This is a genomic window from Pseudomonas bananamidigenes (genome assembly GCF_001679645.1).
Taxonomy (GTDB): domain Bacteria; phylum Pseudomonadota; class Gammaproteobacteria; order Pseudomonadales; family Pseudomonadaceae; genus Aquipseudomonas; species Aquipseudomonas bananamidigenes.
In genome coordinates this window covers 1-55674 of the sequence record NZ_LRUN01000011.1, presented here as the reverse complement: position 1 = coordinate 55674, position 55674 = coordinate 1, and the positions used below count along the sequence as shown (strand labels likewise).

Genomic DNA, 55674 nt, shown 5'->3' with positions numbered 1-55674 from the left:
GACCATGATGGTGCCGATGATCGCGCCGACGTGCAGGTACGCACCACGACCGCTGAACACCTTGCTGAAGCCAAACGCCGCACCGATGATCAGCACGAACAGGATGAAGCCGAGCAGGGCGGGTTTCTTGCCCAGTGGCGAATCGCAGAGGAAGTCGTAGATGAACCAGCCGGCGATCAGCGAACCGATGCCGATGGCCACGCCTTCAGGGCCGGTCAGGCCGCTGCCGGGTGCCACGAGGTAGAGCACCGGGTTGGAGTAGAACACCACGCACAGCAGCGCGATCCCCGACATCCAGGTGAAATAGGCTTCCCATTTGAACCAGTGCAGGTTCTCCGGCATCGACGGAGGAGCCAGTTTGTATTTTTCCAGGTGATAGATACCGCCGCCGTGGATCGCCCACAGATCACCGGCAAGACCGGTTTTCGGGTTGACGCGGTTGAGGTTGTTCTCCAGCCAGACGAAGTAGAACGACGCGCCGATCCAGGCCACGCCAGTGATCATGTGAACCCAGCGCACGCTCAGGTTCAGCCATTCCAACAGATGTGCTTCCACAGTCTTTACCTCATGCCTGTCACTCTTGTTGTCGAGTGATCAGACCTTCTCTTATTGGTGGGGGGCGAGGATCAAACGCTCATCCTCTTTGAAGAAATGCTCATCGCAGTTATTGCCAGTGCCACTGCGATCAACCACCAGGAAGTCATCCCGCTTTTCGATCGTCAGCACCGGGTGGTGCCAGACGCCGCGATGGTAATTGATGCCCTGCCTGCCGTTGGTGACGAAGGCGCGGACCAGGTCTGATACAGGTACATCGCCAAGTGGCGCGACCACGATCAGAAAGGGGTTGCCGAGCAGCGGAATGAAAGCCTGGCTGCCCAGCGGATGGCGCTCCAGCATGCTCACGGTCAGTGGCATGTCCTGCGCGTCGGCGCGGAAGATGCTGATGATCGCGTTGTCCTCTGGCGTCGCGGTTTCGACCGTCGCCAGTTTGTGGAAGCGCATGGTCGAACCGTTGTTGATCATGAAGTGATCGCTGCCGTCGGTTTCGATCACGTCACCGAACGGGGCGAAGGCTTCTTTGGTCAGCGGTTCAATCGTCAATGTGCGCATGCTGTTCTTCTTATCCGAATTCTGTGTTGTTTGATCTGACGCTTTCGCGAGCAAGCTCGCTCCCACAGGAATTGCGATCAATGTGGGAGCGAGCTTGCTCGCGAATGGTCGCGCCGCTTACTTCGCTACCTTGCCGAGAACGCGCAGGCGGCTCACACCACCATCCGGGAACACGTTCAGACGGATGTGGGTGATCGGGCCCAGTGCCTTGATCTGCTCGACGAAGGTGTGTTCGGCGTGCATTTCCAGCTTCTGGCTCGGCAGCAGTTCGCGCCAGAACAGCGACTGGGTTTCGATCTGGCTGTCGGTGCCGCCCTTGACGAACGCGCCCTGGATCGAGCAGCTGTCCGGGTAGTTACCCTTGAAGTGCAGGGTGTCGACGACGATTTTTTCGATCTCGCCCGGGTGGCCCAGCGCGACGATCACCCAGTCATTGCCGGGGGTGCGACGACGTGCGGTTTCCCAGCCGTCGCCCATGTTGATGCCACGGCCCGGGTTGAGGATGTTGCTCATGCGACCGAAGTGTTCGTCGGAACAGGCGAGGGCGCGGCCACCGTTGAGGGCTGCGGCCAGATCGACTTGCTCGTTGTCGCCAACAGCGGACCAGTCGCGGAACGGAATGCCGTAGACGCGCAGACGTGCCACGCCGCCATCCGGGTAGATGTTGAAGCGCAGGTGGCTGAACGCCTGGTCGTTGCTGATTTCGTGGTAGTGATGGCTGTTGCCTTGCAGCTCGACGGCGGACAGCACTTCAGTCCACTGGGTGTTTTCGTCCGGCTCGCCCGATGCCAGGAAGCACGCTTCCAACGAGGCCGATGGGGGGAAGTTGCCGGTGAAGAATGAAGTGTCGATGTCCACGCCTTTGATCGAACCCGGTACGCCCAGGCGGATCACCGCGCTGTCGTAGCCTTCGAAGCGCTTGCGGCGGGATTCCCAGCCGTCCATCCACTTGCCGTTGTCGTCGAACACGCCCTCCTTCCACACGGCCGGGGTCGGCTGAAACAGACGATTGGCGTCTGCGAACCAGTCATCGGTGACCGAGATGATTTTGGTGCCCAGACGGGCATCGGCCAGGTTGACGAACTTCTCGAAAGGTACGGCGTAAGCTTTCATTCTTCTTGTCTGCCTTTAAATAAGTGGCTTGGGATGCTTGCGAGGCCCTGGGAAACACAAGCGTTCTGGAGGTTTCTCGGGCCAGGCTTGCTAGAGAGTCAGTAATCGGAACAGGGCGATCTTGTTGATCTCCGCCAGCGCGCATTTGAACTCGGTGTCGACCGGGTTGTGGATGCGCGTTTCGAACGCCGCGAGGATCTGATGCCGGTTGCTGCCTTTTACCGCCATGATGAAGGGAAACTTGAACTTGGCCTTGTAGGCGTCGTTCAGCTCGGTGAAGCGCTGGAACTCTTCGGCCGTGCATTGGTGAATACCGGCGCCAGCCTGTTCATTGGTGCTGGCTTCGGTCAACTGGCCCTGGACGGCAGCTTTGCCGGCCAGGTCCGGGTGAGCGTTGATCAGCGCCAGTTGACTGGCGTGATCGGCGCTCAACAGGATGTCGCTCATGCGCTGGTGCAGGGTTTCGATCTGATCGATCGAGGCGTCCTGGCCCAGGTCGAAGGCCTTCTCGGCCACCCATGGCGAATGTTCGTAGATGTCGGCGAAGGCTTTGACGAAGGCGTCGCGGCTCAGGGTCGACGGTTTCAGGGTTTGAAAGGTGCTCATTTGGCAGCCCCTTGGTACGGGTGGGTTTCGTGCCAGTGACGGGCGATGTCGACGCGGCGGGTGAACCACACCTGTTCATGACTTTTAGCGTATTCGATGAAGCGTTTGAGCGAAGCCAGACGCGCCGGGCGGCCCACCAGACGGCAGTGCAGACCGATCGACAGCATCTTCGGCGCTTCGGCGCCTTCGGCGTAGAGCACATCGAACGCGTCTTTGAGGTATTCGAAGAAATCGTCGCCCTTGTTGAAGCCCTGGACCTGGGTGAAGCGCATGTCATTGGTGTCCAGAGTGTACGGAATCACCAGGTGCGGTTTGCCGGTCGGATTGTTCGGTTCCCAGTAGGGCAGGTCGTCGTCGTAGGTGTCGCAGTCGTAGAGGAAACCGCCTTCTTCCATCACCAGGCGACGGGTGTTAGGACCGGTGCGGCCGGTGTACCAGCCCAGCGGGCGTTCGCCGGTTAGTTCGGTGAGGATGCGGATCGCTTCGAGCATGTGCTCGCGTTCCTGCGCTTCGTCCATGTACTGGTAGTCGATCCAGCGGTAGCCGTGGCTGCAGATCTCGTGACCGGCCTCGACCATCGCACGGATCACGTCCGGGTGGCGCTGGGCGGCCATGGCCACGGCGAAGATGGTCAGCGGGATGTCGAATTCCTTGAACAGTTTCAGGATCCGCCAGACGCCGGCACGGCTGCCATACTCGTAGAGCGATTCCATGCTCATGTTGCGCACGCCTTGCAGAGGCTGGGCTGCGACCATTTCCGAGAGGAAGGCTTCCGATTCCTTGTCGCCGTGCAGGATGTTGCGCTCGCCGCCTTCTTCGTAATTGAGCACGAAGGACAAAGCGATCCGGGCATTGCCCGGCCAGTGTGGGTGAGGAGGGTTACTGCCGTAACCGATCAGGTCGCGTGGGTAGTCAGCGCTCACTGCAGTCTTCCTTCTTATCGTTGACAGATGGTGTGGCGCCCTGGCGGTGAGATGGCAGGCTGGCGTCACAGCGATGGGCTGATTGTATACAACTTTATTCTCAATTTGTAAGCCTGAATTTTTGCATTTTTCACCGGCTGTCATCTTGTACTGGTATCGGCGTGAAGCTGCAAGAAACCTGCCTGACCAGTCAGCTAATGGTTAAGGGGTTCAATGAATGCGTGGTTCATGGGCAAATTCCCGATAAATCACGGGGTGGCGGGGGTGAGAGGAAAAATGTCGTTTTTATTGTGTACAATTTTTTTGAAAAGTGTCTTAATCAGTCGCTCGCCGCAGCTTTTCGTGCTCCGAAACGGTGCGGTCTCCTTTTTCAACTGACTTCGGGAGGCGCGAAGTCTGGCTGCTCCACGCAGGCAGGCGCGCAGAATCAATGGGACGTTTGACAACACACGTTTTGGACGCTGCACACGGTTGCCCGGGCAGCTCGATCAAGGTCGAGCTGTACCGCGTTGAAGGTTCGCACCTGGAATTGGTCGCCAGTGCGCTTACCAACAGCGATGGCCGGGTCGACGCGCCGCTGCTGCAAGGCGATGACTACCGTACCGGTGTCTATCAGGTTCAGTTCCACGCTGGCGATTACTACCGCGCCCGTGGCGTCCAGCTGCCGGAGCCGGCATTTCTGGACGTGGTCGTGCTGCGGTTCGGCATTTCGGCCGAACAGGATCACTACCACGTACCGTTGCTGATTTCGCCTTACAGCTATTCCACCTACCGGGGCAGCTGACCCCCAAGCAGCTGCCCCCGCCGGGAAGCGACTGCGCATATAGCTTCTTTGGTCTTTCGCCCGCTCACACTGCGGGCTTTTTTTCGTCTTGTCGAAGGCGTTTCGGGTTATTGGTTCGCAAGCGTACCGAGCCTCGACTCATCATCCCTGACGATGAAAATGCTGTCCGGTTGCGAAGCATGGATCTGCGATCCACCCTTGAGCCACACCAGTCGGTTTTCAGCGTGCGCCTGAAGGATCTCCTGCAATGCCGGGTATCCGATCTGGGTATTGAGTCGAGCATCGACGGTATCAGGACCGAAGCTCAAGGGCTGATGGATTTTCCTGCCCCTGACACGGTGCAGGCTGATGAAAAAGACGAAGGGATGATTCTCTCGACGAAATACCAGGGCCGGGAAAGTCGTCGAAGGCGTCGGCATGTAAACATCGTAACCCTGGCGGACCAGAATGCCGGACATGAGCCGCTTGAGGTCGACCCCTGACTGCGTCGTTTTGAAATAGTCCCACTCCTGTCTTGTCAGATCGAAGTCCAGCCGCTGCAAGGAGCCTTCCGCCGTCAGGGCTGGCAGTTCCAGTGTGCGACTCAATCCTGGTCCGCTGCCGGATGTTGTCAGCGTCGGCAGCATCAGCAACGGATCGGCCAGTGCCGGATGAGGCGTGCTGTTGCCGCGCTTCCAGTCATTGAACGTCTGTCTGAGGCGCGTCAGGCCGACGCCGGTCGCCATGTCCCCGTTGTTGGCCAGGCTGAACTGATGTCTGGCAACCTTGTTCACCGAGGTTTCCGACAACTGAGGAAAAAAAGCGCCAATGTATTGCTTCAGCGGACGTTGAAAGGGGAGGCTTGGATCGACCTCCCACCGGTTCGCGGGCGGAACGCGGATCGCACCTCTGGGTTGCTGCATCAAGTCTGTACCGAGGATCCGTTCCAGGTAATCGAAGTCATACATCCAGTGTTCCGGATTCCTGATGTAGACGATCGGATGATCCGGATCGGTTCCCCGTGGCACAAGGAGAAAACGGATGCCGTCGACTTCAATGCCACCGGCGGAGGGTTGCTGGAGTGACGCATCCCATTTTTTCCAGGGATCGGACCATTCCTCACCCGTGGAGGTGGAAGCACGTTTGGGCGCAACGGCGGTTTCTGCGGAATCGTCATCCGGGTTTCGCAGGCGTTTGAGTGACAATCTGGATTCGTTGCCCGAGGCGCCCTCCACAGCAGGTTTTACGCGCCAGGTGAGTGTGCCTTCGACCCGCTCGACTCGTGGGCCGGAGGGCCTGAAGTCGCTGTTCAATCTGGCCCGGTAGTGATTTTCCGCATCGATACCCAGCAAGACGGTTCCTCCTTCTTGAAGATCCACAAAGTGTCTCTGCGTCCCGAGTTCCCGAATTCCGGACAGCGCATTCGGCGCCGGGAGTCTGGAGAGCTGATTGGGCGGAAGGAAAAAGTGCTCGATCGGCGCATGACTCACCACAGGAGTGACATGGGTCTCGGCCGGCAGGTCGGCGATCTCCAGAGATGCATGCCGGGAGGAAGATGATTGAACAGATGTCCCGAGGGGATCGATCGATACTCGATCTTCGCCCTGAGAGGCGATGTTCAGCGGCAATCTGTGGATTGCCGCAGGTCCGATGTCGGGAAGGAGGGAAGGCGTTTCGGGGGTATTGGTTGGTGCGCCGGGTTTTATCGGGCGTTTGGGGCTCATGGGTATATCACTCGCAAGGTCGATTCACGTTGGTCTGGCCAGAAGAAGCCGGATGTTCGGTGAATCGACGTTGCGAAGTGCGGTAAATAAATCTATTCGCGGAGCGAGATGTTACCGGGTATCGCTCGTTCCCGAGAGGCTCAGTGACTGCTCAGCAACGAGGCTGCACCTGCTCCGCCAAACAGTCCGGCACTGATGCGGTTGAACCAGCTCTGGCCCTTGCCGCTGCGCAGATATCGCGCTGCACCGTGAGCGCCGAGGCCGTAGGTCAATTTGCACAGCAGATCGAGTACGGTCCAGGTCGCAATCATCACCAGCAACTGCGGCAGAAACGGCTGCTCGGCATTGAGAAACTGCGGCAGAAACGCGGCAAAGAACAGGATGTCCTTCGGGTTGCTGGCGCCCAGTACGAATGCACGCCCGAACAATGCGCGAAAGCGAGGAACCGGCGCTGCGTCTGGAACCTGGGCACCGACCGATGGCTGACGCGATTGCTGCCAGCTCTGCCAGGCGAGGTAGAACAGGTACAGCGCACCAACAATTTTCAATGCACTGAAGAGTTTTTCCGATGCCAGCAGCAAGGCGCCCAAACCCAGGGCCGAGGCGCTGAGCAGGCAGATTGACGCACTGACGCCGCCCAGAAAGGCCGGGTAAGAGCGGCGCAATCCGTAATTCAGACTGTTGCTGATCATCAGCAGCGACAGTGGTCCCGGTATCAGAATCACTACCAGCGCAGCGCCGCTGAACAGCAGCCAGGTTTCCAGACTCATCACTTTCTCCTTCTTGTCGTTATCAAAGATGTGCAAAAGCCCCACCCGCTGGGGTGAGGCTGTTTTGATGCCCGAGCCGCGTGTCGCTTACAGGAAGATGAACTTGGCGATGAAGATCGCGCAGAGCACCCACAGGCTGACGGAAATCTCTTTGTACTTGCCGGTGCCGGCCTTCAGCGCGACATAGGTGATGAAACCCAGCGCGATGCCGTCGGCGACCGAGAAGGTCAGCGGCATCATGATCGCGGTGACGATGGCCGGAATGCTGTCGGTCGCTTCGTCCCATTCGATGTGCGCCATGCCGCCCATCATCAGCATCGCGACATAAATCAGCGCGCCGGCGGTGGCGTAAGCGGGAATCATGCCGGCCAGCGGTGCAAAGAACATCGCGGCTATAAATAGCACACCGACGGTGACTGCGGTAAGACCAGTCCGACCACCCGCCGCTACACCGGCGGCACTTTCCACGTAGCTGGTGACCGGTGGAACGCCGACGACCGCACCGAATACGCTGGAGGCGGAGTCGGCTTTCATTGCGCGAGACAGGTTTTCGATACGACCGTCAGCGCCTACCAGATTGGCGCGCTGGGCAACGCCCATCAGGGTGCCGGCGGTGTCGAACATGTGTACGAAGAGGAAGGCCAGTACCACGCTGATCATGCTGACGTTGAACACGCCGGCGACATTCATGGCCATGAAGGTCGGTGCCAGGCTTGGCGGAGCGGACATGATCCCCTCGTAGTGCACCAGACCGATGCCCCAGCCGGCCAGAGTCACGGTGATGATGCTGATGAGGATCGCGCCGAACACCTTGTGGTAACTGAGGATCGCGATCATCAGGAAGCAGAGGGCGGCGAGCAGCGGGCCGGGTTCACGCAGCGAGCCGAGCTTGATCAGGGTGGCCGGGCTGTCGACGACGATACCGGCGGTTTTCAGGCCGATCAGCCCGAGAAACAGACCGACACCGGCACCCATCGCAAAACGCAGGCTGACAGGAATGCTGTTGAGCAGCCATTCGCGGATGCGCGAGAAGGTCAGGATCATGAACAGCACGCCCGAGACGAACACCGCACCGAGGGCGGTTTCCCAGTTGTAGCCCATGGTGCCGACCACGGTGTAGGTAAAGAATGCGTTGAGGCCCATGCCCGGCGCCAGGCCCACCGGCCAGTTGGCGTACAGGCCCATCAGCAGGCAGCCCAGAGCGGCGGCAATGCAGGTGGCGACGAAGGCCGCACCGTGGTCGATCCCGGCATCGGCCATGATGTTCGGGTTGACGAAAATGATGTAAGCCATGGTGATGAAGGTTGTCAGACCGGCAATCAGCTCGGTCTTCACCGTGGTGCCATGCAAGCTGAGTTTGAAGATGCGCTCCAGCAGGCCATTGCGTAACGGCGGCGAGAGTTCCAGCGTCGATGCTTCGGATTTGCGGCTTTCCACAGCGAGTACTCCTCAAGAGTTTTATTGTTATTTCCAGGGCCGGACCCTATGAGGAGGGTGGCAGCGGCCCTTTGAGGCATACGCGAATTTGTTGACCATGCGGTCAGGAACTCGCACGCAGTGGATTATGCTTTTGTATACAAATAAAGCAAATAATGTTTTTGGTTTTGTTGACGAAAGTTTTGAGGATCGCGCTATATCACTCGGTCGAGCGGTTTTTCCCCAGGGCCGTATTCACCGCCAGCCAGCCATTCACTGCTGTTTCGCCGGCCTCGGCGAACACTCGCTCCAGTAATTTCACCTGTTCGCGACGCAGCGCCTGTTCAAGTTTCGCGCCTTCGACGGTCAGCTCCAGCAAGCGCTTACGCTTGTCCACCTCGGACGCCACGCTGTCGACCAGGTGCATTTCCTGAAGCTGGCGCAATGGCATGTTCAACGCCTGTTTGCTTACGCCGAGCAGTGTGAGTAGCTCCTTGACGCTTGAATTCGGATAGCGGGCGATGAAAAACACGATGCGTTGATGCACTCGCGACAGACCGCGACGTTCGAGCATTTCATCGGCTTTGGCAGTGAATGCCTGATAGCCGAAGAAGAACGCTTCCATGGCCTGTTGCTGGCTGGTGCATTTTTTAAGGTCAATCATGTTGACGTTTCCGCGGAGGTTGACGTAATTTCAGTCAACAAGTTTGACTCATTTCCCTCCAGCCTCGCTAGCGGTGATCCCCATGGCTTTTTCCGAACGAGTGTCGCGTCTCAAAAGTTCTCTGATCCGTGAAATCCTTGCCGCGGCGCAGCGCCCGGAAGTCATGTCGTTCGCCGGCGGCTTGCCGGCTGAAACGATGCTGCCGAAGGTCGAGTGGGCCACCATGCCGCTGTCTCTCGGCCAATACGGCATGAGCGAAGGCGAGCCGGCGTTGCGTGAAGCGCTGGCTGCAGAGGCGAGGGCGCTGGGTTTGCCGTGCGAGGCGAGCCAGGTGTTGGTGGTCAGTGGCTCCCAGCAAACCCTCGATCTGGCCGCCAAGCTGTACATCGACAAGGGTACGGAAATCCTGCTCGAAGCACCGACGTATCTGGCGGCATTGCAGATTTTCCAGTTGTTCGGCGCCGATTGCCTGACCGTGCCGCTCGAGGCCGACGGACCGGACCTTGCGCAATTGCGCCAGCGCCTTGAACAGCACCGCCCGGCGTTCATCTACCTGATCCCGACCTTCCAGAACCCGTCCGCCGTACGCTACAGCGAAGCCAGGCGCGAGGCGGTGGCCGCGCTGCTCGACGAGTTCGGCGTGACCCTGATCGAAGACGAGCCCTACCGCGAACTGACCTTTGACGACGGCAGCGCCCGACCGATTGCCGGTCGTTTGAAAAAATCCAGCTGGATCTACACCGGCACCGTTTCGAAAACCCTGCTGCCGGGTCTGCGTGTCGGCTATCTGATTGCCAGTCCGGACCTGTTTCCACATTTGCTCAAGCTCAAGCAGTCGGCGGATCTGCACACCAACCGCATCGGTCAGTGGCAGGCGTTGCAGTGGATCGGCAGCGAGAAATATCAGCAGCATTTGAGTCAGTTGCGCGGCTTCTACCGTCAGCGCCGCGATGCCTTTCAAGCGGCGCTGGAAACTCACTTCGCCGATCTGGCGGACTGGGAAACGCCGCAGGGCGGGTTGTTTTTCTGGCTGACCCTGAAAAAGCCGCTGGACACGCGCACCTTGCTCAACGCTGCTTTGGCCAACGATGTGGCGTTCATGCCGGGTGAGCCGTTTTTCCCCGAGCCGGATCGCAACCCTGGCCATCTGCGCCTGAACTTCAGCCACATTGATCCGGGTCGTCTGGATGAAGGGCTCAAGCGTCTGGCAGGCGTCGTGCGCCAGGCACAGGCCGCGCAGGCGGCATAAAAAAACCGGCCGCGCAGGCCGGTTTTTCAGGTTCAGACGGCGGCGAACCGCTTGTTCAGGTATTCGATGATGGTGTTGGACTCATACATCCAGGTGGTCTGGCCGTTTTCTTCGATGCGCAGGCACGGCACCTTGATCTTGCCGCCCTGTTCCAGCAGGGTCTGGCGATCCTGCTCGTTGTTCTTCGCGTCCTTCAGGGCCACCGGCACATTCAGGCGACGCAGGCTGCGGCGGGTCTTCACGCAGAACGGGCAGGCGTGAAACTGATACAGGGTCAGGTCTTTCGCGGCGGCGTCCACTTGAGCCTGGGCAGCGGCGGTGCGCTGCTTCTTGCCCGGGCGGGTCAGAAAGTCAACGAAGATGATCAGTTGGCCGAGGCCGACACGAAGCGCTTTGACGAACACGTTACAAGCCTCACAGGGACATTGAAGAAGTCGCGCAGCTTACCCGATTTTTCACGGACGAAAAAAAACCGGCGATCAACGCCGGTTTTTTTCGTCGCCAATTACTTGATCAGGCTGAGAAACTCGCTGCGGGTCGCCGCGTTTTCGCGGAATTCACCGAGCATCACCGAAGTGATCATCGACGAATTCTGTTTCTCCACACCGCGCATCATCATGCACATGTGCTTGGCCTCGATCACCACGGCCACGCCCAGCGCGCCGGTGACCTGCTGGACCGCATCGGCGATCTGGCGGCTGAGGTTTTCCTGGATCTGCAGGCGGCGGGCGTACATGTCGACGATCCGCGCGACCTTCGACAGGCCCAGCACTTTGCCGCTCGGGATATACGCGACATGGGCCTTGCCGATGAACGGCAGCAGGTGGTGTTCGCACAACGAGTAGAGCTCGATGTCCTTGACCAGCACCATTTCGCTGTTGTCGGAGCTGAACAGGGCACCATTGGTGACCTCTTCGAGCGTCTGTTCATAACCGCGGCAGAGGTACTGCATGGCTTTGGCGGCACGCTTCGGCGTGTCGAGCAGGCCCTCGCGGGACACGTCCTCGCCCAGTTGGCCGAGAATCGCGGTGTAATTCTGTTCCAGGGACATGAAACTACCTGTGGGGATTTTCGCAAAGGGCAAGGGTACGGTGGCGGACACGACCCTGCAAGTTCGGTGTGACGGGATTATTCGTCGCGGCCTTCCATCATGGTGCGTTTGAGCATCACGTAAACCGCGCCGGCGCCGCCGTGTTTCGCCTGGCACGAGCAGAATCCGAGCACTTGCGCATGCTGGCGCAGCCAGGTGTTGACGTGGCTTTTGATCATCGGGCGCTTGCCGTCCAGACGCACGGCCTTGCCGTGGGTGACGCGTACGCAGCGGATTTCGAATTTTGTCGCCTCGGCGAGAAACGCCCAAAGGGTTTCCCGGGCCTTTTCGACGCTCATGCCGTGCAGGTCGAGGCTGCCTTCGAACGGGATCTGCCCGATCTTGAGCTTGCGCATCTGGCTTTCCTGCACGCCGTCACGGGCCCACATAAGTTCGTCTTCGGGGCCGACGTCGATCACGAACTGATCGGACAGACCGTCAACGGTGGTGGTTTCGGTACGGATGGTGGCGGACTGGCGCAGTTTGGCGATTTGCGCACGGTCAGTCTTGGGTTTGCCGGTGTCGGCGCGGTCGTGCTTGATCGGCTTGACGCCTTGGATCGCACTTTTGAACAGAGAAAAATCGTCGTCTTGCATATCAGCCTCCGCGAAGGGCGGCCAGTTTACCCAAAGAGACACAAAACGCCCGGCAAAAAGCCAGGCCGTCGATTCAGTCGTGTTTTTTCATCAGGTGCGGGGACATGTTCAGCTCCCGCGATTGTCGTGCGCGACGCCGGCAACGACGCCACAGGGCCACGCCGAAATACAGGAACAACAGGCCGACGGCCAGAATGATCGCCGAGCCGGTCGGCGTAGCATTCAACTCTCCGAGTGCCGGCGGGTGCCCGATCAGGCTGGCGGCGCCGGCCATCGCCAACAGAATGCCGAACGTCGCCAGAATGGCGGCGATCGCTGCGCCAAATCGAAAACGCCAGTTGCTTTGGCCTTTGGGCCGCAAGCGGCGTGCGTCAAATCCATCGGATAACTTCATTCCGACCTTCCTCAATGGGTATCGGCCCTTCGACCGGGAGTTGCCCGGGTTGTTCCTGAGGCTAGGGTAATTGAAGCAAATGCGAGGCTTTTGCGGATGAGCGGCGGGCCGGGCCGCTCACGGGCAGGTGTATCAGATCAGGTCCTGAGTCCGGGCAAGGGTGGCGAAGTTGTCGGCCATGATCGCCATTTCCGCCTCCTGTACCTGGGCGGCGCTGAGCACGCGGCCCTTGAACGGCAAATCACGGGTGGCGCAGGCGTCCTCAACCAGTGTGCAGCGGAAACCCAGGTTTTTCGCCGCGCGTACGGTGGTGCTGACGCTGGAGTGGCTCATGAAACCGCAGACGATCAGGTCCAGCGAACCGAGGGTTTGCAGGCGATCGTAAAGTTCGGTGCCGTGGAAAGCGCTCGGCAGCAGTTTGCCGATGATGGTTTCATCGCCCTGGGGTTCCAGACCGGGGATGAATTCGCCGCGTTCGCCCTGCGGGTCGAACAGACCGCCCACGGTGCCGAGGTGGCGTACGTGCACGATCGGACGGCCGGCTGCACGTGCGGCGGCAACCAGTTGTTTGATGTTCGCGACAGCCGCGTCCATGCCGCTCAGGGCCAGCGGGCCGCTGAGGTACTCTTTCTGGGCATCGATGATGACCACGGTGGCATGGCTCAACGTGGCCGCTGCGTAACCGCGACCGCTGAGTTGAAACATCGTTTTTGGAACGGACATTCTGGGGCTCCTTGGGGTGGGGCTTTTGCGACATTGTCCTCTGGCTGAGCGGTTCTGTGAATCGCTACCATCGTAGGCACCGTCGTTTCTGGCCTGCAGCCTCGTCAAGTTACACGTTCTGTTCAATAGCTGATAAGGAATTCGGAACGCTCCTACCGCCGATCCGGGATATTTCCTGCGTCGTCGTGGCGCGTTTTGGCTGCTAGAATCGCCAGTCGTTTTTTCTGGAGTTCTGCCCGTGATCACTTCCCGACTTCGTACCCTGCGCGACCACATCCGTTGGGCCGTCAGCCGCTTCCATGGGGAGGATCTGTTTTTCGGCCACGGCACCGATAACGCCTGGGACGAAGCCCGGCAACTCGTGCTCGGCGCCTTGCACCTGCCATGGGAAATCGCCGACAGCTATCTGGACTGCGCGCTGGAAGACGACGAACTGGTCAACCTGCAACGCTTGCTCAAACGCCGAATCGAGGAGCGCATTCCGACCGCTTATCTGCTCGGCGAGGCGTGGTTCTGCGGCCTGTCGTTCATCGTCGATGAGCGCGTGCTGATCCCGCGTTCGCCGATCGGCGAGTTGATCGAAAACCGTTTTGCGCCGTGGATCGGAGACGAGCCTGTGCGGATTCTCGACCTGTGCACCGGCTCCGGCTGCATCGGCATCGCTTGCGCCTACGAGTTCCAGAATGCCGAAGTGGTGCTGGCGGACCTGTCGTTCGAAGCCCTGGAAGTGGCGAACCAGAACATTGAGCGCCACGGTGTCGATGAGCGTGTGTTCACCGTGCAGGGCGATGGTTTCGAGGGGCTGCCGGGTCAGCGTTTCGACCTGATCGTGTCGAACCCGCCCTATGTCGATGCGGAAGATTTTGCCGACATGCCGGACGAATACCATCATGAGCCCGAGCTGGGCCTGGCCTGTGGCGACGATGGTTTGAACCTGGTGCGCCGGATGCTCGCCGAAGCGGCGGATCACCTGACCGAGAAGGGTTTGCTGATCGTCGAGGTGGGCAACAGCCAGGTACACGTCGAAGCGCTGTACCCGGAAGTCGATTTCGCCTGGCTGGAATTCCAGCGCGGCGGACATGGCGTGTTCATGCTGACTGCCGAACAGTGCCGCAATCATCAGGCGCTCTTCGCTTCCCGCGTCTGACCTGAACCGATCGTTCCCGCCTCGGTGGGAACGATCGTTGGCTCAGCGGTGCGTGGCAATCCAGATCAGCAAACCTGCCTGAAACACCGCAAACGCCACCAGGCAAGTAATGGTGAAGCGCAAACCGGCGTCTTCACGCTTGAACTTGCTGACCTTGTCTTCCTGCTGCTTCAGTTTCACTTCCTGTTCGGCGAGGTTCTGCTCGGCTTGCTGCAACATCTGCGCGGCCTCGAGAATCTCGACGATCTGCAGCTTTTCAGTGTTCCAGTCGCCGAGCAAATCACCGACCCGGACGTCCTTGACGCTGCCCTTCAAGTGCTGGGCGTCGGCGTACACCACATCAAAGCCGTGTACCCGCAGAAAGTGATCGCGGCGCAGGCGGGTGGCTTCGTTCAGCGCGTCCTTGTTGTTCAGGTCCATGCCGTCGACGGTGTAGGTGGGCCAGCGCTTCTTCGCCCAGTTGATGCCCTGGGCGGCCATGAAGCGGCCGATGCCACGGTTTGGCGGTTCGATCTGCAAACCGCTGTCCGGGCCGAAGTGCACGCGCTTGGTCTTGTGGTCGACCCACACATCAAGCTGATTCTGTTCTTTGCGCACGCGCTGGGCAGGCAGTTTGATCTCCATGCGCATCAGGCTCTGGTCTTTGCCGTTGCGCTCGGCGTAACCGAATTCGACAAAACGCAACGGCCGCCCGCCGGTGTTGCGGTCGGTCTGCAACGGCGCCAGGCGGAGCATTTTGTGGTGCTCGACGTGGACATCCGCCCATGGCAGCTCGACCGCTGGCGGTGCGTCTTTTTCAGCGGTGGTGTCGGGTGAAGTCTGGGTATCAGTCATAACGGCGAGATCCTGTCCAAGCTGCCTGCCGCCAGCCAGTACGCTGGCGACAAAGGCTTATCGGCCGTTTTTTCCAGGACTGGAGGGTTAACGGGTGCGAAGTCCGTCAATAAACCCGAGAATCCGGGTTCCCAGTTCGGCCGCCAGCGGCAGATTCGGGTCCTTGTAGGACGCCACTTGCCGTTTCACGTCATTGGGCACGATGCGCATCACATGATTCATGCCTTCGATCACCGCCAGTGTGGCATCGGGTTTTGCCGCTTTGAGCAGATTGGCATCATCGACCTGGACCTGAATGTCATTGCTGCCCTGAACGATCAAGGCCGGCATTTTCAGTCGGGCGAAGGCTGCGGACGGGTCCTGACGGAACAGCGAAATCAGATAGGGCTGCACGCTCGGGCGAAAGATCGCCTGTAAGGGCGGCGGCACGTTGTCATCGGTATGCCCGGCCTTGAAGCTGTCGAGCAGCTCGTTGCTGCGCTGCATCAAAGGTGGTGGGAGGCTGCGGGCCAGTTGCCGGCGCAGGACCTGATCGATCGGCCGCGCCGTGCCGGACAGCGAGATGACCGCCGCGGCGTCGACTTTCGGTGCGGCCAGGCTGGCGATCAGTGCGCCCTCGCTGTGGCCGAGCAGGATCAGCGGACCGAAACGCGGATCGGCCTTGAGCTTCCGGCCCCAGGCCACGGCGTCCGCGACGTAGGCCTCCACCGACAGATTGCGCTCATCCGGCGTCGCGGCCAGGCTCGCCGCCACCCCGCGCTTGTCGAAGCGAACGCTGGCGATATTGTGTTTGGCCAACACCCAGGCCAGTCGCTTGAGGCTGTCGTTGCGCCCGCCGTCCGGGTTGTTTCCGTCACGATCCGTAGGACCGGAGCCAGACAGGATCAGGACAATCGGCAGCGGATTGTCAGACTTCGGTAGCAAAAGCGAGCCGAAAAGTTCTCCGTTGCCGGTGTCCAGCGTCACCGGGCGTTGCAGGACCGTTGCCTGGACGAAGCCAGTAAACAGGGTAAGGCTCAAGATCAAAACTCGCAGCATCATCACGCCATCATTTGCCAAGGTGCCGGTTGGACTCACCAACACCGCCAAGGTTCGAGGATGAACTACTCGGTTAGCCTGCGTATACTGGCGCGCATCATGAATTCGGGTTTGATTTAACGGAGCGTCCTGCATGTCCGGCAATACCTACGGCAAGCTGTTCACTGTCACCACCGCGGGCGAAAGCCATGGTCCGGCGTTGGTCGCCATTGTCGACGGCTGCCCGCCGGGCCTGGAGATTTCCCTTGAAGACCTGCAGCGCGACCTCGACCGCCGCAAGCCGGGCACCAGCCGTCACACCACCCAGCGTCAGGAGGCCGACGAAGTCGAAATCCTTTCCGGCGTGTTCGAGGGGCGCACTACCGGTTGCTCCATCGGCCTGCTGATTCGCAACACCGACCAGAAGTCCAAGGATTACTCGGCGATCAAGGACCTGTTCCGTCCGGCCCATGCCGATTACACCTACCATCACAAATACGGCGAGCGCGATTACCGCGGCGGCGGTCGCAGCTCCGCGCGGGAAACCGCCATGCGTGTGGCGGCCGGTGCGATCGCCAAGAAATACCTGGCGACCCAGGGCATCGTGATTCGCGGCTACATGAGCCAGCTCGGCCCGATCGAAATCCCGTTCAAGACCTGGGAATCGGTCGAGCAGAACGCCTTCTTCAGCCCGGACCCGGACAAGGTGCCGGAACTGGAAGCCTACATGGACCAGCTGCGCCGTGATCAGGATTCGGTCGGGGCGAAGATCACCGTGGTCGCCGAAGGCGTGATGCCTGGTCTGGGCGAGCCGATCTTCGACCGTCTCGACGCCGAACTGGCCCATGCGCTGATGAGCATCAACGCGGTCAAGGGCGTGGAGATCGGCGCCGGTTTCGCCTGTGTCGCCCAGCGCGGCACCGAGCACCGCGACGAGCTGACCCCGGAAGGTTTCCTCAGCAACAACGCTGGCGGCATCCTCGGTGGCATCTCTTCGGGTCAGCCGATCGTCGCGCATCTGGCCTTGAAGCCGACGTCGAGCATCACCACCCCGGGCCGTTCGATCGACATCGACGGCAACCCGGTCGAAGTGATCACCAAGGGCCGTCACGATCCGTGCGTCGGCATCCGTGCCACGCCGATTGCCGAGGCGATGATGGCCATCGTGCTGATGGATCACCTGTTGCGTCACCGTGGTCAGAACGCCGGCGTGCGGGTGAACACCCCGGTGCTGGGTCAGCTCTGATGGGGCAACTCACGGCCGCTGCGGTCTGACCGTGGCGGCGCTTCCGTACTGGCGGCTGTCCAGTTTCTATCTGTTCTATTTCGCCTTGCTCGGCTCGACGGCACCGTTTCTGGCGCTGTACTTCGATCACCTCGGGTTCAGCGCCGCACGCATCGGCGAGCTGGTGGCGATTCCGATGCTGATGCGCTGCGTGGCGCCGAACATCTGGGGCTGGCTCGGCGACTACACCGGCAGACGACTGGCCATCGTGCGCTTCGGCGCGCTGTGCACGCTGCTGACGTTCTCGTTGATTTTCGTCAGCAAGTCCTACGCCTGGCTGGCGATGGTCATGGCCTTGCACGCCTTCTTCTGGCATGCAGTGTTGCCGCAGTTCGAAGTCATCACCCTGGCGCATCTGCAAGGCCAGACGTCTCGCTACAGCCAGATCCGGCTATGGGGTTCCATCGGTTTCATCATCACCGTGGTCGCCCTCGGACGGTTGTTCGAATGGCTGAGCCTCGACATTTATCCGGCGGCGCTGGTGCTGATCATGGCAGGCATCGTGCTCAGCAGTCTGTGGGTGCCGAACGCGCAACCGCCTCAGGGCAACCGACCGACCGGGGAGGGCTTCCTCAGGCAGCTGCGCCAACCAGGGGTGCTGGCGTTCTACGGTTGCGTGGCGCTGATGCAGATGAGCCACGGGCCGTATTACACGTTTCTGACCTTGCACCTTGAACGACTGGGTTACAGCCGTGGCGTGATCGGCATGCTCTGGGCCGTTGGCGTGGTGGCGGAGGTGCTGATGTTCATGGCGATGAGCCGGATTCTTGCGCGCTTCTCCCTGCGGCGCGTGCTGACGGCGAGTTTTCTGCTGGCGGCGCTGCGCTGGTTGCTGTTAGGTTCATTCGCCGAATTTCTCTGGGTGCTGTTGTTTGCCCAGGTGCTTCATGCTGCGACATTCGGCAGCTTTCATGCCGCTGCCATCGCATTCGTGCAACGTAGCTTCGGCGCCCGACAGCAAGGGCAGGGGCAGGCGCTGTACGCGGCGCTGGCCGGCACCGGCGGAGCGCTCGGTGCGTTGTATGCCGGTTACAGCTGGAACGCCCTCGGTGCGACATTGACCTTTAGTATTGCCAGTCTCGCGGCACTTGCTGCTGCCGTTATCATTGCCACACGTATGCAAGAGGACAGGCCATGAGCCTTACCCGTGAACAGCTTGCCCAGCAGATCATCGATGCCGGGCGTTTTCTTTATGGCCGCGGCTGGTCGCCGGCCACCAGCAGCAACTATTCGACGCGCCTGTCGCCGGGCGAAGCGCTGCTGACCGTGTCCGGCAAGCACAAGGGCCAACTGGGTCTGGACGATGTGCTGGCGACCGACCTGTCCGGCAACAGCCTGGAACCGGGCAAAAAGCCGTCCGCCGAAACCCTGCTGCACACCCAGCTCTACAGCTGGCGCCCGGAGATCGGCGCGGTGCTGCACACCCACTCGGTGAACGCCACGGTGCTGTCGCGCCTGACGCCGCAAGACTTCATCGAGTTCGAAGACTACGAACTGCAAAAAGCCTTCAGCGGCATTACGACCCACGAATCCCGGGTGCGGGTGCCGATTTTCGACAACGATCAGGACATTGCGCGCCTCGCTGCCAAGGTGCAGCCTTGGCTCGACGCCCATCCCGATTGCGTCGGTTATCTGATTCGCGGTCACGGTCTCTACACCTGGGGTGCGCAGATGAGTGACGCGTTGCGCCAGATCGAAGCCTTTGAATTCCTGTTTGAATGCGAGTTGAAGACCCGCAGCGTCATGAACCGCCAAGGCTGACTTCACCAGAACCAGCCCGTTTGCCTGATGAATGCAGTGCCCGACCGGTCTCGAAGAACCGGACGGCAAGGCCGATACCGAGGAAATGCCCCATGAGCAGCCTGTCCGTCTATCACGTTTCCAGCCCTGAAATTCCGAACAAGGTGCTGACCCACTTCGAAGACATCGCCTCGACCCTGGCCGAGCAGGGTGTGCGCTTCGACCGTTGGCAAGCCGCCGCGAAGATCCAGCCCGGTGCCAGCCAGGAAGAAGTGATCGGCGCCTACCGTGAGCAAATCGACAAGCTGATGACCGAGCGCGGTTACATCACAGTCGATGTGGTCAGCCTCAACAGCGATCACCCGCAAAAGGCCGAGCTGCGCGCCAAATTTCTCGAAGAGCATCGCCATGGCGAAGATGAAGTGCGCTTTTTCGTCGCCGGCCGTGGCCTGTTTACCCTGCATATCGACGATTACGTCTACGCCGTGCTGTGCGAGAAGAACGACCTGATTTCGGTGCCCGCCGGCACCAAACACTGGTTCGACATGGGCGAGAACCCGCACTTTGTCGCGATCCGCCTGTTCAACAACCCTGAAGGCTGGGTCGCCAACTTCACCGGCGAAGACATCGCCGGCCGCTTCCCGCGCCTGGAGGACTGAGCCGATGTCGATCAAGGTCATCCTCACCGATATCGAAGGCACCACCAGCGCGGTGAGTTTTGTGTTCGACGTGCTGTTTCCGTATGCGGCAAAACATCTGCCGGACTTCGTTCGTCAGAACGCCACACGCGCCGATGTCGCCGGGCAACTGGACGCCGTGCGCCGTGACAGCAACGAACCCCAGGCCGACGTCGAACGGGTTGTAGAGATTCTGCTGGCCTGGATCGCCGAAGATCGCAAGGCCACGCCGCTGAAAGCGTTGCAGGGCATGGTCTGGGAGCAAGGCTATCAGTCCGGTCAGTTGAAAGGGCATGTATACCCGGACGCCGTCGAAGCGCTCCAGCGCTGGCATCAGGCCGGGTATCAATTGTTCGTTTACTCATCCGGTTCGATCCAGGCGCAGAAGCTGATTTTCGGCTGCTCGGAAGCCGGGGATCTGACGCCGCTGTTCAGCGGCTACTTCGACACCACGTCAGGGCCCAAGCGCGAAGCGCAGTCGTACAGCACTATCCGGCAGGCCATCGGCGTCGAGCCGCAAGAGATCCTGTTCCTGTCCGACATCGTGCAGGAACTCGATGCCGCCCGGTCCGCCGGCCTGCAAACCTGCGGCCTGGCCCGTGAGGGCGGGGAGCTGGAAGGGCATGTGACCGTCGACAGCTTTACCGGGATCGAGCCGGAAGCGTTCTGATTCCATAATCGACGTGCAAAAAAAACAGGCCGTGAAGCGAGAGCTCCACGGCCTGTCTGTTTATGCAGTGTTCGTTACATCGAGTGATAGGTCGGCAGGGCAAAACGCTGCTGGCTTTGCAGCATGCCGATTTGCGGCAGCTCGCTGGCCTGTTCCGCCAGATCACGGCGAATGGCGCTGATCGCCCACGACAGTTGGTCGGCGGCATGCAATTGCTGATAGGTGAGCGCACGCTTGAACACTTTGCCGTCGGCGCTCTTGAGCGTCAGCAGGATCCCGCCATCGGGACGTGGCTGGGTAGTGACGGCGAAGTTGGAGAACAGGGAGGTAAATTTTTCTTGAATCAGGCTCATGTCTTTCAGCTCCGTATGCACTTGAAGGGCAAGCATGCGGAGGGAGTTGCAGTGATTGTGCCAGTATTTTTGTTTTTGTAAATTACTTATAAATCAATAAGTTACAGATATTTGAAATTCAGGTTGTCGTGCAATCTGCATGAATGGCCATCGTGCATCCTGCATTTTGCGGGATTGCTGTCGATCTGATGGAACCATTGCATCGGGCCGCGATCACGCTTCGTCCTGTAGCGCTGACGGATACAAAACATTGCAAAAACCGCGTGTACAGCCCGAGAAGCCCTGACGTATTTTCGGCCTCGACCCTCGCTCAAGAAGCGCCGGTTGCCTCACCCGATTGCCCGACAATAAAAATCCGGCCTGCACGTCAAGGCCCAACGGGAGCTGCCATGAGTCACGCGTCTGGCGACACGATTACCTGGGGCATGATGCTCCGCAAACTGCCGACGATCGCCAAAGCCATCCCGCGGGTGGTGAAAGGCCTGAAGGTGGCCAACGTCAAGGATCCGACCCAGACCTGTGGCCTTGGCTGGACATTCGAACAAGCGACCCTGCGCAATCCCGAGGGTCCCGCGCTGCTGTCGGGCGAGGTGGTGCTCAGTTATTCCCAGGTCAATCAGTGGGCCAACCGCATTGCTCATTATTTGATCGGGCAGGGCATCGGCAAAGGCGATGTGGTAGCCGTGTTCATAGAGAACCGTCCGGAACTGCTGGTGACGATTCTGGCGCTGGCCAAGGTCGGTGCTGTCAGTGCGCTGCTGAACACTTCGCAGACCCGTGACACGCTGATCCACAGCATCAATCTGGTGGCGCCGGTGGCGATCGTCGTTGGTGAGGAGTTGCTGCCAGCGTTTGCAGCAGTACGCGAGCAAGTGACGATTGCGCCGGCCCGCAGCTGGTTCGTGGCCGATCAGGATACGTTCAGTCATCCGGGCATCGCCCCGCAGGGTTACACCAATCTGATCAGCGCCAGTGCCGATGCGCCAGGCGACAACCCGGCCAGCAGCCGGCAGATTTTCTTCGACGATCCCTGTTTCTACATCTACACCTCCGGCACCACCGGGTTGCCCAAGGCCGGGGTGTTCAAGCATGGGCGCTGGATGCGCAGTTCGGCGAGCTTCGGCATGATCGCCCTCGACATGCGTCCGGACGACATCGTCTATTGCACCTTGCCGCTGTATCACGCCACCGGGCTTTGTGTGTGCTGGGGTTCGGCGGTCAATGGCGCGTCGGGTTTCGCCATTCGCCGCAAGTTCAGCGCCCGTCAGTTCTGGAGCGATGTGCGGCGCTACCGTGCCACCACCATCGGCTACGTCGGCGAGTTGTGTCGTTATCTGGTGGATCAGCCGGCCAGCAGCGATGACAGCCGCCATGACGTGCGCAAGATGATCGGCAACGGCTTGCGACCAGGGGCCTGGGCTCAATTCAAGACCCGCTTTGCGGTGGATCACATCTGCGAACTGTATGCAGCCAGCGACGGCAATATCGGTTTCACCAACATCCTCAATTTCGACAACACCATCGGTTTTTCGCTGATGGCCTGGGAGCTGGTCGCTTACGATCAGGACAGCGGCGAACCGGTTCGCGGCGACGACGGTTTCATGCGCAAGGTCGGTCGGGGCGAGCGAGGGCTGTTGCTGGCGCGAATCGACGACAAGGCGCCGCTGGATGGCTACACGGATCCGCAGAAAACCGCCAAGGTCGTGCTGCAGGATGTATTCACCAAGGGTGACCGCTTCTTCAATACCGGTGATCTGCTGCGCAACATCGGCTTCGGCCATGCGCAATTTGTCGATCGCCTCGGCGACACCTACCGCTGGAAAGGCGAGAACGTTTCGACCACCGAGGTCGAGAACCTCTTGCTGCAGCATCCGCACATTTCCGAAGCCGTGGCCTATGGCGTGGAAATCCCCAACACCAACGGTCGCGCCGGGATGGCAGCGATTACACCGGCCGAGTCCCTGGCGACTCTGGATTTCACCGAGCTGTTGGCGTTTGCCCGCCAGCGCATGCCGTCCTACGCGGTACCGCTGTTCCTGAGGGTCAAGGTGAAAATGGAAACCACCGGCACGTTCAAATACCAGAAGACGCGCCTTAAAAACGAAGGCTTCGACCCGGGCGTGACGGGGGACGACCCTGTCTACGCCTGGCTGCCGGGCACTGAAACCTACGAACAGGTGACGGATGAAATCCTTGCGGATATCCGCGCAGGCAAATTGCGTTATTGATATTGGCTATTGGCCGTCTCGAAAAAAAGGGGGTGACAGCTATCGCCACGCTCGGGAAACTAGCGGCTTTCCGATTGACCGAAGTGGAGTTGCCCCATGTCCGACCAAAGCCGCCAGATGACGCCCGAAGAAGCTGCCGAATTCACCGAGCAGGTATTCAACAAGGCGCGCGAAGGTGACGCGGTGATGCTGGATCGCCTGATCACGGCCGGTTTGCCGGTGAACCTCACCAACAGCAAGGGCGATACCCTGCTGATGCTCGCCAGCTACTACGGGCATGTGGACGCGGTGCAAGTGCTGCTCAAGCACAAGGCCGATCCTGAAAAGCGCAATGGCAATGGCCAGAGTCCGATTGCCGGCGCCGCGTTCAAGGGCGATCTGGCCGTGGTCAAGGCCCTGGTGGCCGGCGGGGCGCAGATTGAAGGTGCTTCCTTCGACGGTCGCACTGCATTGATGATGGCGGCGATGTTCAACCGGGTCGAGATCGTCGAGTATCTGATCGACCAGGGCGCCGACCCGAAAGCCAAGGACGCCAACGGCGTTACCGCGCTGGATGCGGCGCGCACCATGGGGGCCGTGGACACCGCCGCGCAGCTGGAAAAACTGCTGGGCTGAAACCGTCGATCCGCAACCGGCTCTGTGGCGAGGACGAGAATGCGCTATCCTTCGCGCCCTCGAAATTCCTTCGCCACAGGACCTGCCCCATGAAAGCCGCACTCGCCGAACTCATCAGCAAAATCAGCTCCGGCTGCATGGGCGAAGACGAGATCCAGAAGGTCGCCGATGAAGCCGCACAGGCCTACGCCGATGCCGATGCTTTTCTGACCGCCAACCCGGACATCAACTACGACGACACCTTCCCGATTCCGCTGGGCGAGTGGGTCGTGGTCGGCAGCCTGCCGGAGACTGTGCTGTTCCAGGCCGACAACTACGTTGACCTGTTCGCCCGGATCATCGCCTCGTTCGGTCCGAACGTGGCGTTCAACCTCAAGCCCAAGCAACTGGCCAGGACCGAAGCCCTGACCGCGCTGAATCGCATTCAGGTGCAGATGAGCAGCCTGAACAAGGAAAACGGCGGTTACACGCTGATGAACTTCAGCCAGTTGCTCGACGACGAGCTGCAAGTGGTGCTGGTCTACGGCAACGACGTGCCGCGAGTGCTGGAGCTGTGCGCCGAAGTGGGCATCGCCGCTGCGCCTTCGCTGGAAGCCTTGAAGGTCGCCGTCCACGTCTGAATGCAATAAAAGGGAACCCTGCGCGTGACCGTCTATCCTAAAAGTGCACGCCACTATTCCGGAGCGACACCATGGGTTCCACGTTCAACGGCCTGATCGGCCTGATCATTCTTGCCCTCGACATCTGGGCGATCATCAATGTGCTGAAAAGCGGCGCCGAGACCGGGATGAAAATCCTCTGGGTGCTGTTGATCATCCTCCTGCCGGTGCTGGGCCTGATCATCTGGGCAATTGCCGGGCCGCGGGGCAATGTGCGGATTTAGTTTCACAACTGAACAGGTTCTTTCCTGTGGGAGCGAGCTTGCTCGCGAAGGCGATTTTTCATTCAGCAAATGTGTTGAGTCGGATGGCCTCTTCGCGAGCAAGCTCGCTCCCACATTTGCCTTTCTGCGGCTTCAAAATGTCGTCTGTCAGCGGAAGGTTCGACCTGTCATCTTCGGCAACGTAGAATGCGCGCCTTTCCCGGGCAATCGAACCTGACGATTGGCGCCCGCGCATTCATCGGAGCACTTCACATGACCGTCACCAAGACCAGCGAATACCTGGAAACCCTCTACGAAGGCTACGGCCAGCGTTTTCGCATGGAAAAACTGCTGCACGAAGTGCGCACCGAACACCAGCATCTGGTGATCTTCCAGAACCCGCGCATGGGCCGTGTGATGGCATTGGACGGCGTGATCCAGACCACCGAAGCCGATGAATTCATCTACCACGAAATGCTCACCCACGTGCCGATCCTCGCCCACGGCACTGCCAGGCGCGTGCTGATCATCGGCGGCGGCGATGGCGGCATGCTGCGCGAAGTGACCAAACACGCCAGCGTCGAGCACATCACCATGGTCGAAATCGACGGCACTGTGGTCGACATGTGCAAGGAGTTTCTGCCGAACCACTCCAGCGGCGCTTATGACGATCCACGCCTGAACCTGGTGATCGACGACGGCATGCGTTTCGTCGCGACCACCACGGAAAAGTTCGACGTGATCATTTCCGACTCCACCGACCCGATCGGTCCGGGCGAAGTGCTGTTCTCGGAAAACTTCTATCAGGCTTGCCATCGCTGCCTGAACGAGGGCGGTATCCTTGTGACCCAGAACGGCACGCCGTTCATGCAGATCGACGAGGTGAAAACCACCGCCGGTCGCCTGCGCAGCCTGTTCCCGGACTGGCACTTCTATCAGGCGGCCGTGCCGACCTACATCGGCGGTTCGATGACGTTCGCCTGGGGCTCGACCAACCCGGCCTATCGCAAGCTGAGCCGTGAAGTGCTGCAGCAGCGCTTCATCGGCAGCGGCATCGTCACCCGCTACTACAACCCTGAAATCCACATCGGCGCCTTCGCCTTGCCGCAATACGTGCTGCAAGCGGTGAACAAACCGGGCAACGACTGATCGTTCGGCCACCGTCACTGCGGGGGCGAGCCGCTTCGCTCCCGCAGATGAAATGTTTTTCATGTTGCATCGATGCAAAGCTTTTGAACGATCAATCCTGACAAAAGTCGAGATACATGTAAGCCCATTTGCGGGTTTGATCGAGGAGGCTCCGATGTCAAAGTGGAAAGTCACTTTCGTGGATGATCATGGTGAAACCGTCGATGAAGTCTTCGATTGCGAAGAATGCCCGAGTCATGAGCGAGCCGCCCGGCTCATCAAGGAACGGTTCCTGCCCGTTGTCGCCGAGCTTGACCTCAACGACCTGGAAGGTCGCACCGCCGACGCCGGCGTGAAGACCCTGAAAAACCAGCACAGCATCGAAATCCGCAGCATTACTCCCGTCTGAAAATCTTTTTCCCGGTAACGCACCAGACCTTGGCAGCGGCTCTGTCCTGGGGCTACTCTGCAAGCGAGATCAGCGAACGGATCGCTAAGGTCTGGTCTTGTCAGCTACATGCTTGTTTTCCCGCCGGCAACACGGTTGTCACAGCGCTTGAGCCGTCCGGCCAGGTGCAGGGAATACGGAAAGTCTATCCATCTATGCGAGGGGGACGTTCATGAGCACAGCCTATCAAGAAGACATCAGCAGCAACGTGCTGCGCCGCATGAAAGAAGGCGGTTTCGATTTTTCCCGATTCCATCCCATCGAGTTCTACGCCATTTTCCCGGACGAGGAGCGGGCGCGCAGGGCGGCAGGCAAGTTTCGCGGTGAATCCATCAATGCCCAGATCAGTGTGCGTGACGACGGCGCCTGGTTTCTGGAATTGAGCAAGGTGATGTACGCAACCTACGACGACATCGGCGATTTCGAACAGGGGTTTTCGGCGGTGGTCGAGCCTCTGGGCGGCATCATCGAAGGCTGGGGCGTGAAGCAGGAGGTGCGCAACCGCCATCGCTTGAACTGATCCTCCTCGCCACACATCCGGCAACGGCTGACCTTCGGGTCGGCCGTTGTCGTTTCGGCACCTTGAAAAACGTCCGGTAAAACCCTGAAACAAGAATACTGAGCAAAAAAAAGCACCGCAGAGGGTGGCTGAAAGGGAAGACCGGAAGGAGAGGGAACCGGTCAGGGTTACGGCCGGGAGGGGCTTGCCGGGGCAAGCCGGATCAGTGGGGCTGCGTGCTTCACCCGGGAAGTCTCGCAGCGGATGGGCGGATTATCCGCAGCCCGCGCCGGGCAGTGAAATCAACTCTGACTATGCTGCTGATAGGCGACGGTGCTGCGTCGCAATGAAGCGGGGGTGATCAGGTTGAGGCATTTGCCGCACAGGAATGGTGCGGTGCGTGCGGTGTGAATATCCAACCTGTTGAAATCAAAGCGTTTATGCCGATGGCACGGGCCTTGCGATGGCCTGCATGTCCGGAGTGACAAGGAGTACGGCATGATCCGCACCAGTTTTGATGAAATGTACGATGCCGGCGGCGTGGTTCGCCCGCATTACCGGGAGTTCGCCCGCTGGCTGGCAGAAACACCCGAGGAACTGCTGGCCCAGCGGCGACGCGAGGCCGATCTGCTGTTCCATCGCGCCGGGATTACGTTCACGCTCTATGGGGATGAGCAAGGGACGGAACGCCTGATTCCCTTCGACACCATTCCGCGCAGCATTCCCGCCAGCGAGTGGCGGATCGTCGAGCGCGGCTGCATCCAGCGGGTCAAGGCGTTGAACATGTTTCTCGCCGACCTCTACCACGAGCAGCGCATCATCAAGGCCGGGATCATTCCCGCCGAGCAGGTGCTGGCCAACGAGCAATACCAGTTGGCGATGCAAGGGCTGGATCTGCACCGCGATATCTATTCGCACATCTCTGGCGTCGATCTGGTGCGCGACGGCGACGGCACCTACTACGTCCTGGAGGACAACCTGCGCACGCCCAGCGGCGTGAGCTACATGCTCGAAGACCGCAAGATGATGATGCGCCTGTTCCCCGAGCTGTTCGCGGCCCAGCGCATCGCACCCATCGACCATTACCCGAACCTGTTGCTCGATACCCTGAAAAGCTCAAGCCCTCTCGATGACCCAAGTGTCGTGGTACTGACGCCGGGGCGATTCAACAGCGCATTTTTCGAGCATGCATTCCTGGCTCGGGAAATGGGCGTGGAACTGGTGGAGGGTGCCGATCTGTTCGTGCGCGACGACAAAGTCTTCATGCGCACCACCGACGGTCCCAAAGCGGTGGATGTGATTTATCGCCGTCTCGACGATGCGTTTCTCGATCCGCTGGCGTTCCGTCCGGACTCGATGCTTGGTGTGCCGGGATTGCTGTCGTCCTATCGCTCCGGCAACGTGGTTTTGGCCAATGCGATCGGCACCGGCGTGGCGGACGACAAGTCGGTGTATCCGTTCGTCACCGAAATGATCCGTTTCTACCTCGATGAAGAACCGATCCTGCAGAACGTGCCGACCTGGCAATGCCGCAACCCGTCTGAACTTTCCCATGTGCTGGCCAATCTTGCCGATCTGGTGGTCAAGGAGACCCAGGGCTCCGGTGGTTACGGAATGCTCGTGGGACCGGCGGCGACGGCGGCGGAAATCGATGCGTTCCGCGAGCGGATCAAGGCCAGGCCTTACGCCTACATCGCGCAACCCACGCTGTCGCTGTCGACCTGTCCGACCTTTGTCGAAAACGGCATTGCGCCGCGCCATATCGACCTGCGTCCGTTCGTACTGTCCGGTCGCGAAACCCGGGTCGTGCCCGGCGGTTTGACCCGTGTCGCCTTGCGTGAAGGCTCTCTGGTGGTGAACTCATCCCAGGGCGGCGGAACCAAGGACACCTGGGTGGTCGAGGACTGAAGGAAGCCTGCCATGTTAAGTAGAACTGCCTCGGATCTGTACTGGATGTCGCGTTACCTGGAGCGGGCGGAAAACCTCGCCCGCATGCTCGATGTCAGTTATTCGCTGTCGCTGATGCCGCAGGACGGCCGTGGCGATGGCCTGCATGAACTGGCGATGCCGTTGATGATCACCGGCACCCTGGATGATTACCTTGAGCGCCACGGCGAGTTGCATGCCGAGCGATTGCTGCATTTCTTCGCCCTCGACGCTGCGAACCCGGCGAGCATCTACAGCTGCCTCGGCGCGGCACGAGCCAGTGCCCACGCGGTGCGTGGGCGGATCACCGCCGACATGTGGGAGAACATCAACGCCACCTGGCTGGAGATCCGCGGGATCGCCAACCAGGGCCTCAGCCGCTATGGCATGAGCCGGTTTTGCGAGTGGATCAAGGAACGTTCGCACCTGTTTCGCGGTGCGTCCTACGGCACCATCATGCGCAACGACGCGTTCCGCTTCATTCGCCTGGGTACCTTCATCGAGCGGGCGGACAACACGTTGCGGCTGCTCGACGCCCGCTATGAAATGGCCGGCGATCAGGCCGAGGCTGTCAGTGACGGCACTGCCCACGCCTATTACCAGTGGAGTGCGTTATTGCGGGCGCTGTCGTCGTTCGAGGCTTACACCGAGATCTATCGCGATGCCCCCGGCGCCCGGCATGTTGCCGAGTTGCTGCTGTTGCGTGCCGATGTGCCGCGCTCTTTGCGGGCCTGCACCGAAGAAATCGACCAGATCCTCGCGCAACTGCCAGGGGCCAACGGTCGCCCGGCGCAACGGCTGGCGGCGGAAATGGACGCACGCCTGCGCTACACCGGCATCCACGAAATCCTCGAGGAAGGGCTGCACGCCTGGCTCACCGAATTCATTCCACTGGTGCGCCAGTTGGGCAACGCCATTCACAGTTCCTATCTGGAGGCCGCATGAGACTTTCCATCAGCCACGAAACCACCTATCACTACGAAGATCAGGTGCGGGCGAGCATCCAGTACCTGCGCCTGACCCCTCACGACAGCGAACGCCAGCATGTGCTGAGCTGGCAACTCGACCTGCCGCGCCCGGTGCGGGCCCAGCTCGATCCGTTCGGCAACATCCTGCATGTCCTGACCATGGACGAGCCCCACGAAGCGATCATCATCGGCGCTCGGGGGCAGGTCGATATCGACGAAAGGCGCGAAGCGGAACATGAACGCCAGTCGGCGCTGCCGTTCCTGCGTTTCACCCGGCTGACCGAGGCGGACGAGGCGTTGCGGGCATTTGCCGAGAAGTCCTGCAAACAGCGGCGCGACCGCACTGCGCTGATCGACTTGATGCATGGCTTGAACCAGCACATGACCTATACGCCAGGCTCCACCGAAGTTGATACCAGCGCCGCCGAGGCGTTCGCCGGGCGCGCGGGAGTCTGCCAGGATCATGCCCATGCGTTTCTGGCCTGTGCACGCAGTCTGGGGGTGCCGTCGCGGTATGTGTCGGGCTATCTGTACAGCGAGGATTGCGAACACCTGGCCAGCCACGCCTGGGCCGAAGCCTGGATCGATGACGCCTGGTACAGCTTTGACGTGACCAATGAACTGGCGCGGCCGGAGCGGCACTTGAAACTGGCGGTGGGGCTGGACTACCTGGATGCCTGCCCGGTGCGGGGCATGCGCCGGGGAGGCGGGGCAGAGCAGATGCATGCGAAGGTGCTGGTCGCGCCGACACCGGTCATCTCGGTGCAACAGCAATAGGCTGTGGGAGCGAGCCTGCTCGCGGGATTATCTGACACACCGCTTTCGCGAGCAGGCTCGCTCCCACAAGGCATGTCTCAGGGTTTAACCTTGCGCCCGGCCATGTGCTGCAAATACCCCACCAGTTTCTGCAGATCCGCATCCGGCAACACTTCGGCGGAGAACCCCGGCATCTTCGCCTGCGGCCATTGGCGCAAGCTCTGCGGATCGCGGATATAGCGCTTGAGGAAGTCCGCGCCAAAGTATTCGGTCGGGTTGTACGGAATATTCAGATCCGGACCGAATTGCGCATCCCCCGCACCATTGAGTCGATGGCAGGCCAGGCAGTTTTTCTGGAACAGTGCAAACCCCTGATTCACCGGGTCATCGGCCTTCAAGGCAGGATCCGGCAGCAGGGCAGGGAAACGTTCGGCCACTGGAGCCATGCGTTTGATGCTCGCCACTTCGAACGGCCATTGTTCCGGGCTGATATTGCCGGCCTGCGGATCGGTCCACACCAGGTAGAACGGCCCGGCGCTGTGCTTGCCTTCCGACAGCGGCGGCCACGGGTGGGCCGGGTCTTCGATGGCCAGCCAGGCCCGGGAACCTTTGGTGTCGAGCAGCGGCGCAGCGGCCAGCTCGGCGGCAAAACCGTCCAGTGCCACGGCTTGCAGGTGATCTTCAGGTTTGATGCCGGTCAGCAGCGCGGCAATCGGCACGGCGCGATAAGTCATGTCCTTCTTGTAGGACACATCATTCCTGATCGTGAGGGTTTGCACCTGAGGATGCTTGAGCAGTTCCTCGGTCTGCCAGGTGCGACTGTTCTCGCCCAATTGCAGATCCAGTTGAGCAGCAGACAAGGACATGCTCAGCAGCATGCCCCCGAACAGAATGAGTGCTTTCAATTGATCGCCGTCCATGTCGTGGAAGTGCGCAAAGAGTGGCACAGCCATGCTGGCCCGGATAGCGGGCCAGTCACATTTTGAGTGGCGATGAGCAACACCCGCCGCTTGAATCAGCCAATCACCTTGGTCAGGTTCGGCAAAATCAATAACAGCGTGGTGGCGAAAAGGATGAGCCCCGCTTGACGAACTTTCGGTTGTTTGAACATGGCTTGACCGCCTTTTTTGTTATTTCCTGATGCCTGCCTGCGTGTCCATGACGGCAAGCGCTGCACTTCCTGTAGAAGAACGCCTGCCCCGGCAAAACCCGACGACAACGACGTACATGTTCACCTTAGGGCCCGCGTCACGCTTGGCTTAGATCCATTTCACATGTATTTGCTACCAGTCGCGATTAAAAAGGCATGAGGCCCTTTGCCAGCTTCTTTGCCGCCCTTTTGCTAGACAGCTTGCTGACCTGAACCGGTTAACCTGACCGGAAATGACCGTCCGTCTGAGCGTGCACGTCAACGTCATTGAGCGCTGTGGTCATTGAATCCGTGAGCGTCCCGGCCAAGAGTGGGAGCACGAATTTCACTCATCGCACAGGTTCGAGAACGCCATGACCCAAGCTTTGATTTTCGACGCGTTACGCACGCCCCGTGGCAGAGGCAAGGCCGACGGTTCGCTGCACAGCGTCAAACCGGTGAACCTGGTGGCCGGGCTGTTGACCGCATTGCAGAGCCGCACGGAGCTGGATACCAGCCAGGTCGATGACGTGGTGCTCGGTTGCGTAACGCCGATTGGCGACCAGGGCGCGGATATCGCCAAGACTGCCGTGCAAGTGGCTGACTGGGACGTCAGCGTCGCTGGCGTACAGATCAATCGCTTCTGCGCCTCTGGGCTGGAAGCGGTGAACCTGGGCGCGATGAAAGTGCGTTCCGGGTTCGAAGAGCTGGTGGTGGTCGGCGGGGTCGAATCCATGTCCCGCGTGCCGATGGGCAGTGACGGCGGCGCCTGGGCGCTGGACCCGCAGACCAATCTGCACAGCCATTTCACCCCGCAAGGTGTCGGTGCCGACCTGATCGCCACTCTTGAAGGTTTCAGCCGTCAGGACGTCGATGCCTACGCGCTGCACTCGCAACAGAAAGCCGCCCGCGCCCGGGCCGACGGTTCGTTCGACAAATCGTTGGTGCCGGTGCAGGATCAGAACGGCATCATCCTGCTCGATCACGATGAGTTCATTCGCGCCGAGTCGACCCTCGAAGGTCTGGGCAAGCTCAAGCCGAGCTTCGAGATGATCGGCCAGATGGGTTTCGACGCCACGGCGCTGCGGGTCTATAGCCACGTCGAGCGGATCAACCATGTGCACACACCTGGCAATAGTTCGGGCATCGTCGATGGTGCGGCGCTGATGCTGGTCGGCTCCGAGGCCAAAGGGCGAGCGTTGGGTCTGCAACCCCGGGCTCGCATTGTCGCCACGGCGGTCACCAGCACCGACCCGACCATCATGCTCACCGGCCCGGCGCCGGCCACCCGCAAGGCGCTGGCCAAGGCGGGGCTGCGGGTCGAAGACATCGATCTGTTCGAGGTCAACGAGGCATTTGCTTCTGTGGTGCTGAAATTCATCAAGGACATGGCCGTCGACCCGGACAAGGTCAACGTCAATGGCGGCTCGATTGCCATGGGCCATCCGCTGGGCGCCACCGGTTGCGCGATCCTCGGCACCTTGCTCGACGAACTGGAAGCCCGGCGACTGCGCTACGGCCTGGCGACGCTGTGCGTCGGCGGCGGCATGGGCATCGCCACCATCATCGAACGCCTCTGACCCTCAGGAACCTTGTCATGACCCAAGCCATTCGTTACGAAAAGGGCCAGGACGGCATCGTCGTCCTGACCATCGACATGCCAGGCCAGAGCGCCAACACCATGAACGCGGTGTACCGCGAGGCCATGGCCGAAAGTGTCGCCCGCTTGCAGGCGGAAAAAGATGACATTGCCGGGGTGATCATTACGTCGGCCAAGAAAACCTTCTTCGCCGGTGGCGACCTGAATGAACTGATCAAGGTCGGCAAGCCCGAAGCCAAGACCTTCTACGATTGGGTGCTGAACCTGAAGGGCCAGTTGCGCACTCTGGAAACCCTCGGCAAACCGGTGGTCGCGGCGATCAACGGTGCGGCGCTCGGTGGCGGCTGGGAAATCTGCCTGGCTTGTCATCACCGCGTGGCGTTGGACGATGCGTCGGTGCAACTCGGTCTGCCGGAAGTGACCCTCGGTTTGCTGCCGGGTGGCGGCGGGGTGGTGCGCATGGTGCGCATGCTCGGCATCGAAAAGGCCCTGCCGTATCTGCTCGAGGGCAAGAAAGTCCGTCCGCAGCAGGCGCTGCAGGCGGGTTTGATCGATGAACTGGCGGCGGATCGCGATGAACTGCTGTCCAAGGCCAGGGCCTGGATTCTGGCCAATCCTGCGCCAGTGCAGCGTTGGGATGTGAAGGGCTATCAGATTCCTGGCGGCACGCCGTCAAATCCGAAAGTCGCGCAGATGCTGGCCATTGCGCCATCGATCCTGCGCACCAAGACCCAGGGCACGTTGCCGGCGCCGGAGAAAATTCTCTGTGCGGCAGTGGAAGGCGCGCAGGTGGATTTCGATACCGCGCACCTGATCGAAACCCGTTACTTCACCGAACTGACCACCGGCCAGATCTCGAAAAACCTGATCGGCACGTTCTGGTTCCAGCTCAATGAAATCAATGCCGGCGGTTCGCGTCCGCAGGGCCTGGCACCTTATGTGACGAAGCGTGTGGGTGTGCTCGGCGCCGGGATGATGGGCGCCGGCATTGCTTATGTCAGCGCCTCGGCCGGAGTCGAGGTGGTGCTCAAGGACATCAACCTCGCGGCTGCCGAGAAGGGCAAGGCGCATTCGGCAACGCTGCTGGACAAGAAAGTCGCTCGCGGGCAGCTGACTGCCCAGCAGCGTGAGGCGGTGCTGGCGCGTATCCGGACCACTGAAAACGATGCCGATCTGGCAGGTTGCGATCTGATCATCGAGGCGGTGTTTGAGGATCGTCAGCTCAAGGCCAAGGTCTCGGCAGCGGCGCAGCAGGTGGTCGGTGCCGACGCGGTGATTGCCTCCAATACTTCGACCCTGCCCATCACTGGCCTGGCGACGGCGGTGCCGGATCAGAGCAAGTTCATCGGCCTGCATTTCTTCAGTCCTGTGGAAAAAATGCCGTTGGTAGAGATCATCAAGGGCGCGCAGACCAGCGACGAAACCCTTGCACGCGGGTTCGATTTCGTCCTGCAAATCAAGAAAACGCCGATCGTGGTCAACGACAGCCGTGGCTTCTTCACCTCGCGGGTGTTCGGCACGTTCACCAACGAAGGCATTGCCATGCTCGGCGAAGGCATCAACGCAGCGATGATCGAGACCGAAGCGCGCAAGGCGGGGATGCCTGTCGGACCGCTGGCAATCTCTGACGAAGTTTCCCTCAGCCTGATGAGTCATATCCGCCAACAAACGGCCAAAGACCTGCAAGCGGAAGGGAAACCGCTGATTGAGCATCCCGCGTTCGCCGTGATTGACTTGCTGCTCAACGAATACAAGCGGCCGGGCAAGGCAGCGGGAGGCGGTTTTTATGAGTACCCGGCTGGAGGCCAGAAGCACCTGTGGCCCGAGCTGAAAACCCGTTTCGAGAAAGCCGACGGGCAGATTTCACCGAAAGATGTGCGGGACCGGTTGCTGTTCGTGCAAGCCATCGAAACTGTGCGCTGTGTTGAGGAGGGGGTATTGACCTCGACGGCGGATGCCAACGTCGGTTCGATCTTCGGCATCGGGTTCGCGACCTGGACCGGCGGTGCGTTGCAGTTCATCAATCAATATGGCGTGAAGGACTTTGTCGCACGGGCCCAGTACCTGGCCGAACAGTATGGCGAGCGTTTCGCACCGCCGGCGTTGTTGCTGCAAAAGGCTGCCAGCGGCGGGCTGTTCTGACGGTACGGGAAGCATTCCGGGGCTTGCCTTGCCGGGTGATTTCAGGGCAGGCTCTGGGGTGTGCATTATTCCCATCACGTGTCAGGAATTTTTTATGTCGCTACGCATCTGCATTCTGGAAACCGACATCCTGCGTCCGGAACTGGTCGATGAATATCAGGGGTACGGGCAGATGTTCCAGCGCCTGTTCTCGAAGCAGCCGATCGCCGCCGAGTTCACCGTGTACAACGTGATGCAGGGCGAGTATCCGAGTGATGACCTGACGTTCGATGCGTACCTGGTCACGGGTAGCAAGGCGGACTCGTTCGGCACTGATCCGTGGATCCAGACGCTCAAGCAATACCTGCTGACCCGCTATGAACGCGGCGACAAACTGCTCGGCGTGTGCTTCGGCCATCAATTGCTGGCGCTGTTGCTGGGTGGCAAGAGCGAGCGTGCGACCCAGGGCTGGGGTGTCGGCACCCACAACTACAAGCTGGCGGCCAAGGCTCCATGGATGAACCCGGTGCGCGAAGAACTGACGCTGCTGATCAGCCACCAGGATCAGGTGACGGCGTTGCCGGAGAACGCCACGGTGATTGCCTCCAGCGATTTCTGCCCGTTTGCCGCTTATCACATCAACGACCAGGTGCTGTGCTTCCAGGGGCACCCGGAATTCATTCATGACTATTCGCGAGCGTTGCTGGACCTGCGTCAGGAAGCGCTGGGCGAACAGATCTACAGCAAGGGCGTGGCCAGCCTTGAGAACGATCACCACGGCACCACGGTGGCGGAATGGATGATGCGTTTTGTGGCGCACAAGCCAAACGCTGCTTGAACCGGAGCGCCCTCGTGTCGACCGCGGGGGGCGCTTTCGGGCTTACAGCCAGCCCGATTTCTTGAAACTGGCCCACAGCCCCACGCAGCCCGCCGTGATAAACCCCAGCACGGCGAAATAGCCGTAATGCCAGCTCAGTTCCGGCATGTTCTGGAAGTTCATGCCGTAGATCCCGGCGATCGCTGTCGGGAACGCCAGAATCGCCGCCCATGCCGCGAACTTGCGCTGCACCACACTCTGTCGTGACGCCTCCAGCAACACACCGATCTCGATGGTCTGGCTCGCAATCTCGGCCAGAGTGGTCAGGTCTTCCATCTGCCGTGTGACATGGATCTGCACGTCGCGAAAGTACGGGCGCATGTTCTTGTCGATGAAGGGGAAGCTCAGCTTCTGCAATTCTTCGCCGATTTCCACCATCGGCGCTGCGTATCGACGCAGGCGCAGAACGTCGCGGCGCAGACCGTGGAGCTTCTGGATGTCGTGCTCATTCAGTGCACTGCACAGCACGTTGCGTTCCAGTTCATCGATCTCGGCGTGGATCGCTTCACCCACCGGCTGATAGTTTTCAATCACGAAATCCAGCAGGGCATACAGTACGAAATCTTCCCCGTGTTCCAGCAACAGCGGTCGCGCCTCACAGCGTTGGCGGACATGGGCGTAGGACGCGGAATGCCCGTTGCGCGCAGTGATGATGTAGCCCTTGCCGGCGAAGATATGGGTTTCAATGAACTGCAGGATGCCGTGTTCGCGCACGGGTGAGTAAGTGACGATGAACAGGGCGTCGCCGAAGGTTTCCAGCTTCGGGCGGCTGTGTTTTTCCAGGGCGTCTTCGATGGCCAGTTCGTGCAGGTTGAACTGGCGTTGCAGATTGGCCAGTTCCTGGGCGTTGGGTTCTTCGAGGCCGATCCAGACAAAGTGCCCGGTCTTGGCGGCCCAGGCGGCGCCTTCATCGAGGGAAATATTGGTGACTTTCTTACCGGCGCTGTAAACCGCAGCAGCAACAACTCGACCCATGGTGGTGGTTCACTTCTTCTTGGCAGATGGCAGGGGAGACATGGCTTCAGCTTAGCCGTGTCGCTGCTTGAGAGTCAGTGAAATCTGCACAGTTCACCGGGCAAAAGAAAACCCGCACAGGGCGGGTTTCCTTTTCACGCGGCTTGAAGCTGTCGATCCATGTCATCGATGCACTCGCGCATCTGTTCACGGCATCGAGCGATGAGCATGGGCATGTCGTCCATGGTCAGGCCGGCGGTGGGAATCGCCGGCAGCGAGCGTATGAGAATTTTCCCGCTGCGCCAGCGGTTCAGACGCATGTGCTTGATGTAGCTGCTGACACAGACCGGAACGATAGGCACGCCGGCGGCGATGGCCATTTGAAACGCGCCTTTCTTGAATGGCAGCAGCTCTTTGCCCAGATTGCGCGTGCCTTCCGGGAACACCCAGATCGAGGTGTCCTTGTGCTGCAAAGTCTCGGTGGTTGTCAGCATCGACCGGCGGGCCTTGTGCGCATTCCCGCGATCGATCAACACATTCCCCGAGAGCCAGAACAACTGCCCGAACAACGGTACCCATTTCAGGCTTTTTTTGCCGATGCACACGGTTCGATGCGGCACGACGTTGCCGAACACGAACAGGTCATAGTTGGACTGGTGATTGGCGATGATCACGCAACTGGCGGGCTTGTTCATCAACGATCCGACATCGGCCTTCACCCGCAGACGCAAAATGCACATGGCCGGCAGTGCATAGAGGCGGGCGCACAAGCGACTGTTATCCGGATTGAAGGGGCGGCACAGTCCGAGGATCAGCCCTAGCATGCCCGCCAGAATAAAGTGCAGGCCCATCAACAACATACGAAACATGAACAGCATTTTCAGGCCCACCGGGACAAAAGGTGGCGCAGTGTACGGATGTGCACTGTTTTCGGCAATTGCCGCTATAGAGTCAGGAGATAGGCGATGTTTAAGCACATGTTTCCGACTTGTCGGTCAGAGCCGTCCTAGAGCTGCTGCAGAAATTTAAACGTTTCGCGTAAGAAAAAGCCCGACGCGACGGTCGGGCTTTTCTGTACCGAGCTGAAGAGGATTCAGCCCAAGTGTTCCTGATCCTGGATGATGGCGTTATCCAGGGTCTCCAGCAGGGCCTTGCGAACCTTGAGCTTGGTGTTCTTGTGCGCGGTCATGTTGATCTTCTTCAACTGACGCGCTGCGGCGAGGGCGGCACCTTGCAGTTCTTCGGCAGAAACCACCTTGTCGAGGAAACCGGCATCCACAGCGCTTTGCGGATCGAACATTTCACCGTTGATCACCGAGCGATGGAACGCCGAACGGCGCAGCCGATCACGGGCCAGTTCGATACCGGCGTGGTGCATGGTCATACCGATCTGCACCTCGTTCAGACCAATGCTGAACGGGCCGTCGACACCGATGCGGTAATCGGCGGACAGCAGAATGAACGCACCTTTGGCCACGGCATGACCCGGGCAGGCCACGATCACCGGGAACGGGTGCGACAGCAGGCGACGGGCGAGGGTTGAACCGGCGGTTACCAGCGACACGGCTTCTTTGGGACCGGCGGTCATGACCTTCAAGTCGTAGCCACCGGAGAGAATGCCCGGCTGGCCGGTAATGATCACGATTGCACGATCCGCCACTGCCTGATCCAGCGCCGCGTTGAAGGCCGCGATCACATCCGGGGAAATGGCGTTGACCTTGCCGTTGTTCAAGGTCAGAGTCGCGATACCGTCTTCGAGGTGGTAGGCAATCAGGTCGCTCATGGCGTAATTCCTTATAAGAAAGATGGGCAGACGTTACCCAGCGTCGCCGGTCAGGTAAAGCACTGTGACTGACTTGCCGGTCACCGATTGCCGTCTGCTGTACAGGCTGCTGCGGGTTCGCCGCTTCATGGGAGGGTTTCGCCGACCGGAGAATGGCCGGTTTGCCATGATCCGAAATGCGCAGGAACGGCTGAATGTCTTAACCGCATGAAAATTCTGAAAAAAAGTTTGCCATCGGAAAAGCTTTCGACTACATTAGCGCGCCTCGACAGACAGAACATGTTTGAAGAGATACGGTGAAGTGTCCGAGTGGCTTAAGGAGCACGCCTGGAAAGTGTGTATACAGGAAACTGTATCGAGAGTTCGAATCTCTCCTTCACCGCCAAATTCGATGTAAACAAACCCCCTGGTTTCGAAAGAAACCAGGGGGTTTGTGCATTCCGGGGTCCGGATTTTTGGTTGCTCAGCTGGGTTCGGTGTCATTTTGCCGGGGCGGTACAATCGCGGTTTTATCTGTATGTAAAAGGACGACTTCCATGATCATTTCCACCACCCACTCCATCGAAGGCCGGCAGATCACGGCATATCTGGACATTGTCAGCGCCGAATCGGTGCAGGGCGTGAATGTGATTCGCGATATGTTCGCCGGGATGCGCGACTTTTTTGGTGGGCGTTCACAGACGCTGGAGCGCGCATTGAAAGAGGCGCGTGTTCAGGCGACTGACGAGATCAAGGAACGTGCACGGTCCTTGCAGGCCGATGCCGTGGTCGGGGTGGATTTCGAGATCAGCATGCCGGCGGGGAAGGGCGGGATGGTTGTGGTGTTTGCGACCGGTACGGCGGTCAAGTTGCGCTGAGCCGGATTTGCGAATGACAGGCCATTCGTCGGTGTTCAGGCGATCTGAACCACAAGTCCAGGAATGACCGGCTAGTCTCAAAAGCCTTGGAGGTCGATATTTTTTCAGGCAAAAGGGTCTTGCCGGTATCGGCCCGCTTTTGAAAGGGGCGAAGAAATGACTGATCCGTACATCGAAGACGACGGGGCTGAGTTTCCATTCAACAATTGCGTGCGCTGCGGCCAGACCGAGTATCAGGCGGGTTTTGGCGAGGATCCGGTGCAGACTGGCAAGATCAAGTCCACGGCTCCTAAAGGGCCCAAGGCAAAGTTTTTGCCCAGGGTGACGACCCGTTCCAGGAAGTAATCCGGATGCCACACAGCCCCCGCCATCGAGCGGGGGTTTTTGTTAATGATTGCCGAGAGATCTGTCCTACAAAATTTGCGGATTTGTCTGGTTTCTTTCACAAACTTTTCACACCCGTCTACGTAGGGTGAAGCCATCCGTTAGAAAGCAAGTCTCCAGCCCGTCTCCCCAGCGGGCTTTTTTTTGCCTGACATCAAACCTTTTTGATAATCGCTGTCCAATCGGCGCCAAGTGCGCGGCAGTGCTGGACATTGCCGCTGCAACAGCATTCAATCTGCGCCCTTTTTTCTTCCTTTTGTTGAGGTTTTCGTCATGCGTTTAACTCTGCCTGCTCTGGTTCTGGGGCTTCTGGTCGCTCAAGGTGCAATGGCCGGCGACGGTACCGCCGCGCTGGGTGGCGGTCTGGGTGGCGCGCTCGGTAACGTGGTTGGCCAGAAAATGGGCGGCAGCACCGGTGCAGCGATTGGAGCCGGCGTAGCAGGCGCGGCCGGCGGTGCCTTGGCAGCGAAGAAAGGTGCCCGTACCAAAGCAGCCATTGGCGGTGGTGTCGGCGCGGCAGGTGGTTCGATCATCGGCAACAGCCTGGGCGGCAAGAATGGCGCGACCATCGGTGCTGGCCTGGGTGGCGCAGCGGGCGGCGCAGTGGGCAGCAACCTGTCCAAGGGCCACAAGCGTCACTGATTGCGAATGCGTGTCTGAAAAGGCCCGGCCATATGCCGGGCCTTTTCGTTGCTGAACGTTTTTCCGAAATTCGCCTCCAATTGCGTATAGCCCATTCTCCGGGCGTACCGTCCCGATCCGGGACCTGTGAGGTCTGTATGCGATCGACATTAACTGCGTTGGTTTTAGGATTGCTCGTGGCCCAGGGCGCCATGGCTGCCGGCGATGGTTCCGCGGCGGTCGGCGGTGGTCTGGGTGGTGTACTGGGTAACGTGGTCGGTGGACAACTTGGCGGCAGCACCGGCGCGGCCGTCGGGGCCGGTGTCGGCGGCGCGGCCGGCAGCGCCGTCGGGGCAAACAAACGCAATCGTACGGAAGCCGCCATTGGCGGTGGCCTCGGAGCGGCCGGCGGTTCAGTGCTCGGCAACAGTGTCGGTGGTTCCACCGGCTCGGCTGTCGGGGCGGGACTCGGTGGTGCGGCGGGCGGTGCCATTGGCAACAGTCTGGGTGACGATGGTGGACGGTCGCATTCCGGTGGCGGCCACAAGCACAAACACAAATATCGTCATCGCTGACCGAGCGCATCTGAAACCCGGCCCTGTGCCGGGTTTTTTGTGTTCGCATGCAATGCGCTGGAACGTATGGCGACCATACTTTTCGAACGTCTACACGCTGAGCTCCCGAGGTGCACCATGACTCCTGAAACCGCAGGCAAGGAAGAAAAAGGCCCGAGCGGGCTGCCGTTTATCAATGATCCGGGGAATGAAGATCCGGGGTCGTTGATGGATGATGCGACGGTTCCGCTTTGGGAAGGGGATGTTGAAGAGCTGGAGTATGAGGATTTTGATGATGATGAGTGACGCGCTTTCGCTCCCTTGAGCTGTTGCTCAACCTCGACCGCGCTCGTTATGCTGCTGAACCCTTTAATCCGATCCGAGCAGCGGCAGCCGATGCCGCCCGGGATGTCTTTGATAACGGATCCGATGATGAATGCACCGCTGAAGGCGTTCGGCCCGATCAAGGCCGTGATTTTCGATATGGATGGTTTGCTGCTGGACACCGAGGGCATTTACACCGAGGTCACCTCGCTGATTGCCGAGCGTTACGGGCGCACTTTCGACTGGAGCATCAAGCAGAACATCATCGGGCGCGGGGCCGGCGATCTGGCGCGCTATGTGGTCGAGGCGCTGGACCTGCCGATCACCGCCGAAGAGTTTCTGGTGATCCGCGAGCCGCTGATGCGCGAGCGCTTTCCCACCGCGCAAGCGATGCCGGGGGCCGAGGAACTGATTCGTCACCTCAAGGCACACAACATTCCGATTGCCGTCGGTACCAGTTCATCGCGCCAGTCGTTCGGCCAGAAAACTACGTTGCACCGCGACTGGTTTGCGTTGTTCGACTTCATCGTCACCGCCGACGATCCGGAAGTCGGTGCCGCCAAACCGGCACCGGACATTTTCCTCACCGCGGCTCGCCGCCTGGGTGTGGCGCCGGAAGATTGTCTGGTGTTCGAGGATTCGCCGTTTGGCGTGACGGCAGCAAAAGCGGCGGGCATGACTGCCATCGCGATTCCGGATGCGGCCATGGCCGATGAAAAATACGCACATGCCGACGGAATTCTTCGTACGTTGAAAGCGTTCACGCCAAGTGCCTGTGGGTTGCCGGCGCTCGATTGGGCCTGACCGGACCGCAGATAAAAACGCCGCCCCTCCATTGAAGGAGGGGCGGCGTTTTTCGATCACTCGAAACAATCAGGCGCCGAAACCACCGTCGACAGTCAGGCTGGCACCGGTGATGTAACCGGCCTCCGGGCCGGCCAGGTAGGCGACGAAGCTGGCGATTTCATCGGCTGTACCGTAGCGACCGACGGCCATCAGCGGAATCAGACTCTCGGCAAAGTCGCCATGGGCCGGGTTCATGTCGGTATCCACCGGACCGGGCTGCACGTTGTTGACGGTGATGCCCCTTGGGCCGAGATCCCGGGCCAGGCCTTTGGTCAGACCGACCAGCGCGGACTTGCTCATCGCATACACACCGCCACCGGCGAAGGGCATGCGGTCAGCGTTGGTGCTGCCGATATTGATGATGCGCGAGCCTTCGCCCATGTGTCTGGCGGCTTCCTGGCTGGCGATGAACACGCTGCGCACATTGATCGCCAGGGTCTGATCGAAGTCTTCCAGTTTGAAGTCTTCCAGCGGAGCGACTGCAAGCACACCGGCGTTGTTGACCAGTATGTCGAGGCGGCCAAAGGTTTCGACGGTCGCGTTCACGGCGTTGCGGATGGCACCGGCATCGGCGCTGTCAGCCTTGATCGCCAGGGCTTTGCCGCCGGTAGCGGTGATGCTGTTCTGCAGTTCCTCAGCCTTGGCGGCGGAGCTGACGTAAGTAAAGGCAACCGCGGCGCCTTCAGCGGCCAGGCGTTTGACGATGGCGGCACCGATGCCGCGAGAGCCGCCTTGAATCAGAGCGACTTTACCGCTGAGGTGTTGAGTGGTCATGTTCGATCTCCAGAAGTTTCAAGGCGGGATGCCTTGTGGTTGGAGCCGAGTATCGGCCTCGCATCGACAACCGTGTAGACCATGATTGCTATAGTCTGTGTAAACCAGAAGTTTATAGTGAGGATCATGGAAACCTTCAGCAGTATCGAATGCTTTGTGCGTAGCGCCGAAGTCGGCAGCTTTGCCGAGGCCGCCCGACGCTTGAGCCTGACCCCGGCGGCAGTCGGCAAGAGCGTGGCGAAGCTCGAGGCGCGGCTGGGTGTACGGCTGTTCCAGCGTAGTACACGGAGTCTGACGCTGACCGAAGCCGGTCAACTGTTTTTGAGTCAGATCAGTGGCAGCCTGACGACCATTCAGAATGCCGTCGCCAATCTGTCCAGCGTTCAGGGGCTTCCGGCGGGGTCGCTGAAAGTCAGCATGGGTACGGCCTTCGGTTGCCTGTATATCGTGCCGATGCTGGGTGAGTTCCTGCGGCGATACCCGGCGATCAGTCCGGACTGGCATTTCGATAACCGGCAGGTCGACCTGATCGGGCAGGGCTTCGATGCGGCGATCGGCGGGGGATTCGAATTGCCTCAGGGCGTGGTCGCTCGCCGGTTGAGTCCGGCGCATCGAGTCCTCGTGGCATCGGCGGACTATCTGCGCAACCACCCAGTGATCAGCGAGCCGGATGATCTCAGGCACCACGACGGTATTCTGATCCGCTCGCCGCAAACCGGACGCGTGCGCTCCTGGCAACTGACCGGCGGTAATCCGCAGAATTGTCGCCCGTTGACGCTCCAGGCACGCATGACCCTGAGCGATTCCCAGGCCGCCTGCGCCACGGCTGCGCAAGGGCTGGGAATTGCACTGGTGAGCATGCCCTTCGCCGTGGGCTATCTGGAAGCGGGGACCTTGCAGCGAGTGCTGCCCGACTGGTACGTCGACGACGGCAACATCTCCATTTATTACGCCGAACACAAACTGCTGCCGGGCAAGACCCGGGCGTTCGTCGATTTTGTCATCGAGCAGTTTTCAGCCCGGGGCCTGGCAGAGCGATTCAACGCGCAAAACGTGCTGGCCAGCCGATGATGGTTTTCGGGCGCGGCGTCGCATACGTCCGCACCTTTGAGGTTGAGAGACCCAGACGCACCAGCGATTCGGCGATGGTCACGGCAGCGGTGACGCCATCGACCACCGGCACCCCGGTGCGCTGACGGATTTTCTCATCGAGCCCGGCCATGCCGCCGCAACCCAGGCAAATCACTTCGGCTTTATCCTGCGTCACCGCCAGTTCGGCCTGATGCACGATGGCTTCCAGCGCCCGTTGCGGTTCATGTTCCAGCTCAAGTACCGCGAGGCCGCTGGCCCGCACCGAGGCGCAGCGGTCCCACAGGCCCGAGAGTTTCAGTCGATCCTCGATCAACGGTACGGTGCGGTCCAGCGTGGTGACCACCGAATAGGCGTGGCCTAGAAACATCGCCGTACTGGCGGCCGCATCGGTGATGTCCACCACCGGCACGTTGAGCAGTTCCTGCAAGCCTTCGCGACCGTGCTCGCCGTAGCCGGCCTGGATCACGGCGTCGAACGGCTGGTCGTAGGCCATCACCCGGTCCATGACGGCGATGGCTGCCAGATAGCTTTCGAAATTGCCTTCGACGGAGTCCGCCCCGAAATGCGGCGTCAGGCCGACAATCTCGGTGCCGGGAGAGGCGACGGCCTGCGCCGAGCGGGCAATGGCCTGGGTGATGGATTCGGTGGTGTTGACGTTGACCACGAGAATACGCATGAGAAGTCCTTATTGCGGTTGGTTCTGCGGCCCGGCAAAGGGCCGCCAAAAGATTCAGTGGCTGACGTTGTCGACGGCGATGGTTTCTCCGTCCACGTCGGCGTAGTGCGATTGGCGTTTGGCGACGATCAGGTAAAGCATCCCGGCGATCCCGGCACCGATCAGCCAGGAGAAGGGCGAAACGCTGTGGAAGCCCGGCACCAGCGCCAGGACGATGGCGATCAGCGCGGCTGGAATGAATGCCGCCACGGCCCGCAGATTGATTCCGCAGTTGTAGTAATACGCGCCGTTCGGGTCTTCGCTGTACAACTGCGGCACGTTGATCCGGCCTTTGCGGATCAGCCAGTAGTCGACCATGATCACGCCGTACAACGGGCCGAGCAGGGCCCCGAGGCCGGACAGGAAATACACGATCACCAGCGGGCTGTTGTAGAGGTTCCACGGCAGGATCAACACGGCAATCGTGGCGCTGATCAGCCCGGCGCGGCGGAAGGTCAGGTACTTCGGCGCCAGGTTGCTGAGCACGAAAGCCGGGGCGACGAAATTGGCCATGATGTTCACCGCCACGGTAACGATCAGGAACGCCAGGCAACCGAGCACCAGAAAGAACGTATTGGGGATCGAGGCGATGATTTCGGTCGGGCTTTCGATGATCCGCCCGTTGATCTGAAATTGCGCACCGCACAGCAGGACGGTGATCCCGGCGAACACCAGAATATTGACCGGCAGGCCCCAGAAGTTTCCGATCTTGATGGTTTTGCGGCACGGCGAAGAGCGGGCGAAGTCGCAGAAGTTGAGGATCAGCGTGCCGTAGATCGCCAGCCAGAGTGCGCCACCGGCAAAGATGTTGCGCCACATCTCGCCGCCGGTCAGCGGTTCGCGGATCGACCAGGCAATGGTCGCGTTGGCCTGGGTGTACATCCACGCGGCAAGGCAGGCGACGGTCAGCAGAATCACCGGCCCGGCGAAGGCTTCGTAGCGGCGGACCATTTCCATGCCGTAGGCCAGAATCCCCAGTTGCACGAACCAGATCGCCACGAAACACACCCAGCCCAGGCTCGACAGGCCGAGGATCGAGTCGTGGTCGTAGTCGGCGAAGCCGGGATGGATCGCCGTGAGCAGCACGCGAAAGACCACCGACGCCAGATACGTCTGAATCCCGAACCAGGCAATGGCGATGACCGCCCGGATCAGCGCAGGAATCTGCGCCCCGTGAATGCCGAAACTGATGCGGCTGATGACCGGAAACGGCACCCCGGTTTTCTGACCCATGTAGCCCGACAGGTTCATGAAGAAATACACCAGCGCGGCGCCGATCCCCAGCGACAGCAGAATCTGCCAGCCACCCAGGCCCAGGGCGTACAGACCGATGGCAAACGAGTAGTTGGCGATGTTGTGCACATCGTTGGTCCACAGGGCAAAGATGCTGTATTTGCCCCAGCGCCGTCCTTCGACCTTGGTCGGTGCCAGGTCGCTGTTGTGCAGGCGGGGGCTCAATTCGAGCGGTTCGACCTGGCCAGTGTCGGGCATTGGCTGGTCGGGGGCAGAGGCGGGCAGATTCAGCGCGATATTGTTGGAGAGACTTGTACGCATTCCGGCAGGCTCCTGATGTGCAGGGGCCGCGATGACTGTGCATGAGCTTTGAGGCTCGACAAATCTTCGTCGCGGCCAGCAGACATCACTGGTTACGGGGCATCTGCAGCCTGTACGGGATAGGGCGCTTCAGGCTTGCGGATCGAAAGTGTGTATTCATGTTCTGCAGTTTTGTATACAAAACATGTATGCACTAAGCCAGATCTGTGCCAGCCAGCGATCTATGAAAATCGCGGTTGATTACGAAAAGTTATTGAATGGCGCTAAGTTGCTGAAATGCAGACGATATAAATTGACCGCTTGAACAGGTATTTATTTTTTGGGGGGAATTCGGGTGGGCGTCGGAAGGGATCGCTCGGTGAGCGTGATGTAACTTTTCAGGGCGCAGAAACGAAAAGTGCACACATAAATGGCACCGATGGTGACATTCGTGTGTACACATTTTTCATGTCCGGAAGAGACACTTTCGGGGCGAGCGGTTTACCCCTTGCTGATGATATTTCCCGCATGCAACCCGCATTCTTTCTGGGTCGCTTCTTCCCACCACCAGCGGCCTTCGCGCTCATGCTGGTTCGGCAGCACAGGGCGGGTGCACGGTTCGCAGCCGATACTGATGAAGCCGCGTTCATGCAGGCTGTTGTACGGCAGCTCCAGCATGCGGATGTAGCCCCATATTTCCTCACTGGTCATCTGTGCCAGCGGATTGAACTTGTACAGCGTGCGCTCCGGGGTGGAGAACGCGCTGTCGATTTCCATCACCGCCACCGCGCTGCGGGTGCCAGGGCTCTGGTCGCGACGCTGGCCGGTGGCCCAGGCTTTGACGTTGGACAGTTTGCGGCGCAGTGGCTCGATCTTGCGGATGCCGCAGCATTCGCCATGGCCGTCCTTGTAGAAACTGAACAGGCCTTTTTCCTTCACGAACGGTTCGAGTTTCGTGTAGTCCGGCGAGACGATTTCGATGTCGATCTTGTAGTGCTCGCGCACCTGATCGATGAAGCGGTAGGTTTCCGGGTGCAGACGGCCGGTGTCGAGACTGAACACCTTGACGTTCCTGTTCAGCTTCCAGGCCATGTCCACCAGCACCACATCCTCGGCGCCGCTGAAAGATATCCACAGGTCATCGCCGAACTCGGCGAACGCGAGCTTGAGGATGTCCTGGGCGGATTTGTTGGCATAGGTCGTGGCGAGTTCCACGACGTCGAACGTTGGGCTCATCAGGCGGCTTCCTACAGGTCGGTGGCGCTGGGCGCTCTATATGGCGGCGATGTTAACAAAAAGCAACGCCCGCCGGGGCGGCCTCTGCGCTGCACGGTCCAGGTCGGGCCGCCAGAGTTCGGGCTCGCACGGCACAATCAGGTCTACAGGCCCTGCAGGGTTTCCAGCAGAACCTTCACCTTGGTAATCGACTCCTGATATTCCGCCTGCCAGTCCGAATCGGCGACGATCCCGCCACCGCCCCAGCAACACACCTGCCCATCCTTCACCAGCAGACTGCGAATGGCGATGGAACTGTCCATTTCGCCGCGCACGTCCAGGTACAGCAATGAGCCGCAATACAGGCCGCGCCGGGTCGGCTCCAGTTCGTCGATGATCTGCATCGCACGGATCTTCGGGGCTCCGGTGATCGAGCCGCCGGGGAAGCTGCCGGCGATCAGGTCAAGGGCGTCGCGATCCTGCGCCAACTCACCGGTCACGCTGCTGACCAGGTGATGCACATTCGGATAGCTTTCCAGGCTGAACAGCTCCGGCACTCGCACGGAGCCGATGCGGCAAGTGCGGCCCAGATCATTGCGCAACAGGTCGACGATCATCAGGTTTTCCGCGCGGTCCTTGGGGCTGGCCAGCAGTTCGGCGGCGTTGGCGGCGTCTTGTGCCGGAGTCGCGCCACGGGGGCGGGTGCCCTTGATCGGGCGGGTTTCCACCTGACGTCGGCTGACTTTGACGAAGCGCTCGGGCGACAGGCTCAGCACCGCGTTGCCGTCAGGCAGGTTCTGGAACCCGGAAAACGGCGTCGGGCAGGCTTCGCGCAACGCGCAATAAGCCAACCATGGATCGCCCTGGCACGGTGCGCGGAAACGCTGGGCGAAGTTGACCTGATAGCAGTCGCCGGCCTGGATGTATTGATGAATGCGTTCGATTGCCTGACGGTAGTCGTCGGCCGAGAGGTCGGCAGTCATCGGCGTGTTCAGTTTGAACGGCGTCAGTTCGGCGGCCATCGGTTGGCTGAACAGGTCGATCAGCCGTTGCTTCTCGCTGGCACTGACCGACGGGTGGAACACCAGTTGGCTGGTGGTTTTCCGGTGGTCGCTGATCAAGGCCCAGTCGTACAGACCGAATCGTGCATCCGGCAGTTGCAGATCATCCAGCGCCTGACTCGGCAGGTTTTCCAGATGCCGGCCGAAGTCGTAACTCAGATAACCGATCAGGCCACCGGCGAAGGGCAGCTCGTATTCCGCAGGCAACTGTGCCTCAACAAGGCGCGCCAGATTGTCCCGCAAGCGTTGCAGGAAATCGTCGCCACGTTCGTCGGGCAACACCGCCAGTTGTTCCAGCGGCCAGGCGCTGAGCAAGTCATAACGGCCACGATCGGCAGCGGGCCGGCCGCTGTCGAGCAGCACGGCGCCGGGCGCATGGCGGATTGCCGCGAAATAACCGGCGGGGTTGGCGCAGTAGGGCAGCGGGTGTACGGAACAGGTCAACATGGGCGGGGCAGATCGGCCATCGAGGCGGGGTGGGGATTGTAGTCCCCTCGGGGAATTGCTCCTAGAGGGGATGTCGGGGATTGGCAGATCGACAGCGGCTGACGAGCAACCTGTGGCGAGGGAGCTTGCTCCCGCTGGACTGCAAAGCAGGCCGGGATTCAGTGGCTCGGTCTGTCAAAGTGATCGTGTCTGCCGGCTCACGACTGCTGCGCAGCCGAGCGGGAGCAAGCTCCCTCGCCACAGGAGTTAGCCCTCGACCGCCGGAATATGCCCGAACAATTCCTGAGCAAACGCCACGCGCTCTTCAACCGTTTCAGTCACGCCGCGGGTCTTGAGATCCTCCAGGTGAGCTTCCACCGCATGGGTGCGCGAGGTCAGGCCGCAGTCATTGGCAATCTGGATATTCAGCCCGGGCCGCGCATTGAGTTCCAGAATCAGCGGGCCTTTTTCCTGATCCAGCACCATGTCCACGCCGATGTAGCCCAGCCCGCACAACTCGTAGCAACCGGCGGCGAGCTTCATGAAACCGTCCCAGTAGGGCAGTTGCACGCCGTCCACCGCGTTGGTGGTGTCCGGATGTTTGGCAATGATGTTGTTCAGCCAGGTGCCGCGCAACGTCAGGCCGGTCGCCAGATCGACACCGACGCCGATGGCGCCCTGGTGCAGGTTGGCCTTGCCGCCGGATTGCCGGGTCGGCAGCCGCAGCATGGCCATCACCGGGTAGCCCATCAGCACGATGATGCGGATGTCCGGCACGCCTTCGTAGCTGATGCTCTTGAAGATCTGGTCCGGGGTCACCCGGTATTCGATCAATGCCCGGTCGCGGTGTCCGCCCAGCGAATACAGGCCGGTGAGGATGCTGGAGATATGGTGCTCCAGCTCTTCGTGCGTGAGGATTTTGCCCGACACGGTGCGATAACGCCCCTCGAAACGGTCGGCGATGACGATGATGCCATCACCGCCGGCGCCCTGGGCCGGCTTGATCACGAAGTCGTTGCGCCCGCCGATGATCTCGTCGAGCCTGTCGATTTCCTTTTCCGTGGAAATCACGCCATACAACTCCGGCACATGGATGCCGGCCTTGATCGCGCGTTCCTTGGTGATGATCTTGTCATCGACGATCGGGTACAGGCTGCGCTTGTTGTACTTGAGCACGTAGTCCGCGTTGCGCCGATTGATGCCCATGATGCCCCGGGCTTCCAGGGCCTTCCAGGTCTTCCAGAAACCGAACATCAGGCGTCAGCCTTCTTCAGGAAGGCCTTGAAACGCACCAGTTCGGTCAGGCGGTAACCGCGATAACGACCCATGGCCAGCATGAAACCCACCAGAATCAGCAGGATCGCCGGGAAGGTGAACACGAAGTACACCAGCTCCGGAACAGTCATGATCAAGTGCGCCAGGGACGCCGCGAACAAGGTGCCGATCGCCACTTTCAGGGCATGGCTGGCGCCGCGCTCTTCCCAAGTGATCGAAAGGCGTTCGATGGTCATGGTCAGAATCACCATCGGGAACAGCGCCACGGACAGACCGCGTTCCAGACCGAGCTTGTGACTGAACAGGCTGATCGCTGCAATCAACACCACCACGAAGGTCAACACCACCGACAGCCGTGGCAGCATTTGCAGCTTCAGGTGTTCCAGATACGAGCGCAGCGACAGCCCCAGCGCCGTGATCACGGTAAACAGCAGAATGCCGAAGCCCAGCTGCGTCTCGCGGAAGGCCAGGGCGATCAGTACCGGGGTGAACGTACCCAGGGTCTGCAGACCGACCAGGTTGCGCAGGATCAGGATCACCAGCACGCCGATCGGGATCATCACCATGATCATGAACGTCTGCTGAGTCTGCAGCGGCAGGCCGTACAGCGAGTATTCGAGGAAGTTGGCGTCGGTGTTTTCGTCGGTCAGCTTGGCCAGACGAATCGCGTTCATTTCGCTGTTGTTCAGGCTGAAGGTCACGTTGGCCTTCTTCGCGCCGTCGATGGTGATCAGGTTTTCATCACCGGTCCACCACAGCAGGCGGTCGCTCGGCAGACCTTGTTCACCGGTTTCCGGGTTGAAGTACAGCCAATCATTGCCGTTGAAGCTGCGCAGCCACAGTTCCGGGGTTTGCGGCTGATCGGCGACGAGGCGGATGGTGTGGACCTTTTCCACCGGAACGTGGGCGATGGACAGCAGCAGTTCGACGATCTTTGCCTTGTGCGGCGTCGACGGATCACCGGCCAGCAGCAGTTTCACGTTGTCGTCGTTGGTATTGTTGACACGCTTGATCGCTTCGCCGATGAAGGTCTCGACGTCGGCCGAGTGCTGGCGGATCGGCGCGAGCAGGGCTTCGGCGGCGATTTTTTCCGGGCCTTCGATGGCCATGCTGTCGCGGAAGGTCGGGCCTTTGACCTTGGTTTTTTCGGCGGTGTAGCGCTTGGTCAGCACCAGGCGGTAATACAGGGTCTGGTTGCCCTTGGCCCGACGTGCCGACCAGGTGACCTTGCGGTTGCCGTCGACACGGTTGACCGCCACGCCGTAGTTGTTGGAGATGAAGCTTTCATTGAGGCTGACGTAATCGCGGCTCAGGGGCGGCACGAACATCTGGATCTTCACCGGATCCTTGGTGCTGGCGACGAACTCGACCTTGGCGTCGATGTTCCACAAGTCGTCGGTGGCGTCTTCGGTCACCGGGATGCCGAGCACGAAAATCTGATAGGCCGTGACCGAAATGCCCAGGAGCACCAGGATGGCGATCAGGATTTTCAGGTGGAAGGTTAAAGAACGCATGGACATTACTCGGCGGTATGAGCGGCGATGGCGCAGGCAGGTTTGCCGGCAGCGTATTTAAGACTGGGATCGACCAGCGCATCGAAGCGTTTCAGCGCCTCGGAGCCGATCAAAAGCGGGTATTGGAACGCACTGCGGTCGGTCAGGTTCACTTCGATGCTGCGCATCGCCGAACCCATGCAGATATCCAGCTCGATCACCGGGCGCGCGGTGTACTTCTTGCCTTCTTCCGGGTCGTAGTCGCCGGCGCGGCGCTTGATCTTGCTGACCCGGGCCAGCGGCCGTTCGATCGGGTGCGAGTGCGCCGCGTCGATGGCCAGGTAGAAGCGCACCCAGGACTCGCCATTTCGCTTGAAGCGTTTGATGTCGCGTGCGCTCAGGGAGGCGGTTTTCGCGCCGGTGTCGAGTTTCGCCGCCACTTCCAGGTTGATCCCGTCGAGCGCAGCGTATTCGTTGAGGCCGTACACAGTCTTTTCCCCCGCCACAGCCAGGCCGGGCAGGCAAAACAGATAGAAAAAGGTAGGGAAGGGCTTGAGTCTCATAAATCCTGGCGAGCAGCGTTCCGTTCTCGGTTCAGGGCCACGGCATCAGGAGATCCTGTCTGCACGTGCCTTCGTGTGCCTATCAGCTTTTTATGACAAGCCGTGCAAGTGACCCGCAAATGCGGCGGCATTCTAGCACGGTGGTTTAATGGCGCCAGCGCCCGAGCGGGTCTATAACCCCTTGGGGTGGACGACGCGTGTTATTAGACGATTGTCGACAATCTTTATTTTTCCTTTGACTGGTACGGACTGATTCGCTAGTTTTTGCCGCATCGGATTTAAAGGTGTCGACAATATGCTGGATCAACTCGATCCCCCGGTCATCAGCGGCGACGATTCGGAAACCCTGTCCGAAAACGTCTTCCGGCGCATCCAGGCGGCTATCGTCAAAGGCGAAATCGCCCCCGGCAGCAAGATCTCCGAGCCGGAACTGGCGCGTACCTACGGCATCAGTCGCGGACCGCTGCGTGAGGCGATTCATCGTCTCGAAGGCCAGCGCCTGCTGGTTCGAGTGCCGCACGTCGGTGCACGGGTGGTCTCGCTGAGCCACGCCGAACTGCTCGAACTCTACGAAATCCGCGAATCCCTCGAAGGCATGGCCTGCCGTCTGGCGGCCGAGCGCATGAGCGTCGAAGACATCGACGAACTGCGCCGGGTGCTGGAAACCCACGAGCGCGATGCCGCGTTTCAGGCCGGCGTCGGCTACTACCAGCAGGAAGGCGATTTCGACTTTCACTACCGGATCATCCAGGGCAGCGGCAACCGCACGTTGACCCAGATGCTCTGCGGCGAGCTGTATCAACTGGTGCGCATGTACCGCATCCAGTTTTCCACCACGCCCAACCGCCCGCGCCAGGCCTTTGCCGAACACCACCGGATTCTCGATGCCATCGCCGACCGTGACGGCGAGCTCGCGGAATTGTTGATGCGCCGCCACATCGGCGCCTCGAAACGCAACATCGCCCGTCATTACCAGGACGGCGCCGACAACCAGACAGCCACTGAACGAGGTGAGTCATGAGTTCCAACAAGAGCACTCCAGGCCAGCGTTTCCGCGATGCGGTCGCCAGCGAACATCCGTTGCAAGTGGTCGGCGCGATCAACGCCAACCATGCGCTGCTGGCCAAGCGCGCCGGTTTCAAGGCGATCTACCTCTCGGGTGGCGGAGTAGCCGCTGGCTCCCTCGGCTTGCCGGACCTGGGCATCACCGGCCTGGATGACGTGCTGACCGACGTGCGCCGCATCACCGACGTCTGCGACCTGCCGCTGCTGGTGGACGTGGACACCGGTTTCGGTGCCTCGGCGTTCAACGTGGCCCGCACCGTGAAGTCGATGATCAAGTTCGGCGCGGCGGCGATCCATATCGAAGACCAGGTCGGCGCCAAACGCTGCGGCCACCGTCCGAACAAGGAAATCGTGACCCAGCAGGAAATGGTCGACCGCATCAAGGCGGCCGTGGATGCCCGCACCGACGACAGTTTCGTGATCATGGCCCGCACCGACGCGCTGGCCGTTGAAGGTCTGGAGTCGGCACTGGAGCGCGCCGCCGCGTGCATCGAGGCCGGCGCCGACATGATCTTCCCGGAAGCCATCACTGAACTGGAGATGTACAAGCTGTTCGCCAACCGCGTGAAAGCGCCGATCCTGGCCAACATCACCGAATTCGGCTCGACGCCGCTGTACACCACCGAACAATTGGCCGGTGCCGATGTGTCGCTGGTGCTCTATCCGCTGTCGGCGTTCCGCGCGATGAACAAGGCCGCGGAAAACGTCTACACCGCGATCCGCCGCGACGGCACCCAGCAGAATGTCATCGACACCATGCAGACTCGCATGGAGCTTTACGATCGCATCGATTACCACACCTTCGAGCAGAAGCTCGACGCGCTGTTTGCGGCGAAGAAGTAAGCCGCAACCGTACTCCCTGACAAATACAAGACTGGAGACAACAATGGCCGAAGCAAAAGTACTCAGTGGCGCCGGGCTCCGGGGCCAGGTTGCCGGGCAAACCGCACTGTCCACCGTGGGCCAGGCCGGTGCCGGGCTGACCTATCGCGGCTACGACGTGCGCGAACTGGCGGCAGATGCACAATTCGAAGAAGTGGCGTACCTGCTGCTCTACGGAGAGCTGCCGACCAAGGCCCAGCTCGCCGAATATCAAGGCAAACTGAGCAAGTTGCGCGACCTGCCGCAAGCGCTGAAAGAAGTGCTGGAACGCATTCCCGCCGATGCCCACCCGATGGACGTGATGCGCACCGGTTGCTCGTTCCTGGGCAACATCGAGCCGGAGAAAGACTTCTCCGAACAACGCGACAAGACCGACCGCCTGCTGGCCGCCTTCCCGGCGATCATGTGCTACTGGTATCGCTTCAGCCACGACGGCAAACGCATCAACTGCGTGACGGACGAGCCGTCCATTGGCGGCCATTTCCTGCACCTGTTGCACGACAAGAAGCCGAGCGAGCTGCACGTCAAAGTGATGAACGTGTCGCTGATCCTTTACGCCGAACACGAATTCAACGCCTCGACCTTCACCGCCCGGGTGTGCGCTTCGACCCTGTCCGACCTGTATTCCTGCATCACGGCGGCCATCGGTTCGCTGCGCGGCCCGCTGCACGGCGGCGCCAACGAAGCGGCGATGGAAATGATCGAGCGCTTCTCATCGCCGGAAGAGGCGATCAAGGGCACCCTCGGCATGCTTGAGCGCAAGGACAAGATCATGGGCTTCGGTCACGCGATCTATAAGGACAGCGATCCGCGCAACGAGGTGATCAAGGGCTGGTCGAAAAAACTCGCCGACGAAGTGGGCGACAAGGTGTTGTTCGCGGTTTCGGAAGCCATCGACAAGACCATGTGGGAGCAAAAGAAACTGTTCCCGAATGCCGACTTCTACCATGCCTCGGCGTACCACTTCATGGGCATCCCCACCAAGCTGTTCACCCCGATCTTCGTCTGCTCGCGCCTGACCGGCTGGGCGGCACACGTGTTCGAACAGCGCGCCAACAACCGCATCATCCGTCCGAGCGCCGAGTATGTCGGCGTTGAACAGCGCAAGTTCGTGCCAATCGAACGTCGCTGAATAGTGGGCTGCTCCGGAGCTTGAGAACACCGATAAACCCTGTGGGAGCGAGCTTGCTCGCGATTGCGGTACATCAGTCGACATCAGTGTTGAATGTCAGTCCG

General features: G+C 60.3%; 60 protein-coding genes and 1 tRNA gene (1 of these 61 only partly in view). 32 read left to right on the top strand and 29 right to left on the bottom strand.

The annotated features are described in order from the left end of the window. The 5 genes from BBF94_RS05700 to puuE form a co-directional block, all read right to left on the bottom strand. A protein-coding gene (locus BBF94_RS05700; RefSeq protein WP_065258079.1) for a urate hydroxylase PuuD crosses the window boundary here: on the bottom strand, nt 1-555 show its beginning. The gene continues 756 nt to the left of window position 1, outside the view; the window shows 555 of its 1311 coding nt (coding positions 1-555); the start codon lies at nt 553-555; the stop codon falls past the left edge of the window. A gap of 51 nt (nt 556-606) precedes the next feature. Continuing rightward, on the bottom strand, nt 607-1110 hold the full coding sequence (locus BBF94_RS05695; protein ID WP_065258078.1) for an ureidoglycolate lyase: 504 nt from the start codon (nt 1108-1110) through the stop codon (nt 607-609). Between the two features lie 117 nt (nt 1111-1227). Beyond that, entirely contained in the window at nt 1228-2223 is a 996-nt protein-coding gene (gene alc, locus BBF94_RS05690; RefSeq protein WP_065258077.1) for an allantoicase, read from the bottom strand. A gap of 90 nt (nt 2224-2313) precedes the next feature. Then, nucleotides 2314-2829, bottom strand: coding sequence for a 2-oxo-4-hydroxy-4-carboxy-5-ureidoimidazoline decarboxylase (gene uraD, locus BBF94_RS05685; protein WP_065258076.1), 516 nt, complete (start codon nt 2827-2829; stop codon nt 2314-2316). After that, nucleotides 2826-3752: an allantoinase PuuE gene (puuE, locus tag BBF94_RS05680; RefSeq protein WP_065258075.1), complete on the bottom strand. Its 927-nt coding sequence runs from the start codon at nt 3750-3752 to the stop codon at nt 2826-2828. Before puuE ends, uraD begins: the two co-directional genes overlap by 4 nt. 430 nt (nt 3753-4182) lie before the next feature. Here puuE and uraH point away from each other — a divergent pair, with 430 nt between their 5' ends. Then, complete coding sequence (gene uraH, locus BBF94_RS05675; RefSeq protein WP_011333195.1) at nt 4183-4536, top strand: hydroxyisourate hydrolase; 354 nt, start codon at nt 4183-4185, stop codon at nt 4534-4536. Nucleotides 4537-4643: 107 nt separating this feature from the next. Here uraH and BBF94_RS05670 read toward each other — a convergent pair whose 3' ends face one another. The 4 genes from BBF94_RS05670 to BBF94_RS05655 all read right to left on the bottom strand — a co-directional run bounded on the left by BBF94_RS05670 (nt 4644) and on the right by BBF94_RS05655 (nt 9089). Further along, on the bottom strand, nt 4644-6239 hold the full coding sequence (locus BBF94_RS05670; protein WP_141676550.1) for a hypothetical protein: 1596 nt from the start codon (nt 6237-6239) through the stop codon (nt 4644-4646). A gap of 140 nt (nt 6240-6379) precedes the next feature. Then, on the bottom strand, nt 6380-7009 hold the full coding sequence (locus tag BBF94_RS05665) for a LysE family translocator (protein WP_065258073.1): 630 nt from the start codon (nt 7007-7009) through the stop codon (nt 6380-6382). An 87-nt stretch (nt 7010-7096) separates the two neighbouring features. Beyond that, the gene (locus BBF94_RS05660) at nt 7097-8446 is read right to left on the bottom strand and encodes an NCS2 family permease (RefSeq protein WP_065258072.1); all 1350 of its coding nucleotides are present in this window, start codon (nt 8444-8446) and stop codon (nt 7097-7099) included. 199 nt (nt 8447-8645) lie between these two features. After that, complete coding sequence (locus BBF94_RS05655; RefSeq protein WP_065258071.1) at nt 8646-9089, bottom strand: MarR family winged helix-turn-helix transcriptional regulator; 444 nt, start codon at nt 9087-9089, stop codon at nt 8646-8648. Nucleotides 9090-9171: 82 nt separating this feature from the next. Here BBF94_RS05655 and BBF94_RS05650 point away from each other — a divergent pair, with 82 nt between their 5' ends. After that, a complete protein-coding gene (locus tag BBF94_RS05650; protein WP_065258070.1) occupies nt 9172-10338 on the top strand; it encodes an aminotransferase-like domain-containing protein in 1167 nt (388 codons plus the stop codon). Nucleotides 10339-10370: 32 nt separating this feature from the next. Here the strand turns inward: BBF94_RS05650 and BBF94_RS05645 are convergent, their stop codons facing one another. The 5 genes from BBF94_RS05645 to BBF94_RS05625 form a co-directional block, all read right to left on the bottom strand. Further along, nucleotides 10371-10742, bottom strand: a complete 372-nt coding sequence (locus BBF94_RS05645; RefSeq protein ID WP_065258069.1) for a glutathione S-transferase N-terminal domain-containing protein — start codon at nt 10740-10742, stop codon at nt 10371-10373. A gap of 101 nt (nt 10743-10843) precedes the next feature. Continuing rightward, nucleotides 10844-11389, bottom strand: coding sequence for a GTP cyclohydrolase I FolE (gene folE, locus BBF94_RS05640; protein WP_003204506.1), 546 nt, complete (start codon nt 11387-11389; stop codon nt 10844-10846). Between the two features lie 77 nt (nt 11390-11466). Next, nucleotides 11467-12024 carry a Smr/MutS family protein gene (locus tag BBF94_RS05635; protein WP_065258068.1) on the bottom strand — a complete coding sequence of 186 codons (558 nt, stop codon included), beginning with the start codon at nt 12022-12024 and terminating at the stop codon, nt 11467-11469. A 73-nt stretch (nt 12025-12097) separates the two neighbouring features. Next, the gene (locus BBF94_RS05630; protein WP_065258067.1) at nt 12098-12418 is read right to left on the bottom strand and encodes a hypothetical protein; all 321 of its coding nucleotides are present in this window, start codon (nt 12416-12418) and stop codon (nt 12098-12100) included. Nucleotides 12419-12550: 132 nt separating this feature from the next. Then, nucleotides 12551-13141, bottom strand: a complete 591-nt coding sequence (locus BBF94_RS05625) for a cysteine hydrolase family protein (RefSeq protein ID WP_065258066.1) — start codon at nt 13139-13141, stop codon at nt 12551-12553. A 238-nt stretch (nt 13142-13379) separates the two neighbouring features. Here BBF94_RS05625 and prmB point away from each other — a divergent pair, with 238 nt between their 5' ends. Beyond that, on the top strand, nt 13380-14288 hold the full coding sequence (gene prmB / locus BBF94_RS05620; protein ID WP_065258065.1) for a 50S ribosomal protein L3 N(5)-glutamine methyltransferase: 909 nt from the start codon (nt 13380-13382) through the stop codon (nt 14286-14288). A gap of 42 nt (nt 14289-14330) precedes the next feature. On the opposite strand, the gene BBF94_RS05615 is transcribed toward prmB, so the two are convergent. Together BBF94_RS05615 and BBF94_RS05610 are read right to left on the bottom strand one after the other, a co-directional pair. Next, the gene (locus BBF94_RS05615) at nt 14331-15122 is read right to left on the bottom strand and encodes a hypothetical protein (RefSeq protein ID WP_065258064.1); all 792 of its coding nucleotides are present in this window, start codon (nt 15120-15122) and stop codon (nt 14331-14333) included. Between the two features lie 87 nt (nt 15123-15209). Continuing rightward, nucleotides 15210-16163, bottom strand: a complete 954-nt coding sequence (locus BBF94_RS05610; protein ID WP_065258063.1) for an alpha/beta hydrolase — start codon at nt 16161-16163, stop codon at nt 15210-15212. A gap of 130 nt (nt 16164-16293) precedes the next feature. Between BBF94_RS05610 and aroC the strand changes: the two genes are divergently transcribed. From aroC to mtnC, 5 genes are all read left to right on the top strand, one after another. Then, entirely contained in the window at nt 16294-17385 is a 1092-nt protein-coding gene (gene aroC, locus BBF94_RS05605) for a chorismate synthase (RefSeq protein ID WP_065258062.1), read from the top strand. Nucleotides 17386-17416: 31 nt separating this feature from the next. After that, nucleotides 17417-18562 carry an MFS transporter gene (locus tag BBF94_RS05600; RefSeq protein WP_065258061.1) on the top strand — a complete coding sequence of 382 codons (1146 nt, stop codon included), beginning with the start codon at nt 17417-17419 and terminating at the stop codon, nt 18560-18562. Next, the gene (locus BBF94_RS05595; RefSeq protein WP_065258060.1) at nt 18559-19185 is read left to right on the top strand and encodes a methylthioribulose 1-phosphate dehydratase; all 627 of its coding nucleotides are present in this window, start codon (nt 18559-18561) and stop codon (nt 19183-19185) included. Before BBF94_RS05600 ends, BBF94_RS05595 begins: the two co-directional genes overlap by 4 nt. 92 nt (nt 19186-19277) lie before the next feature. Then, complete coding sequence (locus BBF94_RS05590) at nt 19278-19823, top strand: 1,2-dihydroxy-3-keto-5-methylthiopentene dioxygenase (RefSeq protein ID WP_065258059.1); 546 nt, start codon at nt 19278-19280, stop codon at nt 19821-19823. Between the two features lie 4 nt (nt 19824-19827). Next, nucleotides 19828-20511 (top strand): acireductone synthase, encoded by a 684-nt coding sequence (mtnC, locus tag BBF94_RS05585; protein ID WP_065258058.1) that lies wholly within the window; start codon nt 19828-19830, stop codon nt 20509-20511. 74 nt (nt 20512-20585) lie between these two features. On the opposite strand, the gene BBF94_RS05580 is transcribed toward mtnC, so the two are convergent. Continuing rightward, a complete protein-coding gene (locus tag BBF94_RS05580) occupies nt 20586-20864 on the bottom strand; it encodes a DUF3509 domain-containing protein (RefSeq protein ID WP_065258057.1) in 279 nt (92 codons plus the stop codon). 389 nt (nt 20865-21253) lie between these two features. On the opposite strand from BBF94_RS05580, the gene BBF94_RS05575 reads away from it, so the two are divergent. The 10 genes from BBF94_RS05575 (at nt 21254) to BBF94_RS05530 (ending at nt 30315) form a co-directional block, all read left to right on the top strand. Further along, nucleotides 21254-23092 (top strand): long-chain-acyl-CoA synthetase, encoded by a 1839-nt coding sequence (locus BBF94_RS05575; RefSeq protein ID WP_065258056.1) that lies wholly within the window; start codon nt 21254-21256, stop codon nt 23090-23092. A gap of 96 nt (nt 23093-23188) precedes the next feature. Further along, entirely contained in the window at nt 23189-23707 is a 519-nt protein-coding gene (locus BBF94_RS05570; RefSeq protein WP_065258055.1) for an ankyrin repeat domain-containing protein, read from the top strand. A gap of 89 nt (nt 23708-23796) precedes the next feature. After that, a complete protein-coding gene (locus tag BBF94_RS05565; protein ID WP_065258054.1) occupies nt 23797-24327 on the top strand; it encodes a hypothetical protein in 531 nt (176 codons plus the stop codon). Between the two features lie 71 nt (nt 24328-24398). Further along, nucleotides 24399-24590: a PLDc N-terminal domain-containing protein gene (locus tag BBF94_RS05560; RefSeq protein ID WP_003223221.1), complete on the top strand. Its 192-nt coding sequence runs from the start codon at nt 24399-24401 to the stop codon at nt 24588-24590. Nucleotides 24591-24842: 252 nt separating this feature from the next. Next, nucleotides 24843-25718, top strand: coding sequence for a polyamine aminopropyltransferase (speE, locus tag BBF94_RS05555; RefSeq protein ID WP_065258053.1), 876 nt, complete (start codon nt 24843-24845; stop codon nt 25716-25718). A gap of 154 nt (nt 25719-25872) precedes the next feature. Continuing rightward, complete coding sequence (locus BBF94_RS05550) at nt 25873-26106, top strand: hypothetical protein (protein WP_065258052.1); 234 nt, start codon at nt 25873-25875, stop codon at nt 26104-26106. 211 nt (nt 26107-26317) lie between these two features. Beyond that, complete coding sequence (locus BBF94_RS05545) at nt 26318-26665, top strand: ribonuclease E inhibitor RraB (RefSeq protein ID WP_065258051.1); 348 nt, start codon at nt 26318-26320, stop codon at nt 26663-26665. 477 nt (nt 26666-27142) lie between these two features. Then, nucleotides 27143-28552, top strand: a complete 1410-nt coding sequence (locus BBF94_RS05540) for a circularly permuted type 2 ATP-grasp protein (protein WP_065258050.1) — start codon at nt 27143-27145, stop codon at nt 28550-28552. Between the two features lie 12 nt (nt 28553-28564). Further along, complete coding sequence (locus BBF94_RS05535) at nt 28565-29515, top strand: alpha-E domain-containing protein (protein WP_065258049.1); 951 nt, start codon at nt 28565-28567, stop codon at nt 29513-29515. After that, nucleotides 29512-30315, top strand: coding sequence for a transglutaminase family protein (locus tag BBF94_RS05530; RefSeq protein WP_065258048.1), 804 nt, complete (start codon nt 29512-29514; stop codon nt 30313-30315). The genes BBF94_RS05535 and BBF94_RS05530 overlap by 4 nt, the downstream gene beginning before the upstream one ends. A 77-nt stretch (nt 30316-30392) precedes the next feature. Here the strand turns inward: BBF94_RS05530 and BBF94_RS05525 are convergent, their stop codons facing one another. Then, nucleotides 30393-31214 (bottom strand): c-type cytochrome, encoded by an 822-nt coding sequence (locus BBF94_RS05525; protein ID WP_065258047.1) that lies wholly within the window; start codon nt 31212-31214, stop codon nt 30393-30395. A gap of 583 nt (nt 31215-31797) precedes the next feature. Here BBF94_RS05525 and BBF94_RS05520 point away from each other — a divergent pair. The 3 genes from BBF94_RS05520 (at nt 31798) to BBF94_RS05510 (ending at nt 35982) form a co-directional block, all read left to right on the top strand. Next, nucleotides 31798-33003, top strand: coding sequence for an acetyl-CoA C-acetyltransferase (locus tag BBF94_RS05520; protein ID WP_065258046.1), 1206 nt, complete (start codon nt 31798-31800; stop codon nt 33001-33003). Between the two features lie 17 nt (nt 33004-33020). Further along, nucleotides 33021-35165: a 3-hydroxyacyl-CoA dehydrogenase NAD-binding domain-containing protein gene (locus BBF94_RS05515; protein WP_065258045.1), complete on the top strand. Its 2145-nt coding sequence runs from the start codon at nt 33021-33023 to the stop codon at nt 35163-35165. A 94-nt stretch (nt 35166-35259) separates the two neighbouring features. After that, nucleotides 35260-35982, top strand: coding sequence for an amidotransferase (locus BBF94_RS05510; protein ID WP_065258044.1), 723 nt, complete (start codon nt 35260-35262; stop codon nt 35980-35982). 42 nt (nt 35983-36024) lie between these two features. Here the strand turns inward: BBF94_RS05510 and BBF94_RS05505 are convergent, their stop codons facing one another. From BBF94_RS05505 to BBF94_RS05495, 3 genes are all read right to left on the bottom strand, one after another. Further along, nucleotides 36025-36996 carry a magnesium and cobalt transport protein CorA gene (locus BBF94_RS05505; RefSeq protein WP_065258043.1) on the bottom strand — a complete coding sequence of 324 codons (972 nt, stop codon included), beginning with the start codon at nt 36994-36996 and terminating at the stop codon, nt 36025-36027. A gap of 134 nt (nt 36997-37130) precedes the next feature. Continuing rightward, complete coding sequence (locus BBF94_RS05500) at nt 37131-37853, bottom strand: 1-acylglycerol-3-phosphate O-acyltransferase (RefSeq protein ID WP_065258042.1); 723 nt, start codon at nt 37851-37853, stop codon at nt 37131-37133. A 215-nt stretch (nt 37854-38068) separates the two neighbouring features. After that, nucleotides 38069-38758, bottom strand: a complete 690-nt coding sequence (locus BBF94_RS05495) for a crotonase/enoyl-CoA hydratase family protein (RefSeq protein WP_065258041.1) — start codon at nt 38756-38758, stop codon at nt 38069-38071. Nucleotides 38759-39053: 295 nt separating this feature from the next. Here BBF94_RS05495 and BBF94_RS05490 point away from each other — a divergent pair. The 7 genes from BBF94_RS05490 (at nt 39054) to BBF94_RS05460 (ending at nt 42302) form a co-directional block, all read left to right on the top strand. Continuing rightward, nucleotides 39054-39143, top strand: a tRNA-Ser gene (locus BBF94_RS05490). A gap of 151 nt (nt 39144-39294) precedes the next feature. Further along, complete coding sequence (locus BBF94_RS05485; protein WP_065258040.1) at nt 39295-39615, top strand: YbjQ family protein; 321 nt, start codon at nt 39295-39297, stop codon at nt 39613-39615. A gap of 156 nt (nt 39616-39771) precedes the next feature. After that, nucleotides 39772-39960, top strand: a complete 189-nt coding sequence (locus BBF94_RS05480; RefSeq protein WP_065258039.1) for a hypothetical protein — start codon at nt 39772-39774, stop codon at nt 39958-39960. 312 nt (nt 39961-40272) lie between these two features. After that, nucleotides 40273-40641, top strand: coding sequence for a bacteriocin (locus tag BBF94_RS05475; RefSeq protein ID WP_065258038.1), 369 nt, complete (start codon nt 40273-40275; stop codon nt 40639-40641). A gap of 137 nt (nt 40642-40778) precedes the next feature. Further along, nucleotides 40779-41195, top strand: a complete 417-nt coding sequence (locus BBF94_RS05470; RefSeq protein WP_065258037.1) for a glycine zipper domain-containing protein — start codon at nt 40779-40781, stop codon at nt 41193-41195. A gap of 117 nt (nt 41196-41312) precedes the next feature. After that, on the top strand, nt 41313-41480 hold the full coding sequence (locus tag BBF94_RS27920; RefSeq protein ID WP_176704421.1) for a hypothetical protein: 168 nt from the start codon (nt 41313-41315) through the stop codon (nt 41478-41480). A 126-nt stretch (nt 41481-41606) separates the two neighbouring features. Then, entirely contained in the window at nt 41607-42302 is a 696-nt protein-coding gene (locus tag BBF94_RS05460) for an HAD-IA family hydrolase (RefSeq protein ID WP_007960113.1), read from the top strand. 69 nt (nt 42303-42371) lie between these two features. Here BBF94_RS05460 and BBF94_RS05455 read toward each other — a convergent pair whose 3' ends face one another. Further along, entirely contained in the window at nt 42372-43118 is a 747-nt protein-coding gene (locus BBF94_RS05455; protein WP_065258035.1) for a 3-oxoacyl-ACP reductase family protein, read from the bottom strand. Nucleotides 43119-43244: 126 nt separating this feature from the next. Between BBF94_RS05455 and BBF94_RS05450 the strand changes: the two genes are divergently transcribed. Further along, complete coding sequence (locus tag BBF94_RS05450; protein ID WP_065258034.1) at nt 43245-44189, top strand: LysR family transcriptional regulator; 945 nt, start codon at nt 43245-43247, stop codon at nt 44187-44189. On the opposite strand, the gene BBF94_RS05445 is transcribed toward BBF94_RS05450, so the two are convergent. The 7 genes from BBF94_RS05445 to rloA form a co-directional block, all read right to left on the bottom strand. Then, a complete protein-coding gene (locus BBF94_RS05445; RefSeq protein ID WP_065258033.1) occupies nt 44158-44886 on the bottom strand; it encodes an aspartate/glutamate racemase family protein in 729 nt (242 codons plus the stop codon). The genes BBF94_RS05450 and BBF94_RS05445 overlap by 32 nt on opposite strands. A gap of 54 nt (nt 44887-44940) precedes the next feature. Further along, nucleotides 44941-46479 carry an NCS1 family nucleobase:cation symporter-1 gene (locus BBF94_RS05440; protein ID WP_065258032.1) on the bottom strand — a complete coding sequence of 513 codons (1539 nt, stop codon included), beginning with the start codon at nt 46477-46479 and terminating at the stop codon, nt 44941-44943. 480 nt (nt 46480-46959) lie between these two features. Then, on the bottom strand, nt 46960-47694 hold the full coding sequence (locus tag BBF94_RS05435) for a phosphoadenylyl-sulfate reductase (RefSeq protein ID WP_065258031.1): 735 nt from the start codon (nt 47692-47694) through the stop codon (nt 46960-46962). A 143-nt stretch (nt 47695-47837) separates the two neighbouring features. Continuing rightward, a complete protein-coding gene (gene pabB, locus BBF94_RS05430) occupies nt 47838-49181 on the bottom strand; it encodes an aminodeoxychorismate synthase component I (protein ID WP_065258030.1) in 1344 nt (447 codons plus the stop codon). Nucleotides 49182-49427: 246 nt separating this feature from the next. After that, complete coding sequence (locus BBF94_RS05425; RefSeq protein WP_065258029.1) at nt 49428-50414, bottom strand: alpha-L-glutamate ligase-like protein; 987 nt, start codon at nt 50412-50414, stop codon at nt 49428-49430. Then, on the bottom strand, nt 50414-51949 hold the full coding sequence (gene rloB, locus BBF94_RS05420) for an osmotic stress tolerance membrane protein RloB (RefSeq protein ID WP_065258028.1): 1536 nt from the start codon (nt 51947-51949) through the stop codon (nt 50414-50416). The genes BBF94_RS05425 and rloB overlap by 1 nt, the downstream gene beginning before the upstream one ends. Nucleotides 51950-51954: 5 nt before the next feature. Next, on the bottom strand, nt 51955-52491 hold the full coding sequence (gene rloA / locus BBF94_RS05415; protein WP_065258027.1) for a retropepsin-like aspartic peptidase RloA: 537 nt from the start codon (nt 52489-52491) through the stop codon (nt 51955-51957). A gap of 298 nt (nt 52492-52789) precedes the next feature. Here rloA and BBF94_RS05410 point away from each other — a divergent pair, with 298 nt between their 5' ends. Genes BBF94_RS05410 through prpC form a run of 3 tightly spaced genes read left to right on the top strand, consistent with a single transcriptional unit; the run spans nt 52790 to nt 55570 of the window. Further along, a complete protein-coding gene (locus BBF94_RS05410; RefSeq protein WP_176704423.1) occupies nt 52790-53512 on the top strand; it encodes a GntR family transcriptional regulator in 723 nt (240 codons plus the stop codon). Next, nucleotides 53509-54399 (top strand): methylisocitrate lyase, encoded by an 891-nt coding sequence (gene prpB, locus BBF94_RS05405; protein ID WP_065258025.1) that lies wholly within the window; start codon nt 53509-53511, stop codon nt 54397-54399. Before BBF94_RS05410 ends, prpB begins: the two co-directional genes overlap by 4 nt. A gap of 43 nt (nt 54400-54442) precedes the next feature. Further along, nucleotides 54443-55570, top strand: a complete 1128-nt coding sequence (gene prpC / locus BBF94_RS05400) for a bifunctional 2-methylcitrate synthase/citrate synthase (RefSeq protein ID WP_065258024.1) — start codon at nt 54443-54445, stop codon at nt 55568-55570. Nucleotides 55571-55674: the final 104 nt, after the last annotated feature.

Coding starts and splice junctions, on each gene's coding strand:
- uraD (WP_065258076.1), bottom strand. CDS start 2,829: ATGAGCACCTTTCAAACCCTGAAACCGTCGACCCTGAGCCGCGACGCC.
- BBF94_RS05665 (WP_065258073.1), bottom strand. CDS start 7,009: ATGAGTCTGGAAACCTGGCTGCTGTTCAGCGGCGCTGCGCTGGTAGTG.
- BBF94_RS05480 (WP_065258039.1), top strand. CDS start 39,772: ATGACTGATCCGTACATCGAAGACGACGGGGCTGAGTTTCCATTCAAC.
- BBF94_RS05570 (WP_065258055.1), top strand. CDS start 23,189: ATGTCCGACCAAAGCCGCCAGATGACGCCCGAAGAAGCTGCCGAATTC.
- BBF94_RS05500 (WP_065258042.1), bottom strand. CDS start 37,853: ATGCTGTTCATGTTTCGTATGTTGTTGATGGGCCTGCACTTTATTCTG.
- BBF94_RS05520 (WP_065258046.1), top strand. CDS start 31,798: ATGACCCAAGCTTTGATTTTCGACGCGTTACGCACGCCCCGTGGCAGA.
- prpC (WP_065258024.1), top strand. CDS start 54,443: ATGGCCGAAGCAAAAGTACTCAGTGGCGCCGGGCTCCGGGGCCAGGTT.
- BBF94_RS05440 (WP_065258032.1), bottom strand. CDS start 46,479: ATGCGTACAAGTCTCTCCAACAATATCGCGCTGAATCTGCCCGCCTCT.
- BBF94_RS05545 (WP_065258051.1), top strand. CDS start 26,318: ATGAGCACAGCCTATCAAGAAGACATCAGCAGCAACGTGCTGCGCCGC.
- BBF94_RS05590 (WP_065258059.1), top strand. CDS start 19,278: ATGAGCAGCCTGTCCGTCTATCACGTTTCCAGCCCTGAAATTCCGAAC.
- folE (WP_003204506.1), bottom strand. CDS start 11,389: ATGTCCCTGGAACAGAATTACACCGCGATTCTCGGCCAACTGGGCGAG.
- BBF94_RS05695 (WP_065258078.1), bottom strand. CDS start 1,110: ATGCGCACATTGACGATTGAACCGCTGACCAAAGAAGCCTTCGCCCCG.
- BBF94_RS05635 (WP_065258068.1), bottom strand. CDS start 12,024: ATGCAAGACGACGATTTTTCTCTGTTCAAAAGTGCGATCCAAGGCGTC.
- BBF94_RS05595 (WP_065258060.1), top strand. CDS start 18,559: ATGAGCCTTACCCGTGAACAGCTTGCCCAGCAGATCATCGATGCCGGG.
- rloA (WP_065258027.1), bottom strand. CDS start 52,491: ATGAGACTCAAGCCCTTCCCTACCTTTTTCTATCTGTTTTGCCTGCCC.
- BBF94_RS05650 (WP_065258070.1), top strand. CDS start 9,172: ATGGCTTTTTCCGAACGAGTGTCGCGTCTCAAAAGTTCTCTGATCCGT.
- BBF94_RS05655 (WP_065258071.1), bottom strand. CDS start 9,089: ATGATTGACCTTAAAAAATGCACCAGCCAGCAACAGGCCATGGAAGCG.
- speE (WP_065258053.1), top strand. CDS start 24,843: ATGACCGTCACCAAGACCAGCGAATACCTGGAAACCCTCTACGAAGGC.
- BBF94_RS05475 (WP_065258038.1), top strand. CDS start 40,273: ATGCGTTTAACTCTGCCTGCTCTGGTTCTGGGGCTTCTGGTCGCTCAA.
- alc (WP_065258077.1), bottom strand. CDS start 2,223: ATGAAAGCTTACGCCGTACCTTTCGAGAAGTTCGTCAACCTGGCCGAT.
- prpB (WP_065258025.1), top strand. CDS start 53,509: ATGAGTTCCAACAAGAGCACTCCAGGCCAGCGTTTCCGCGATGCGGTC.
- BBF94_RS05525 (WP_065258047.1), bottom strand. CDS start 31,214: ATGGACGGCGATCAATTGAAAGCACTCATTCTGTTCGGGGGCATGCTG.
- BBF94_RS27920 (WP_176704421.1), top strand. CDS start 41,313: ATGACTCCTGAAACCGCAGGCAAGGAAGAAAAAGGCCCGAGCGGGCTG.
- BBF94_RS05485 (WP_065258040.1), top strand. CDS start 39,295: ATGATCATTTCCACCACCCACTCCATCGAAGGCCGGCAGATCACGGCA.
- BBF94_RS05540 (WP_065258050.1), top strand. CDS start 27,143: ATGATCCGCACCAGTTTTGATGAAATGTACGATGCCGGCGGCGTGGTT.
- BBF94_RS05580 (WP_065258057.1), bottom strand. CDS start 20,864: ATGAGCCTGATTCAAGAAAAATTTACCTCCCTGTTCTCCAACTTCGCC.
- mtnC (WP_065258058.1), top strand. CDS start 19,828: ATGTCGATCAAGGTCATCCTCACCGATATCGAAGGCACCACCAGCGCG.
- BBF94_RS05560 (WP_003223221.1), top strand. CDS start 24,399: ATGGGTTCCACGTTCAACGGCCTGATCGGCCTGATCATTCTTGCCCTC.
- BBF94_RS05455 (WP_065258035.1), bottom strand. CDS start 43,118: ATGACCACTCAACACCTCAGCGGTAAAGTCGCTCTGATTCAAGGCGGC.
- BBF94_RS05630 (WP_065258067.1), bottom strand. CDS start 12,418: ATGAAGTTATCCGATGGATTTGACGCACGCCGCTTGCGGCCCAAAGGC.
- BBF94_RS05610 (WP_065258063.1), bottom strand. CDS start 16,163: ATGATGCTGCGAGTTTTGATCTTGAGCCTTACCCTGTTTACTGGCTTC.
- BBF94_RS05470 (WP_065258037.1), top strand. CDS start 40,779: ATGCGATCGACATTAACTGCGTTGGTTTTAGGATTGCTCGTGGCCCAG.
- pabB (WP_065258030.1), bottom strand. CDS start 49,181: ATGTTGACCTGTTCCGTACACCCGCTGCCCTACTGCGCCAACCCCGCC.
- BBF94_RS05535 (WP_065258049.1), top strand. CDS start 28,565: ATGTTAAGTAGAACTGCCTCGGATCTGTACTGGATGTCGCGTTACCTG.
- BBF94_RS05515 (WP_065258045.1), top strand. CDS start 33,021: ATGACCCAAGCCATTCGTTACGAAAAGGGCCAGGACGGCATCGTCGTC.
- BBF94_RS05460 (WP_007960113.1), top strand. CDS start 41,607: ATGAATGCACCGCTGAAGGCGTTCGGCCCGATCAAGGCCGTGATTTTC.
- BBF94_RS05670 (WP_141676550.1), bottom strand. CDS start 6,239: ATGAGCCCCAAACGCCCGATAAAACCCGGCGCACCAACCAATACCCCC.
- BBF94_RS05425 (WP_065258029.1), bottom strand. CDS start 50,414: ATGTTCGGTTTCTGGAAGACCTGGAAGGCCCTGGAAGCCCGGGGCATC.
- BBF94_RS05575 (WP_065258056.1), top strand. CDS start 21,254: ATGAGTCACGCGTCTGGCGACACGATTACCTGGGGCATGATGCTCCGC.
- BBF94_RS05495 (WP_065258041.1), bottom strand. CDS start 38,758: ATGAGCGACCTGATTGCCTACCACCTCGAAGACGGTATCGCGACTCTG.
- BBF94_RS05510 (WP_065258044.1), top strand. CDS start 35,260: ATGTCGCTACGCATCTGCATTCTGGAAACCGACATCCTGCGTCCGGAA.
- BBF94_RS05550 (WP_065258052.1), top strand. CDS start 25,873: ATGTCAAAGTGGAAAGTCACTTTCGTGGATGATCATGGTGAAACCGTC.
- BBF94_RS05445 (WP_065258033.1), bottom strand. CDS start 44,886: ATGCGTATTCTCGTGGTCAACGTCAACACCACCGAATCCATCACCCAG.
- BBF94_RS05450 (WP_065258034.1), top strand. CDS start 43,245: ATGGAAACCTTCAGCAGTATCGAATGCTTTGTGCGTAGCGCCGAAGTC.
- rloB (WP_065258028.1), bottom strand. CDS start 51,949: ATGCGTTCTTTAACCTTCCACCTGAAAATCCTGATCGCCATCCTGGTG.
- BBF94_RS05615 (WP_065258064.1), bottom strand. CDS start 15,122: ATGACTGATACCCAGACTTCACCCGACACCACCGCTGAAAAAGACGCA.
- BBF94_RS05505 (WP_065258043.1), bottom strand. CDS start 36,996: ATGGGTCGAGTTGTTGCTGCTGCGGTTTACAGCGCCGGTAAGAAAGTC.
- BBF94_RS05435 (WP_065258031.1), bottom strand. CDS start 47,694: ATGAGCCCAACGTTCGACGTCGTGGAACTCGCCACGACCTATGCCAAC.
- BBF94_RS05565 (WP_065258054.1), top strand. CDS start 23,797: ATGAAAGCCGCACTCGCCGAACTCATCAGCAAAATCAGCTCCGGCTGC.
- aroC (WP_065258062.1), top strand. CDS start 16,294: ATGTCCGGCAATACCTACGGCAAGCTGTTCACTGTCACCACCGCGGGC.
- uraH (WP_011333195.1), top strand. CDS start 4,183: ATGGGACGTTTGACAACACACGTTTTGGACGCTGCACACGGTTGCCCG.
- BBF94_RS05625 (WP_065258066.1), bottom strand. CDS start 13,141: ATGTCCGTTCCAAAAACGATGTTTCAACTCAGCGGTCGCGGTTACGCA.
- BBF94_RS05530 (WP_065258048.1), top strand. CDS start 29,512: ATGAGACTTTCCATCAGCCACGAAACCACCTATCACTACGAAGATCAG.